Annotated in this window: 56 protein-coding genes (2 of these 56 cut by a window edge); 14 read left to right on the top strand and 42 right to left on the bottom strand. The window is 73.8% G+C overall.

Features of this window, described 5'->3' with window-relative positions; all coding sequences use genetic code 11:
* The 6 genes from ACFVSN_RS26040 to ACFVSN_RS26015 form a co-directional block, all read right to left on the bottom strand.
* Positions 1-386, bottom strand: the start of a protein-coding gene (locus ACFVSN_RS26040) for a PQQ-binding-like beta-propeller repeat protein (protein WP_387956687.1). 1,630 nt of this gene lie to the left of the window's left edge; the window shows 386 of its 2,016 coding nt (coding positions 1-386); the start codon lies at positions 384-386; its stop codon lies off the left edge, out of view.
* 79 nt (positions 387-465) lie between these two features.
* Positions 466-771: a 4a-hydroxytetrahydrobiopterin dehydratase gene (locus tag ACFVSN_RS26035; RefSeq protein ID WP_387956686.1), complete on the bottom strand. Its 306-nt coding sequence runs from the start codon at positions 769-771 to the stop codon at positions 466-468.
* Between the two features lie 103 nt (positions 772-874).
* A complete protein-coding gene (locus tag ACFVSN_RS26030; protein ID WP_387956684.1) occupies positions 875-1,633 on the bottom strand; it encodes a sulfite exporter TauE/SafE family protein in 759 nt (252 codons plus the stop codon).
* Positions 1,634-1,869: 236 nt separating this feature from the next.
* Positions 1,870-2,928 (bottom strand): SPFH domain-containing protein, encoded by a 1,059-nt coding sequence (locus tag ACFVSN_RS26025; protein WP_380499359.1) that lies wholly within the window; start codon positions 2,926-2,928, stop codon positions 1,870-1,872.
* Positions 2,929-2,938: 10 nt separating this feature from the next.
* Positions 2,939-3,349 (bottom strand): NfeD family protein, encoded by a 411-nt coding sequence (locus ACFVSN_RS26020; RefSeq protein WP_380446251.1) that lies wholly within the window; start codon positions 3,347-3,349, stop codon positions 2,939-2,941.
* Between the two features lie 131 nt (positions 3,350-3,480).
* On the bottom strand, positions 3,481-4,272 hold the full coding sequence (locus ACFVSN_RS26015; RefSeq protein ID WP_380499358.1) for an ABC transporter ATP-binding protein: 792 nt from the start codon (positions 4,270-4,272) through the stop codon (positions 3,481-3,483).
* 148 nt (positions 4,273-4,420) lie between these two features.
* On the opposite strand from ACFVSN_RS26015, the gene ACFVSN_RS26010 reads away from it, so the two are divergent.
* Positions 4,421-5,224, top strand: a complete 804-nt coding sequence (locus ACFVSN_RS26010; protein WP_387956683.1) for a hypothetical protein — start codon at positions 4,421-4,423, stop codon at positions 5,222-5,224.
* 458 nt (positions 5,225-5,682) lie between these two features.
* Here the strand turns inward: ACFVSN_RS26010 and ACFVSN_RS26005 are convergent, their stop codons facing one another.
* The 4 genes from ACFVSN_RS26005 to ACFVSN_RS25990 form a co-directional block, all read right to left on the bottom strand.
* On the bottom strand, positions 5,683-6,519 hold the full coding sequence (locus ACFVSN_RS26005; protein ID WP_387956682.1) for a hypothetical protein: 837 nt from the start codon (positions 6,517-6,519) through the stop codon (positions 5,683-5,685).
* A gap of 199 nt (positions 6,520-6,718) precedes the next feature.
* Positions 6,719-7,375 (bottom strand): response regulator, encoded by a 657-nt coding sequence (locus tag ACFVSN_RS26000; protein ID WP_380446237.1) that lies wholly within the window; start codon positions 7,373-7,375, stop codon positions 6,719-6,721.
* Complete coding sequence (locus tag ACFVSN_RS25995) at positions 7,368-8,465, bottom strand: GAF domain-containing sensor histidine kinase (RefSeq protein WP_380446252.1); 1,098 nt, start codon at positions 8,463-8,465, stop codon at positions 7,368-7,370. The genes ACFVSN_RS26000 and ACFVSN_RS25995 overlap by 8 nt, the downstream gene beginning before the upstream one ends.
* 429 nt (positions 8,466-8,894) lie before the next feature.
* Positions 8,895-11,489, bottom strand: a complete 2,595-nt coding sequence (locus ACFVSN_RS25990; protein ID WP_387602105.1) for an FHA domain-containing protein — start codon at positions 11,487-11,489, stop codon at positions 8,895-8,897.
* Between the two features lie 312 nt (positions 11,490-11,801).
* Here ACFVSN_RS25990 and serB point away from each other — a divergent pair, with 312 nt between their 5' ends.
* Positions 11,802-13,058, top strand: coding sequence for a phosphoserine phosphatase SerB (gene serB / locus ACFVSN_RS25985; RefSeq protein ID WP_380446239.1), 1,257 nt, complete (start codon positions 11,802-11,804; stop codon positions 13,056-13,058).
* A gap of 112 nt (positions 13,059-13,170) precedes the next feature.
* Here the strand turns inward: serB and ACFVSN_RS25980 are convergent, their stop codons facing one another.
* The 3 genes from ACFVSN_RS25980 to ACFVSN_RS25970 all read right to left on the bottom strand — a co-directional run bounded on the left by ACFVSN_RS25980 (position 13,171) and on the right by ACFVSN_RS25970 (position 15,384).
* A complete protein-coding gene (locus ACFVSN_RS25980; protein ID WP_380446240.1) occupies positions 13,171-13,698 on the bottom strand; it encodes a SixA phosphatase family protein in 528 nt (175 codons plus the stop codon).
* Positions 13,699-13,843: 145 nt separating this feature from the next.
* A complete protein-coding gene (locus tag ACFVSN_RS25975) occupies positions 13,844-13,966 on the bottom strand; it encodes an SGM_5486 family transporter-associated protein (RefSeq protein ID WP_380446241.1) in 123 nt (40 codons plus the stop codon).
* 134 nt (positions 13,967-14,100) lie between these two features.
* On the bottom strand, positions 14,101-15,384 hold the full coding sequence (locus ACFVSN_RS25970) for a CynX/NimT family MFS transporter (RefSeq protein WP_387956681.1): 1,284 nt from the start codon (positions 15,382-15,384) through the stop codon (positions 14,101-14,103).
* 131 nt (positions 15,385-15,515) lie between these two features.
* Between ACFVSN_RS25970 and ACFVSN_RS25965 the strand changes: the two genes are divergently transcribed.
* Positions 15,516-16,190: a FadR/GntR family transcriptional regulator gene (locus ACFVSN_RS25965; protein ID WP_380446243.1), complete on the top strand. Its 675-nt coding sequence runs from the start codon at positions 15,516-15,518 to the stop codon at positions 16,188-16,190.
* Between the two features lie 128 nt (positions 16,191-16,318).
* On the opposite strand, the gene fabI is transcribed toward ACFVSN_RS25965, so the two are convergent.
* Together fabI and fabG are read right to left on the bottom strand one after the other, a co-directional pair.
* On the bottom strand, positions 16,319-17,086 hold the full coding sequence (fabI, locus tag ACFVSN_RS25960; protein WP_329926381.1) for an enoyl-ACP reductase FabI: 768 nt from the start codon (positions 17,084-17,086) through the stop codon (positions 16,319-16,321).
* Between the two features lie 2 nt (positions 17,087-17,088).
* Entirely contained in the window at positions 17,089-17,808 is a 720-nt protein-coding gene (fabG, locus tag ACFVSN_RS25955) for a 3-oxoacyl-[acyl-carrier-protein] reductase (protein WP_380446244.1), read from the bottom strand.
* Positions 17,809-18,104: 296 nt separating this feature from the next.
* On the opposite strand from fabG, the gene ACFVSN_RS25950 reads away from it, so the two are divergent.
* The 6 genes from ACFVSN_RS25950 (at position 18,105) to ACFVSN_RS25925 (ending at position 23,953) form a co-directional block, all read left to right on the top strand.
* The gene (locus tag ACFVSN_RS25950) at positions 18,105-19,250 is read left to right on the top strand and encodes an MBL fold metallo-hydrolase (RefSeq protein ID WP_387956680.1); all 1,146 of its coding nucleotides are present in this window, start codon (positions 18,105-18,107) and stop codon (positions 19,248-19,250) included.
* 128 nt (positions 19,251-19,378) lie between these two features.
* Positions 19,379-20,983 (top strand): TldD/PmbA family protein, encoded by a 1,605-nt coding sequence (locus tag ACFVSN_RS25945; protein ID WP_380446246.1) that lies wholly within the window; start codon positions 19,379-19,381, stop codon positions 20,981-20,983.
* Complete coding sequence (locus ACFVSN_RS25940; RefSeq protein ID WP_380505481.1) at positions 20,980-22,377, top strand: metallopeptidase TldD-related protein; 1,398 nt, start codon at positions 20,980-20,982, stop codon at positions 22,375-22,377. The genes ACFVSN_RS25945 and ACFVSN_RS25940 overlap by 4 nt, the downstream gene beginning before the upstream one ends.
* A 32-nt stretch (positions 22,378-22,409) precedes the next feature.
* Positions 22,410-22,958 (top strand): RNA 2'-phosphotransferase, encoded by a 549-nt coding sequence (locus ACFVSN_RS25935; RefSeq protein WP_387956694.1) that lies wholly within the window; start codon positions 22,410-22,412, stop codon positions 22,956-22,958.
* Between the two features lie 113 nt (positions 22,959-23,071).
* Complete coding sequence (locus ACFVSN_RS25930) at positions 23,072-23,455, top strand: DUF3099 domain-containing protein (protein WP_387602116.1); 384 nt, start codon at positions 23,072-23,074, stop codon at positions 23,453-23,455.
* A gap of 288 nt (positions 23,456-23,743) precedes the next feature.
* Positions 23,744-23,953 (top strand): hypothetical protein, encoded by a 210-nt coding sequence (locus ACFVSN_RS25925; protein ID WP_380446249.1) that lies wholly within the window; start codon positions 23,744-23,746, stop codon positions 23,951-23,953.
* Between the two features lie 26 nt (positions 23,954-23,979).
* Here the strand turns inward: ACFVSN_RS25925 and moaA are convergent, their stop codons facing one another.
* The 4 genes from moaA to ACFVSN_RS25905 form a co-directional block, all read right to left on the bottom strand.
* A complete protein-coding gene (gene moaA, locus ACFVSN_RS25920) occupies positions 23,980-24,969 on the bottom strand; it encodes a GTP 3',8-cyclase MoaA (RefSeq protein ID WP_380445090.1) in 990 nt (329 codons plus the stop codon).
* An 80-nt stretch (positions 24,970-25,049) separates the two neighbouring features.
* The gene (locus ACFVSN_RS25915) at positions 25,050-26,660 is read right to left on the bottom strand and encodes a cation acetate symporter (RefSeq protein WP_380445091.1); all 1,611 of its coding nucleotides are present in this window, start codon (positions 26,658-26,660) and stop codon (positions 25,050-25,052) included.
* Positions 26,657-27,013: a DUF485 domain-containing protein gene (locus ACFVSN_RS25910; protein WP_380445092.1), complete on the bottom strand. Its 357-nt coding sequence runs from the start codon at positions 27,011-27,013 to the stop codon at positions 26,657-26,659. Before ACFVSN_RS25910 ends, ACFVSN_RS25915 begins: the two co-directional genes overlap by 4 nt.
* A gap of 279 nt (positions 27,014-27,292) precedes the next feature.
* Entirely contained in the window at positions 27,293-28,336 is a 1,044-nt protein-coding gene (locus tag ACFVSN_RS25905; protein WP_380499162.1) for a zinc-dependent alcohol dehydrogenase family protein, read from the bottom strand.
* 125 nt (positions 28,337-28,461) lie between these two features.
* Between ACFVSN_RS25905 and ACFVSN_RS25900 the strand changes: the two genes are divergently transcribed.
* From ACFVSN_RS25900 to ACFVSN_RS25890, 3 genes are all read left to right on the top strand, one after another.
* On the top strand, positions 28,462-29,445 hold the full coding sequence (locus ACFVSN_RS25900; RefSeq protein WP_380499163.1) for a DEDDh family exonuclease: 984 nt from the start codon (positions 28,462-28,464) through the stop codon (positions 29,443-29,445).
* Positions 29,446-29,476: 31 nt separating this feature from the next.
* A complete protein-coding gene (locus ACFVSN_RS25895; protein WP_387956679.1) occupies positions 29,477-30,280 on the top strand; it encodes an SURF1 family protein in 804 nt (267 codons plus the stop codon).
* 96 nt (positions 30,281-30,376) lie between these two features.
* On the top strand, positions 30,377-31,141 hold the full coding sequence (locus tag ACFVSN_RS25890) for an SDR family oxidoreductase (protein WP_387956678.1): 765 nt from the start codon (positions 30,377-30,379) through the stop codon (positions 31,139-31,141).
* A 12-nt stretch (positions 31,142-31,153) separates the two neighbouring features.
* Here ACFVSN_RS25890 and ACFVSN_RS25885 read toward each other — a convergent pair whose 3' ends face one another.
* The 9 genes from ACFVSN_RS25885 to ACFVSN_RS25845 form a co-directional block, all read right to left on the bottom strand.
* Positions 31,154-31,801, bottom strand: a complete 648-nt coding sequence (locus ACFVSN_RS25885) for an alkaline shock response membrane anchor protein AmaP (protein ID WP_387596803.1) — start codon at positions 31,799-31,801, stop codon at positions 31,154-31,156.
* Positions 31,798-32,418: a DUF6286 domain-containing protein gene (locus tag ACFVSN_RS25880; protein ID WP_387956677.1), complete on the bottom strand. Its 621-nt coding sequence runs from the start codon at positions 32,416-32,418 to the stop codon at positions 31,798-31,800. Before ACFVSN_RS25880 ends, ACFVSN_RS25885 begins: the two co-directional genes overlap by 4 nt.
* On the bottom strand, positions 32,415-32,750 hold the full coding sequence (locus ACFVSN_RS25875) for a hypothetical protein (RefSeq protein ID WP_380445099.1): 336 nt from the start codon (positions 32,748-32,750) through the stop codon (positions 32,415-32,417). Before ACFVSN_RS25875 ends, ACFVSN_RS25880 begins: the two co-directional genes overlap by 4 nt.
* Entirely contained in the window at positions 32,750-32,941 is a 192-nt protein-coding gene (locus ACFVSN_RS25870; RefSeq protein ID WP_380445100.1) for a hypothetical protein, read from the bottom strand. Before ACFVSN_RS25870 ends, ACFVSN_RS25875 begins: the two co-directional genes overlap by 1 nt.
* A gap of 46 nt (positions 32,942-32,987) precedes the next feature.
* Entirely contained in the window at positions 32,988-33,539 is a 552-nt protein-coding gene (locus ACFVSN_RS25865) for an Asp23/Gls24 family envelope stress response protein (RefSeq protein ID WP_380445126.1), read from the bottom strand.
* Positions 33,540-33,746: 207 nt separating this feature from the next.
* On the bottom strand, positions 33,747-34,553 hold the full coding sequence (locus tag ACFVSN_RS25860) for an enoyl-CoA hydratase/isomerase family protein (RefSeq protein ID WP_387956676.1): 807 nt from the start codon (positions 34,551-34,553) through the stop codon (positions 33,747-33,749).
* Positions 34,554-34,827: 274 nt separating this feature from the next.
* Entirely contained in the window at positions 34,828-35,061 is a 234-nt protein-coding gene (locus ACFVSN_RS25855; RefSeq protein ID WP_030059940.1) for a helix-turn-helix domain-containing protein, read from the bottom strand.
* Positions 35,062-35,388: 327 nt separating this feature from the next.
* Complete coding sequence (locus ACFVSN_RS25850) at positions 35,389-36,987, bottom strand: ABC-F family ATP-binding cassette domain-containing protein (protein WP_380445102.1); 1,599 nt, start codon at positions 36,985-36,987, stop codon at positions 35,389-35,391.
* Positions 36,988-37,214: 227 nt separating this feature from the next.
* Positions 37,215-38,258: a hypothetical protein gene (locus ACFVSN_RS25845; RefSeq protein ID WP_387596808.1), complete on the bottom strand. Its 1,044-nt coding sequence runs from the start codon at positions 38,256-38,258 to the stop codon at positions 37,215-37,217.
* 375 nt (positions 38,259-38,633) lie between these two features.
* Between ACFVSN_RS25845 and ACFVSN_RS25840 the strand changes: the two genes are divergently transcribed.
* Positions 38,634-39,872 (top strand): glycoside hydrolase family 26 protein, encoded by a 1,239-nt coding sequence (locus ACFVSN_RS25840; protein ID WP_387596811.1) that lies wholly within the window; start codon positions 38,634-38,636, stop codon positions 39,870-39,872.
* 22 nt (positions 39,873-39,894) lie between these two features.
* On the opposite strand, the gene ACFVSN_RS25835 is transcribed toward ACFVSN_RS25840, so the two are convergent.
* From ACFVSN_RS25835 to ACFVSN_RS25790, 10 genes are all read right to left on the bottom strand, one after another.
* Positions 39,895-41,082 carry a GNAT family N-acetyltransferase gene (locus tag ACFVSN_RS25835; protein WP_387596814.1) on the bottom strand — a complete coding sequence of 396 codons (1,188 nt, stop codon included), beginning with the start codon at positions 41,080-41,082 and terminating at the stop codon, positions 39,895-39,897.
* On the bottom strand, positions 41,079-41,888 hold the full coding sequence (locus tag ACFVSN_RS25830; protein ID WP_387596817.1) for a Wzz/FepE/Etk N-terminal domain-containing protein: 810 nt from the start codon (positions 41,886-41,888) through the stop codon (positions 41,079-41,081). Before ACFVSN_RS25830 ends, ACFVSN_RS25835 begins: the two co-directional genes overlap by 4 nt.
* Before the next feature lie 67 nt (positions 41,889-41,955).
* The gene (locus ACFVSN_RS25825) at positions 41,956-43,071 is read right to left on the bottom strand and encodes a glycosyltransferase (protein WP_387596819.1); all 1,116 of its coding nucleotides are present in this window, start codon (positions 43,069-43,071) and stop codon (positions 41,956-41,958) included.
* Positions 43,068-43,931 (bottom strand): polysaccharide deacetylase family protein, encoded by an 864-nt coding sequence (locus ACFVSN_RS25820; RefSeq protein WP_380445108.1) that lies wholly within the window; start codon positions 43,929-43,931, stop codon positions 43,068-43,070. Before ACFVSN_RS25820 ends, ACFVSN_RS25825 begins: the two co-directional genes overlap by 4 nt.
* A complete protein-coding gene (locus tag ACFVSN_RS25815; RefSeq protein ID WP_387596822.1) occupies positions 43,921-45,642 on the bottom strand; it encodes a lipid II flippase MurJ in 1,722 nt (573 codons plus the stop codon). Before ACFVSN_RS25815 ends, ACFVSN_RS25820 begins: the two co-directional genes overlap by 11 nt.
* Before the next feature lies 1 nt (position 45,643).
* Positions 45,644-46,951: an O-antigen ligase family protein gene (locus ACFVSN_RS25810; RefSeq protein ID WP_387596824.1), complete on the bottom strand. Its 1,308-nt coding sequence runs from the start codon at positions 46,949-46,951 to the stop codon at positions 45,644-45,646.
* Between the two features lie 6 nt (positions 46,952-46,957).
* Positions 46,958-48,481 carry an exopolysaccharide biosynthesis polyprenyl glycosylphosphotransferase gene (locus ACFVSN_RS25805; protein WP_387596827.1) on the bottom strand — a complete coding sequence of 508 codons (1,524 nt, stop codon included), beginning with the start codon at positions 48,479-48,481 and terminating at the stop codon, positions 46,958-46,960.
* 171 nt (positions 48,482-48,652) lie between these two features.
* Positions 48,653-48,796 carry a hypothetical protein gene (locus ACFVSN_RS25800; RefSeq protein ID WP_380445112.1) on the bottom strand — a complete coding sequence of 48 codons (144 nt, stop codon included), beginning with the start codon at positions 48,794-48,796 and terminating at the stop codon, positions 48,653-48,655.
* Positions 48,797-48,814: 18 nt separating this feature from the next.
* Positions 48,815-49,969, bottom strand: coding sequence for a glycosyltransferase (locus tag ACFVSN_RS25795; RefSeq protein WP_380445113.1), 1,155 nt, complete (start codon positions 49,967-49,969; stop codon positions 48,815-48,817).
* A 151-nt stretch (positions 49,970-50,120) separates the two neighbouring features.
* The gene (locus ACFVSN_RS25790; protein ID WP_359961043.1) at positions 50,121-50,561 is read right to left on the bottom strand and encodes an SRPBCC family protein; all 441 of its coding nucleotides are present in this window, start codon (positions 50,559-50,561) and stop codon (positions 50,121-50,123) included.
* 112 nt (positions 50,562-50,673) lie between these two features.
* On the opposite strand from ACFVSN_RS25790, the gene ACFVSN_RS25785 reads away from it, so the two are divergent.
* Positions 50,674-51,570 (top strand): HipA family kinase, encoded by an 897-nt coding sequence (locus ACFVSN_RS25785; protein WP_387956675.1) that lies wholly within the window; start codon positions 50,674-50,676, stop codon positions 51,568-51,570.
* Here the strand turns inward: ACFVSN_RS25785 and ACFVSN_RS25780 are convergent.
* The 4 genes from ACFVSN_RS25780 to ACFVSN_RS25765 all read right to left on the bottom strand — a co-directional run.
* Complete coding sequence (locus ACFVSN_RS25780; RefSeq protein WP_387596832.1) at positions 51,567-51,944, bottom strand: hypothetical protein; 378 nt, start codon at positions 51,942-51,944, stop codon at positions 51,567-51,569. The two genes, ACFVSN_RS25785 and ACFVSN_RS25780, sit on opposite strands and share 4 nt — an antisense overlap.
* Before the next feature lie 177 nt (positions 51,945-52,121).
* Positions 52,122-53,612 (bottom strand): S8 family serine peptidase, encoded by a 1,491-nt coding sequence (locus tag ACFVSN_RS25775; RefSeq protein WP_380445116.1) that lies wholly within the window; start codon positions 53,610-53,612, stop codon positions 52,122-52,124.
* 220 nt (positions 53,613-53,832) lie between these two features.
* The gene (locus tag ACFVSN_RS25770) at positions 53,833-54,948 is read right to left on the bottom strand and encodes an amidohydrolase family protein (protein ID WP_387956674.1); all 1,116 of its coding nucleotides are present in this window, start codon (positions 54,946-54,948) and stop codon (positions 53,833-53,835) included.
* A gap of 3 nt (positions 54,949-54,951) precedes the next feature.
* Positions 54,952-55,435 carry the end of a glutamine synthetase gene (locus ACFVSN_RS25765; protein WP_387596838.1) on the bottom strand. 929 nt of this gene lie beyond the right edge of the window, so the window shows 484 of its 1,413 coding nt (coding positions 930-1,413); the start codon falls outside the window, past its right edge; its stop codon occupies positions 54,952-54,954.

Here is a 55,435-nt window from a genome sequence, read left to right as displayed (position 1 = left end):
TACTCGGAGTACTGCTGCTGCTCGTAGCCGGGGTACTGGTGATACGGCTGGTGGGGCTGGTGAGGCTGGTACGGGTCCTGGGCGTAGCCGCCCTGCCCGTACGCGGTCTGCCCCTCCTGGCCGTACCCGGCGCCCTGCCCGTACGCCGACGGACCGTCCTGGGTGTGCCCGTACTCGCCGTACCCGGCGCCCTGGCCGTAGTCGCCCGGCCCGTACTCGGTCTGCCCGTACTCGGCCTGCCCGTAACCGGTGGTCGTCTGCCAGTGCCCCTGCTGGACGTGCTGAGCCCGCCGGCCGTGCTGCTGCTCGGGGTAACCGCCCTGCCAGTCCTGCTGCTGGGGGTACCACGCCTGCTGCTGGGCGTCTCCGAAGGGCTCCTGCGCCATCCGTTCCGTCCCTCCCGAGCCGCCTGCACTGCGGCAGTCAGCATCTCACGCCCACCGGAGCGCCCCGCTCCGGCCTCCGTCAGGCGGCGGACTCGACGCTCAGGGCCGCGTCGATCCGGGCTGCGAGGGTGAAGTCCAGGCCGGTGAGCCCGCCCGCGCTGTGGGTGGAGAGGACGAAGCGCAGGGTGCGCCAGCGGATGTCGATGTCGGGGTGGTGGTCCAGCGCCTCGGCCTGTTCGGCGACGGCGTCGACGACGCGGATCGCCGCCGGGAAGTCCGGGGCGTCGGCGGTGCGGACGATGGCCTCGCCCTCCCGGGACCACCGCGGCACGTCGGTCAGGGCCGCCGCGATCTCGTCCTCGGTCAGCCGTGCTCTGCTGCTCATCGAAGCGCTCCAAGCCTGGTCGGATCCGCTGCCGGCGGATCGGCGTGCACTGCGACGAACATACGCCCGGGCCGGGGCCCCGGCCCGGTGCCGCGAGGCCGGGTCAGCCCAGCAGCAGCTTGGTGACGGCCGCCAGGCCGACCACCACGATGACCGCGCGCAGCGCCGTGGGCGGCAGGCGGCGGCCGACCTTGGCGCCGAGCAGGCCGCCCAGCAGCGAACCGATGGCGATGAGCCCGGCGGCCGTCCAGTCGACCGTCGAGGTGAAGAGGAAGAACAGCGCGGCCACACCGTTGACGATCATGGCGAGCGCGTTCTTCACGGCGTTGATGCGCTGGATGCCCTCCTGGAGGAGCATGCCCATGAGTGCCATCAGCAGGACGCCCTGCGCGGCACCGAAGTAGCCGCCGTAGATGCCGGTGAGGAAGACGCCGCCGATCAGGACGAGGCTGCCGTCCGGGTCCCCGCCGGGGCGACGGCGGGCGGCGACGGCCTTGGCCACCCGGGGCTGGATCACCACGAGGACGAGCGCCAGCAGGATGAGCACCGGGACGATCGCGTCGAACGCGCCGCCCGGCAGGGTGATCAGCAGCACGGCGCCGACCAGGCCGCCGAGCAGGGAGGCGGTGCCGAGGCGCAGCAGGCGGCGGCCCTGGTCGGCCAGTTCACGGCGGTAGCCGATCACGCCGCTGAGCGAACCGGGCACCAGGCCGAAGGAGTTGGACACGTTGGCGGTGACCGGCGGGATGCCGACGGCGAGCAGGACGGGGAAGGTGATCAGGGTGCCGGAGCCGACGATCACGTTGATCATCCCGGCACCGACGCCCGCCACCAGGACGGCTATCGCCTCCCAGAGCGTCACGGGTCACCTCTTCCTTTCGTCCGGGTCCGAAGGGATCATGCCGGACGGTCCGCCGAACCGACCAGCCCCGACCATGATGCGGAACACCCGCCGGACACGCCGAGGGCCCGCCCCGCACCTCGTCGGTGCGACGGCGGGCCCTCCCGCGTCACCGCCTCGCGGCGGCCACTGCCTCGGTCCCGGTTTCACGACGGCCACTGCCTCGGCCTGCGCCGCACGGCGTCAGCGCGGCCGGCTCACTCCGGGTCGATCTTGCGGTACTCGCGCGCCGGGTCCACCCGCGGCCGGGCCGCGCCCTTGTCGATGTCCACCGGCCGCGGGCCGGCCGCCGGGTCGATCGGCACCTGGGTGGCGGCCGGGGCCGCCGGCGCCGCGGCCGGGACGCTGGGGGCCGCGACCGCGCCGCCGTTCGCGCCGCCGTTGCCGGTCAGACCGGTGAAGGCGCCGCCGAGGCCCTTGAGCGCGTCGCCGACCTCGCTGGGGATGATCCAGAGCTTGTTGGAGTCGCCCTTGGCCAGCTCGGGCAGCGTCTGCAGGTACTGGTAGGCGAGCAGCTTCTGGTCGGCGTCGCCGTCGTGGATCGCCTCGAAGACCGTCCGGATGGCGGCCGCCTCACCGTCGGCGCGCAGCACCGCGGCCTGCGCCTCACCCTCGGCCCGGAGGACGTCCGCCTGCTTCTCACCCTCGGCCTTGAGGATCTGCGCCTGGCGCTGGCCCTCGGCGGTGAGGATCGCGGCGCGCTTGTCACGGTCGGCGCGCATCTGCTTCTCCATCGAGTCCTGGATGGAGGTCGGCGGCTCGATCGCCTTCAGCTCGACGCGGTTGACCCGGATGCCCCACTTGCCGGTCGCCTCGTCCAGGACGCCGCGCAGGCCGGCGTTGATGACCTCGCGGGAGGTCAGGGTGGACTCCAGGTCCATGGAGCCGATGATGTTGCGCAGCGTGGTGACGGTGAGCTGCTCGATCGCCTGGATGTAGCTCGCGACCTCGTACGTCGCCGCCCGGGGGTCGGTGACCTGGTAGTAGATCACCGTGTCGATGTTGACGACCAGGTTGTCCTGGGTGATCACCGGCTGCGGCGGGAACGGCACGACCTGCTCGCGCAGGTCGATGCGGTTGCGGACCCGGTCGATGAACGGGACGACGATGTTCAGGCCTGCGTTGAGGGTCCGGGTGTAGCGGCCGAAGCGCTCCACGATCGCGGCGCTGGCCTGCGGGATGACCTGGATCGTCTTGATCAGCGCGATGAAGGCCACCACGACCAGGACGACCAAAACGATAAGGACGGGTTCCACGGACTCTCCCCTAGACGACCAGGGCGGTCGCGCCCTGGATTTCGACGACGTCGACCTGCTGCCCCGGCTGGTAGACCGAGTCCGGGTGGAGCGCGCGGGCCGACCAGATCTCGCCGTTCAGCTTGATCCGTCCGCCCTCCCCGTCGACGGTTTCCGCGACGACCGCGGTGGCGCCCTGGAGCGCCTCGATGCCCATCTTGATGTTCGGGCCCCTCCTGAGCTCCCGGTAGGCGATCGGGCGGACGACCACCAGCAGGGCGACCGAGGACACCACGAAGGTCAGGGTCTGCCAGACCACCCCCGCGCCCAGTCCGGCCACACCGGCCGCGGCCAGCGCGCCGACCGCGAACATGGCGAACTCCGGCATCGCGGTGAGCACCAGCGGTATGCCGAGCCCGACGGCGGCCAGGAGCCACCACATCCAGCTGTCCACGGATCCATCCTAGGGACGAAGGGCCTTCGTGGCGGACAGTTCCCGCAGGTCCAGGGGCGGAAACCGGTCGCGCGTGCGACCGGTTCCCGTGGCGGGCCGGACGGTCGTCGGACGGGGGCTCAGCCCAGCGGCAGGCCCTGGGCCGACCAGCGGTCGCCGTGGCGCTCCAGGGTCAGCGGCAGGCCGAAGCACTTCGACAGGTTGCGGGCGGTCAGCTCGGTGTCGATCGGACCGGCGGTGAGCACCTTGCCCTGACGGATCATCAGGACGTGGGTGAAGCCGGGGGCGATCTCCTCGACGTGGTGAGTCACCATCGCCATCGCCGGCGCGAACTCGTCCTGGGCCAGCGCGCCGAGGCGGCGGATGAGGTCCTCGCGCCCGCCGAGGTCCAGGCCGGCGGCCGGCTCGTCGAGCAGCAGCAGTTCGGGGTCGGTCATCAGCGCGCGGGCGATGAGGGTGCGCTTGCGCTCGCCCTCCGACAGCGTGCCGAACTTGCGGTCGGTGAGGCTGGACATGCCGAGGCGGTCCAGCAGCGCGAGCGCGCGGGACTCGTCCGACTGTTCGTAGCTCTCCTGCCAGCTGACCGTCATGCCGTAGGCGGCGGTGAGCACGGTCTGCAGCACCGTCTGCTCGGCGGGGAGCTTGTCGAACATCGCGGCACCGGCCAGGCCGATCCGGGAGCGCAGCTCGAAGACGTCGATCTCGCCGAGCTTCTCGCCGAGCACCGAGACCTTGCCCGCGGTCGGGAACAGGTACGAGGAGGCGATCTGCAGCAGCGTCGTCTTGCCGGCGCCGTTCGGGCCCAGGATGACCCAGCGCTCACCCTCGGAGATGGACCACGAGACCTGGTCGACCAGCGCGCGCCCCTCCCGGACCACGGATACGTCCACCAGCTCCAGCACGTCGCTCATGCCTACGCCTTCCCCAATACAAGATTTTCGGCCGTCGGTGCGGGCGGCGAGCCTACTCCGGCAGCCGGTGGGCACGGGGTCGGTGCGCCGCACGCGCATGGGCAAACCTACGCCACGCGGATGACCGCCGATTCCGTAGGCTGGCCGGATGCTCGCGACTCCTGCCGACAATCCGTACGAAGAGCCCCGTTCGGGGCGGCTGACCGCCTGGGGCAACGCCCTGCTCGCCGGGCTCGTCCCGCCGGACAACGCCGCCGCGGCCGTCCTCGGCGACGACGAGGTCCACCGGGTGACCGGCCTGCCCGGCGACGAGCCGGGCGAGCAGCACGGGCTCACGTGGGCGCTCGGCCGGCTGCGGGTGCTCGGCGTGCAGGGCCTGCGGCTGGCGCTCCCCTCGGCCGGGCACCCGCTCGGACTGACCGGCCCGGCGGCGTTCAACGAGCGGGCCATGGGCGCGGGCGAGGCCGTCCTGGCGGTCGGTGCACCGCTCGGGCTGGTGCCCGAGGTCGAGGTCTTCGGCCCGGCCGGGGACCGCTCGGCGACGGTGCTGTGGCGCTGCTCGACGGTCAACGACGGCCCGCCGGCCGATGTGCCGTCCCTGTACGAGGCCGAGCGCGAGCTCGCCGACGGGCTGCGCGAGGCGACCCGCCTGCTCACCCGCCTCGACGTGGCCGGCGCCGGACCGGAGGCCCTGCAGGCCCTGGACGCCTACCGCCGCCGCGGGCACGCCGAGCTGCTCGCGCCCGGCTACCCGGCCCGCGCCGTGCGCGTGCTGGAGTCCGCCCGCCAGGTGTCCGCGCTCCTGACGATCGCCGCCGGGAGCCACGGTGCGGCGGTCAGCGCCTCGGAGATGGCCGCCCGCCAGTCCGTCCTCGACCCGCTGCGCCGCACCGCCCGCCGCGCCCAGGTGGCCGCCTACAACGCCCTCGTGGACGAGCGCCAGGACAGCTGAGCCCCACTGAGCCCCTCTGGGCCTCACGGCACCGCACCCGCGCGGGAGGTCGGGCGGACCGACTTCCCGCGCGCGGGACGGGCCGGGGTAACGAAGACATGGCCGGAAAGCAGCCATGCGCGGGCCCCGCGCCCGCACCACCCGACCGCGAGCCCTGCGCCAACGCCGCCCGCCTGCCACCGTGCAGAGAGGCCGCTGGAGGCCCGGCCACCGCACAGCACCGAGCTCGCACCCACCGCCCGACCAGCCCGACCGCCGCCGGCACTCGCCGGAACACCCGCGGCCGAGCCCACTGCCCCAGCGCCCGGCCACCGCGCAGCGCCCAACACCGGACCCGCGCCCACCGCCCGGCTTACGCCGCCACCGCGCAGCACCCAGCACCCCGCGCCCGCGACCGAGCCGACCGCCCAACCCGCCGGACCGCCGCGCAGCACTCGCCGGAGCACCCGCCTGCCGCCCTACCGCCAGGGATCGGCCGCCACCAGTGCCATCACCTCCGCCCGGTCGTACCGCCCGTCCCGGGCCCGGGTCAGCCCGCCCTTCGCCACGGCGGCCTCCAACCGCGCGGCCGACCAGCCCAGCTGCTCGGCCGCCTCCGCCGCCGACAGGCTCTCCGCCATCCGCTGTCGCAGCAGCGCGGCGGCGGCCTCCGCCTCGGTCTCGGCGCGGCGCAGCCGCTCGGTGACCGCCTCCTCGACGGCGGCCTCCGGCACCGCCGCCAACGCCTCGCGGCTGTAGGTGGGGTGGCCGCGGAACTCGCCGGAGGCGCGGAGCGCCCCGGCCTCGGCGAGCCGGCGGATGTCGTCCGCCGTCACCGGGAGGCCGGTGGTGTGGCCCAGGGCGACGGCGGCCTTGCCGGCGCCCACCCGGGGGACGGCGCCCAGCGCGGCCGTGAGCTCGGCGGCGCCGGCCCGCAGCTCGGCCTCCGCCGCGGCCGACCAGGCCCGGCCGTCGACGTCCGGTTCGGGGATCAGCCCGCGCTCCCGCGCCTGGTCGAACTGCCAGCGCACCAGCCCGAGCCGTCGGCGCAGGACCTCGGGACCGTAGGCATCGCGCTCGCGGGCCGTCTCCTGCGCCAGCTTCGCGGCCCGCTCCGCGACGTCCGCCGCCAGCGCGGCGGCGATGTCGGCGCGGCGTTCGAGCAGGGGCTCCACGGCCGCCGGGGACCACCGCCGGTCCTCGACGTCCGGCGGCGGCACCAGGCCGAGGTGCTTGGCCCGCTCGAACAGGCGGTGCGTCAGCTCCAGTTCGTTGGCAAGCACGACGGGCCCGTACTCGCTGCGCGGCGCGTTCATCAGGTCCTCCCCCGGGTTCGATGTCGGCGCTCAGCCTGGCACACCGCCCTGACGCCCCATCACGTCATTTCCGCCCTCCCCCTGCCGAACGGCATACGCCAGAACCGTTCCTCGCGTCCCTCGCCCCGGATTACCTCCCACCCGGCACAGCGCGACGGCACCCCTCGCACGCCCCGGCCGCACGCCCCAGCGGGACGCCCTACGCCTCCCGGCCCTCCCCGTGCCGGACGGCCCAGAGCGCGGCCTGGGTGCGGTCGGCGAGGTCCAGCTTCATCAGGATGTTCGACACGTGCGTCTTCACGGTCTTCTCCGACAGGTGCAGGCTGCGCGCGATCTCCCGGTTGGAGCGCCCGTCCGCGATGTGCCCCAGCACCTCCCGCTCGCGCTCGGTGAGCGTCCCGCCCCGGCCCTGCGGGGCGCGCGGGCCGTCGTCGGAGAGGAGCGCCTCGGCGAGCTCGGGCTGGAGCAGGACGTGGCCGGCGTGGACCGAGCGGATGGCCCCGGCGAGCGCCTCCGGGTCGACGTCCTTGTACACGTACCCGGCGGCGCCGGCCCGCAGCGCGGGGACCATCGTGCGGTGCTCGGTGAAGCTGGTGACGATCAGGATCCGGGCCCGGCTGCCCTCGCCCTTGAGCGTGCGCAGCGCCTCGATCCCGTCGACGCCGGGCATCTTGAGGTCCATCAGGACGACGTCCGGGTCGAGCTCGCGGGCCCGCTCGACGCCCTCGGCGCCGTCGGCGGCCTCGCCGACCACCTCGATGTCGTCCTGCACCTCCAGGAAGGTGCGCAGGCCGCGCCGCACGACCTGGTGGTCGTCGACGAGCAGGACGCGGATCGGTGGCGTGCTGTCAGGCACCGGGGACCTCCATCTCGACGAGCGTGCCCCGACCGGGGGCGGATTCCAGGGTGAGCCGGCCGCCGACGGCGGCGGCGCGGTCGCGCATCGACGCCAGCCCGAGGTGCTTGCCGGCCCGGCGGACGGACTCCGGGTCGAACCCCTGACCGTCGTCCCGCACCTGGAGGACGGCCCCGCGCTCGGGCGTGCCGAGCAGGGTGACGGTGACGCGCCGCGCGCCGGAGTGGCGCAGCGCGTTGTGCAGCGCCTCCTGGGCGACCCGCAGCAGTGCGGCCTCCTGGGCCGGCGGCATGGCGCGGACGCCGTCGGCGACGAAGGCGACGTCGGCGGTGTGGGCGCGGTCGAGCACCTGGACCTGGGAGGCGAGGGTGGCGCTCAGCCCGTCCTCCTCCAGGGCGGCGGGGCGCAGTTCGACGACGACGGCGCGGAGTTCGTCGGCGGCCTCGGCGGCGAGCCGGGCGACCTCGGCGAGTTCGGCGCGGGCCCGGACCGGGTCGCGGTCGACGAGCTTGGCGGCCGCCTTGGCGGTGAGCCGCAGCGAGAAGAGCTTCTGCGAGACGGCGTCGTGCAGGTCGTGGGCGATGCGGGCGCGCTCGCCGGCCAGGGTGAGTTCCCGGCTGCGCTCGTAGAGGCGGGCGTTGGAGAGGGCGAGGGCGGCGTGGGCGGCGAGTATCCGCAGCAGTTCCTCGTCGTGGTCGGTGAAGAGGCCGCCGCCGCGCTTGTTGGCGAGGAAGATGACGCCCGTGACCTGCGGTTCGTCCTCGGCGGCGTCGGTGTCGAGGACGGGCATGCCGAGGAAGGCGTCCATCTCGGGGTGCGCGGCGGGCCAGCCGCCGAACGCGGGGGCCTGACGGACGTCGGCGAGCCGGGTGGGCCCGGTCTCGTGGAGCATCTTGGCGAGCACGCCGTGCTGCCGGGGCAGCGGGCCGATGGCGCGCCACTGCTCGTCGGTGATGCCGTCGACGACGAACTGGGCGAAGCCGCCGTGGTCGTCGGGGACGCCGAGGGCCGCGTACTCGGCACCGAGGAGTTCCCGGGCGGAGGCGGTGATGCGGCGCAGCACCTCGCGGACCTCCAGGTGCCGGCTCATCGCGAGCAGCGCCCGGCTCACCGCCTCGATGCCGGCCAGGCAGGGGTCGCAGGCCGGCAGCCGGTCGTCGTGGGAGTGACCGACCGGTATCCGGCCGTCGAGCGGCGGACCGTCGGTGAGCGGACCGTCGGTGAGCGGACCGGCCGCCGGGCGGTGGTCACTGGGCGCGCTGGACATACCGCCAACCTACCGCCGCGCCCCCGGCCCCCGCGTCCGTCCGCAGCCGCCTAGGTCGCAGGTCCGGGGACCTAGGCCGATGGGCCCGGAGCGCGAAGACCGGAGCGCGAAGACCGGAGCGCAAAGACCGCAACGCGAGGACCCGCCACTCGAAGACCGGAGCGCAAAAAACCGCAACGCGAGGACCGGAACGCGAGGAGGGGCGGCCCTCCCGGTCGGGAGAGCCGCCCCTCGGGCGGACAGGCGCGGGCCTCAGCCCTTCTGCATGACCTCGGGCTCGTGCCGGCGCTGGAGGCGCGTCACGATGATGCCGATGACGACCGAGATGGCGACCAGCACGCCGGCGTCGATCGACCACTGCGCGACGGAGTGCGTCCACAGCGGGTCGTAGTTCGGGTTCTGGAAGTCCTTGTTCCAGGGGCCCATGAGGTGCGACAGGTCGAGCGTGGTGGCCACGATGCCGGTGCCCCAGCGGGCCGGCATCAGCCAGGCGACCTGCTCCAGGCCGGGCTTGCCGAAGATCTGGAAGAGGCAGCCGGTGAAGACGACCTGGATGATGGCGAACATGACCAGCAGCGGCATGGTCTTCTCGGCGGTCTTGACCAGCGCGGAGATCATCAGGCCGAACATCATCGCGGCGAAGCTCAGCAGGATCATGCCGATCGTCATCTCGACGAGCGGGGTGTTCGCGACGATCAGACCGTGCGCGGGCAGCTTGCGCGGCAGGAAGCCGACGGCGGAGATGATCGCGCCCTGGATCACGCTGAAGATGCCCAGCACGATGATCTTGGACATCATGTACGCCGAGCGGGACAGGCCGGTGGCCCGTTCCCGTTCGTAGATCGCCCGTTCCTTGATCAGTTCGCGGACCGAGTTGGCCGCGCCGGAGAAGCAGGCGCCGATCGCGAGGATCAGCAGGATCGTCGCGGCCCCGTTGTTAAGGTGGAGCTGCGACTTGGGGTTCGGAGCGAGCCCCGGTTCGTTGGGGATCAGCACGCTGACCGCGCCGATGACCGCGGGCAGCAGCACCGACAGCGCGAGGAAGCCGCGGTCCGAGGCCAGCACCGACATGTAGCGGCGCATCAGGGTCCACAGCTGCGAGCCCCAGCTCTGCGGCTTGGGCGGCTTGATGGCCTCCTGGGCGACCTGGACGTGCTGGACCTCGCCCGCCTCGACGGTCGGGGCGGAGTACTGCTGGTAGTGCACCGAACCGCGGTAACGGCCGGCCCAGTCGTGGTCCGGGTAGTTCTCGAAGGCCTGGAAGACGTCCGCCCAGGTCTCGTAGCCGAAGAAGTGCAGCGCCTCGTCCGGCGGGCCGAAGTAGGCCACCGAACCGCCCGGCGCCATCACCAGCAGGCGGTCGCAGAGCGCCAGTTCGGCCACCGAGTGGGTGACGACGAGGATCGTGCGGCCGTCGTCGGCCAGGCCGCGCAGCATCTGCATGACCTCGCGGTCCATGCCCGGGTCGAGGCCCGAGGTGGGCTCGTCCAGGAAGATCAGCGACGGCTTGGTGAGCAGCTCCAGGGCGACCGAGACGCGCTTCTGCTGGCCGCCGGAGAGCGCGGTGATCTTGTTGTCGGCGCGCTTGTCCAGGCGCAGCTCGTAGAGCACCTCGTCGATCCGGGCGTCGCGCTCGCGGGCCTCGGTGTCGCCGGGGAAGCGCAGCTGGGCCGCGTACTTGAGGCCCTTGCGGACGGTCAGCTCGCGGTGCAGGATCTCCGACTGCGGCACCAGGCCGATGCGGGAGCGGAGTTCGGCGAACTGCTTGTAGAGGTTGCGGCCGTCGTACAGCACCTCGCCACGGTCGGCCGGGCGGTAGCCGGTGAGGGCGCGCAGCAGGGTCGACTTGCCGGAGCCGGACGGGCCGATGACGGCGACCAGGGACTTCTCCGGGACGCCGAAGCTGACGTCGTTGAGCAGGATCTTCTTCGCGCCCTTGTGCTCGACCTCGACGGTCAGGTGGCGGGCGGAGAAGGAGACCGCGCCGTCGTCGACGAACTCCTGCAGCTGGTCGCCGACCAGCACGAAGCTGGAGTGGCCGACGGTCAGCCGGTCCTGCGGGCCCATCAGCTGGCGCTGCACCTGCTGGCCGTTGAGGAAGATGCCGTTGTGGCTGCCGAGGTCGACGATCTCGTAGCGGCCGTCGGGCAGTTGGCGCAGCTCGGCGTGGTGGCGGGAGACCTGGAGGTCGGAGACCACGATGTCGTTGTCGAGCGCGCGGCCGATCCGGACGGTGCGCATCGCGGACGTCAGGTTGCGGATCATCGTCGGCTGCGGGCCGCCGCCACCACCGCCGTGCGGCGGCTGGGGCTGGGGCGTGAAGCCCTGCTGCTGGGCGGGGAAGCCCTGCTGCTGCGGGAACGGCGGCTGCGCGGCCTGCTGCTGCGGCAAGCCGCCCTGCTGCTGCGCGGCCCACGGCTCGGGCTGCTGCTGGTACGGGTCCTGGGCCTGCTGCCCCCACGCCTGCTGCTGCGCGGCCTGCTGCGGCGCCGGCGCGTTGCTGCGGCTGGTGGCGGCCTCGTGCCAGGCGGGCGCCTGCGGGGCGGCGGACTGGACGGGTGCCGAGAAGGAGAGGCGCGGGCCGTTCTCCGGGTTGCCGAGGTTGACGACGGCGCCCGGGAACAGCTGGGCCTGCTGGGTCCGGGCACCGGCGACGTACGTGCCGTTGGTGCTGCCGTGGTCGTCCAGCTGCCAGCCGGTCCCGTTGAAGGACATGGTCCCGTGGTGCCAGGAGACCCGCGCGTCGTCGAACGGGAAGTCCGACTGCGGGTTGCGCCCGATGGTGTAGGACCGCCCCGGCTCCAGAGTCCGCTGCTGTCCGTTGATCTCAATGACGAGTTGCGGCACTGCTCGCCTGCCCCGCTCTCTCGGTCCCCCGATTGTGTCCCCCGGCCGGGGGTGCGTACTTCCTGTAACTGACGGGGGAATCATTCCAGCCGACGGACCGTTGACGAAAGTCGCCCCTGGGGACTGTGACCAGGCGGCAACGATTCGCGGACGGCGCGGTGTCCCGGGCTTCGCCGCACCCCCACGCCACCTCCCCGTCACCTGCACGTCGGCCGGTTCCCGCACACGCGCTCCGGGCACCCCCGACCCGTGCGTCCGGGGGGTGGACGGGTGCCCTGCGGGCCCTTCCCGCCCGGTAGCGTGGGACCCACCATGAACGCATCGCCCTTGGCCGCTGAGCCTTCCCCCGCCTCGCAGCCCCGGACCGAGGACGAGCGCACCCTGCTCGTCAAGGTGTTCGGCAAGGACCGCCCCGGCATCACGGCCGGCCTCTTCGCCACCCTGGCCGGCTTCGGCGTCGACGTGATCGACATCGAACAGGTCGTCACGCGTGGCCGGATCACGCTGTGCGCCCTGGTCACCCCGCCCACCGCGCCCGGCGCCGAGGGCGGCCTGCGGGCCACCGTGCACCGCTGGTCGGAGGAGCAGAAGCTCCAGGCCGAGATCATCTCCGGCATCGGCGACAACCGGCCGCGCCGCGAGGGCCGCTCGCACGTGACGGTGCTGGGCCACCCGCTGACCGCCGCCGCGGTCTCGGCGCTCACCTCCCGGATCACCGCGGCGGGCGGCAACATCGACCGCGTCTTCCGCCTCGCCAAGTACCCGGTGACGGCGGTCGAGCTGGCCGTGTCCGGTGTCGCCACCGACGAGCTGCGCGGCGAGCTGGCCCAGGAGGCGGCGGCCCAGCGGGTCGACGTCGCCGTGGTCGCGGCCGGCCTGGAGCGCCGCGCCAAGCGCCTGGTGGTGATGGACGTCGACTCGACGCTCATCCAGGACGAGGTGATCGAGCTCTTCGCGGCGCACGCGGGCTGCGAGGAGGAGGTCGCCGAGGTGACGGCGGCGGCGATGCGCGGCGAGCTGGACTTCGCCGAGTCGCTGCGCGCCCGGGTGGCGCTGCTGGCCGGGCTGGACGCCTCGGTGACGGAGAAGGTGCGCGCGGAGGTCCGGTTCACGCCGGGGGCGCGCACCCTGATCCGCACGCTGCAGCGCCTGGGCTTCCAGGTGGCGATCGTGTCCGGCGGGTTCACGCAGGTCACCGACCACCTGGTGGAGCAGCTGGGGCTGGACTTCGCGGCGGCCAACACCCTGGAGGTGGCGGACGGGAAGTTCACCGGCCGGGTGGTCGGCGAGATCGTGGACCGCGCGGGCAAGGCCCGCTGGCTGGCCCGGTTCGCCGAGCAGGCCAAGGTGCCGCTGGAGCAGACGGTCGCGATCGGCGACGGCGCCAACGACCTCGACATGCTGAACGCGGCCGGCCTCGGGGTGGCGTTCAACGCCAAGCCGGTGGTGCGCGAGGCCGCCGACACCGCGGTGAACGTGCCGTTCCTGGACACCGTGCTGTACCTGCTCGGCATCACCCGCGAGGAGGTCGAGGCGGCCGACACCGTCGACGGCGGCCCGGCCGAGTAGTCCGCCGAAGGCCCGCACGGGCGGCCGGAGACGAAGGTGAGGGGCGCGCGGACCGAGTCCGCGCGCCCCTCACGTCGCTCCCGTCGCTCCCGTCGAAGGAGACGTCCGGGCGTCAGTCCTGCGGCGTGTGGTAGGAGACCAGCTCGGCCACGCCCGGCTCGACGTCCTTCCAGGAGCCGCCGAAGCTGAGCACCGCGATCGCCGCCGTGGGGAAGCCGCCGAGCCGCAGCCGGTCCAGCGCGTCCGGGTCGCCCGCGTCGCCGGCCAGCACCTGGGTCAGACCCAGCACGCCCGGGTTGTGCCCGACCAGCACCACGTCCGCGTACTCCTCCGGGGTCTCGTGGAGGACGGCGATGATCTCGCCCGGGCTGGCCTCGTAGATCCGCTCCTCGTACACGGTCCTGCGGGTCCGCTTGGGCAGCTCGTGCGCCGCCAGCTTCCACGTCTCGCGGGTGCGCAGGGCGGTGGAGCAGAGCACGAAGTCGGGGTTGATCCCGGAGTCGGCCAGCCAGCGGCCGGCGTCCGGGGCCTGGTTGCGGCCCCGGTCGGCCAGCGGCCGCTCGTGGTCGTCGACGCCGTTGGGCCAGTCGGCCTTGGCGTGGCGGAGAACGATGATCCTGCGGGGCGTGTCGGCGCTCATACCCAGCAAGCTTGGCAGAAAAGCCGTCCGGGGGCGCGACGCTCCCGGTTGCCGCCACTCCCAGGGGTGGCGGGTGCCATCATGCGCCGTTCACCGGGAGTTCTCCCGCCGGACGGCCGGGGCCCGGGCCGGGTCGCGGAGCCGGTCAGCCCATGCCGGCGGCGATCGTGGCGATGATCGCCACGAGCACCACGATGCCGGCAAACGCCAGGGCGATGCGGCCGAGCTGCTTGCGGCCGTCGGTCGGGTTCGGTTCGAGAACGGGCATGTCCGGAATTCTCCCACCCCGGACGCGCCCGCCGACCCCCGCCCCCTCGCCCTTGGCCGGCCCTTGACCTTCCCCGGCCCGGCCCCGCCGCACAGAGCCGACCGGGCGACGAACCGGGGAAGGTGGACGAACCTCTAGACCTTGGCCGGCACCTTCGGCGCCAGGGCCTCGTCCTCGATGTGCCGGGCCATCGCGGCCCGCAGGCCGAACAGCATCTGCGGCACCAGCAGCAGCGCGAGGAAGCCGAGCGGCCAGTACCACTGGCCCGTCACCTGGTAGATCCGGCCGATCAGGATCGGGCCCGGGATGGAGATCAGGTAGCCGACGCCCTGGGCGAAGGCGGACAGCTGGGCGACGCCGCCCGCGGTCCGGGCGCGCAGCCCGATCATCGTCAGCACCAGCGGGAACGCGCAGTTGGACAGGCCCACCAGGACGGCCCACACCCACGGCAACGCGGCCGGGGCGAGCGCGAGCCCGGCGTACCCGGCGATGCCGCAGGAGGCCAGCACGACGACGAACAGCCGCTGGTCGCCGCGCCGGGCGGCCAGGTTGGGCAGGACGAAGGAGACCGGCACGCCGATCACCATCGTCACCGCGAGCAGTACGCCCGAGGTGCCCTTGTCGACGCCGGCGTCCTGGAAGATCTTCGGCAGCCAGCCCATGACCACGTAGGCGCCGGTGGCCTGGAGGCCGAAGAAGCAGGCCATCGCCCAGGCCGTCCGGCTGCGGGTGATCGGCAGCTTGTCGGCGGCGGGCCCGCCCGCCTTCCCGCCGCGCTCGCGCTTGGCCACGGCGACGACGGTCCAGAGCACCAGCGCCACGGCGCCGAGGACGGCCCAGACGCCGAGGCCGTAGCGCCAGTCGCCGCCCAGGGCGCTGGTCAGCGGCACGGTGACGGCGGCGGCCAGGGAGGTGCCGGCCGACAGCGACATGGAGTACAGGCCGATCATCGGACCGACCTTGGCCGGGAAGTAGCGCTTGATCACCACCGGGATCAGCACGTTGGAGACCGCGACACCGGCCAGCGCGAGCGCGGTGAGCAGCAGGAAGACCGCGGTGCCGCCGGCGAAGGAGCGGGCCAGCACGCCCGCGGTGATCGCGCCCATGCCGGCGGTGATCACCGCGATCGGGCCGATCCGGCGGGCCATCGTGGGCGCGGCGAAGCCGAACAGGCCGAAGCACAGCGACGGCACGGCGGTGAGCAGTCCGGCGACCGTGGCGTTCATCCCGAGGCCGGAGCGGACCTGGTCGAGCAGTGGCCCGAGGCTGGTGACGACGGGACGGAGGTTGAAGGCGGCGGCGGCGATCGCGACGGCGAACAGTCCGACGACGAGGGGGCTGGGGGTGGCGGTGGGCCGCTCGGTCTGCGGCCGCACCTCGGTTCGGGGGGTGGTGGTGGTGTCTGCTGCGGGAGGCATGGGCACCATCATAGAATGATGGGATGAATTGACGCACCACGGAATTGGCATGATGTGCCGACCGTTCATCCACCGGCCCGCCGGAGTCCACCGGGCCCCGTCCACCGCCCCGAAGCCGCTAGGAGTCCCCCGTGGCGCTGTCCTCGCCGAGGCGCACCCCGCTGTCCGACCAGGTGATCGCGCAGCTGCGCGCCCAGATCACCTCCGGCGAGTGGCCCGTCGGCTCGCGCATCCCGACCGAGGCCGCCCTGGTCGAACAGCTCGGCGTCGCGCGCAACACCGTCCGCGAGGCCGTCCGCGCCCTCGCCCACAACGGGCTGCTCGACATCCGCCAGGGCTCGGGCACCTACGTCCTCGCCACCAGCGAGCTCGCCGGCGTCATGCACCGCCGCTTCGCCGACGCCGACCAGGCGCAGGTCGCCGAGCTGCGCGCGGCCCTGGAGACCTCCGCCGCGGGCCTGGCGGCCGTCCGCCGCACCCCGCGCGACCTCGGCCTCCTGGACGCCGCGCTGGCCCGCCGCGAGGCCGCCTGGCACTCCGGCGACGCCGAGGACTTCGTCCAGGCCGACGCCGCCTTCCACCAGGCCGTGGTCGCCGCCGCCCACAACGACGTGCTGGCCGCCGTCTACGCCGACCTCGGCGAGGTGACCCGCGCCCACCTGCGGCACGACGTCGGCCCCGAGCTGATCGCCGAGCGCTACATCGGCCACGACACGATCCTCGACGCGATCCGGGCCGGCGACGCCCAGCGCGCCTCCGTCGAGGCCGGCCGGGCGATCGGGGCCTGCGGCACCGCCGACGCCTGATCCGCCCGCCACGGGGAAGCCCGGAGAACGCCGGGAAGCCCGGAGAACGCCGGGAAGGCCGGAGAACGCCGCTGCCCGGCACCCCCACGGAGGGGGTGCCGGGCAGCGGCGTCGGTGGAGCGGGCGCCTCAGGCGCCGATGGCGTGCAGACCGCCGTCGACGTGGACGATCTCGCCGGTGGTCTTCGGGAACCAGTCCGACAGCAGCGCGACGACGCCGCGGCCGGCCGGCTCCGGGTCGCTCAGGTCCCACTTCAGCGGGGAGCGCTGGTTCCAGGTGTCGGCCAGCTCGCCGAAGCCCGGGATGGACTTGGCGGCCATCGAGCCGATCGGGCCCGCCGAGATCAGGTTGCAGCGGATGTCCCGCGCGCCCAGGTAACGGGCCAGGTAGCGGTTGGTCGACTCCAGGGCGGCCTTGGCCGGGCCCATCCAGTCGTACTGCGGCCACGCGTACTGCGCGTCGAAGGTCAGGCCGACGACCGAGCCGCCGTCCTGCATCAGCGGCAGCAGCGCCATGGTGAGCGACTTCAGCGAGTACGCGGAGACGTGCATCGCGGTGGCCACGGACTCCCACGGGGTGTCCAGGAAGTTGCCGCCCAGGGCGTCCTGCGGGGCGAAGCCGATCGAGTGGACGATGCCGTCCAGGGTCGGCAGGGTCTCGCGGACCTGGTCGGCGATGCCGGCCAGCTGCTCCGGGCTGGAGACGTCCAGCTCCAGGACCTTGACCGGCTTCGGCAGCTTCTTGGCGATGCGCTCGGTCAGGCTCGGGCGGGGGAAGGCGGTGAGGATGATCTCCGCGCCCTGCTCCTGGGCGAGCTTCGCGGTGTGGAAGGCGATGGAGGACTCCATCAGCACCCCGGTGATGAGGATCCGCTTGCCCTCGAGGATTCCACTCATGATCAGTGACCCATGCCCAATCCGCCGTCGACGGGAATGACGGCTCCGGTGATGTACGCGGCCTCGTCCGAACCGAGGAACCGCACGGTGGACGCGACCTCGGCGGGCGCCGCGTAGCGGCCCAGCGGCACGCCCGAGACGATCTCCTTGCGGCGCTCGTCGCTGAGCACGGCGGTCATGTCGGTGTCGACGAAGCCGGGGGCGACCACGTTGACGGTGATGTTGCGGGCGCCGAGCTCGCGCGCCAGCGACCGGGCGAAGCCGACCAGGCCGGCCTTGGAGGCGGCGTAGTTGGCCTGGCCCGGCGAGCCGGAGAGGCCGACCACGGACGAGATCAGGATCACGCGGCCCTTGCGCGCCCGCATCATCAGCTTGGAGGCGCGCTTGACCACCCGGAACGCCCCGGTGAGGTTGGTGTCGAGGACGGACGTGAAGTCCTCCTCGGACATGCGCAGCAGCAGGGTGTCGTTGGTGATGCCCGCGTTGGCGACCAGCACCTCGACGCCGCCGTGCTTCTGCTCGATCTCGGTGAAGGCGGCGTCCACCTGGGCGGCGTCGGTGATGTCGCAACGCACCGCGAGGACGTCGTACTTCTCCAGGGCCTCGGGCACCTCGCCCGAGCGGCTGGTGATGGCGACCTTGTCGCCCGCCTCGGCGAAGGCCAGGGCGATCGCGAGGCCGATGCCCCGGTTTCCTCCGGTGACGAGAACCGAGCGGCTCAACGATCCACCTCTCTCCGTAAGGGGGTGCGCGTGCGGCTGGATGCGCACGCAGTGTGACCGTATCCGGCGCCCGGCGCCGTCGGCGAATCGGTCTCCCACAGCGCCTCACCGAAGGAACTGTGGCAATCCGACAATCCGCGCCCGGCCTGCCCGGGAGCACCCCGCGGGCCGGCCGGGCGCGCGGACGGGAACACCCGGGCCGGTGCGCCCGTTGCCACCCGTTGTACGGGACGACCCGGGGCCGGCCGTACCCTCTCCCCGAAAGAGTCCCGGCGAGGAACGAAGAGGCAGGGCGCATGACCAAGGCACAGCCCGGGAGCACCCACCGACGCGGACGGCTGCTGGCCCTGACCGCCCTGGCCGCGGTCGCGGGCGCCGCCGCCTGGTCGCTGCGCGATCTCCCGGCCGCGTTCGGACGCCGGCCGGACGGCGAGCGCGAGGAGCGGGTGCGCGACTCCCCGCAGTACCGCGACGGCGTCTTCCACAACGCGCCCTCCACCCTCGCCCGCGCGGCGTCCGCCCCCAGCATCGACGGCGACACCGTCCGCCGCATGGTCTTCCAGCGCGAGGGCCGCGTCCCGGCGCAGCCGGTGCCGCTCATGCGCCCCGCCGACGGCCCGCGTCCGGCCGCCGAGGGCGTGGAGATCACCTGGTACGGGCACGCCTCCGCGCTCGTGGAGATCGAGGGCTCGCGCGTCCTGCTCGACCCGGTCTGGAGCGACCGCTGCTCGCCCTCCGCGCACGTCGGCCCCAAGCGGCTGCACCCCGTACCGGTCGGGCTGGAGGAGCTCCCCCAGGTCGACGCCGTGCTCATCTCGCACGACCACTACGACCACCTCGACATGGCGACGGTCAAGCGCCTGGTGCACACCCAGTCCGCGCCGTTCGCGGTGCCGCTCGGCATCGGCGGCCACCTGCGCCGGTGGGGCGTGCCCGAACACCGGATCATCGAGCTGGACTGGGACGAGACCTGCACGCTCGGCGAGCTCGTGCTCACCCTCACCTCCGCGCACCACTTCTCCGGCCGCGGCCTGACCCGCAACACCACCCTGTGGGGCTCGTGGGTGATCGCCGGCCCCACCCGCAAGGTCTTCTACACCGGCGACTCCGGCTACTTCGAGGGCTACGCCCGGATCGGCGAGCAGCACGGCCCGTTCGACGCCGCCCTCGTCCAGATCGGCGCCTACGACACGGCCTGGGCGGACATCCACATGACGCCCGAGGACGCCGTCCTCGCCCACCGGGACCTGGGCGCCGGCCTGCTCGTGCCCGTCCACTGGTGCACCTTCAACCTCGGGCTGCACCCGTGGGCCGAACCGGTCGAGCGGCTCCTGAAGGAGGCCAAGGCCCAGGCCGTCCCGCTCGCCGTGCCGCGCCCCGGCGAGCGCGTCGACGTCGACAACCCGCCCGAGCTGGACGGTTGGTGGGAGACCGTCGCCTGACGCCCCGCCGGACCGCCGGGGCGGCGCCGGGCAAATGCGCTGGCCGAAAGTGCGTGGACGGGAAATGATGCGGTGCGGGCGCCCCTGTGCGGCGCCGCACCGCCACCCCCCGCGACCAGGGAGCTCGCTTGCCTCCGATCCCTCCGGCCGACAGCGCCGGCGTCCCCCACGGGCGCGCCGTCGATCCGCTGTTCCTCGCCTACCCGCTGCGCGCCCTCGCCGACGCCGCGCTCACCCGGGCCCGTGAACTCGGTGCCGAACACGCCGACTTCCGCCTGGAGCGGGTCCGCAGCGCCTCCTGGCGGCTGCGCGACGCCCGCCCGGCCGGCACCTCCGACAGCGTGCAGCTCGGCTTCGCCGTCCGCGTGCTGCTGGACGGCGCCTGGGGCTTCGCCGCCGGAGTGGACCTCACCACCGACGCGGCGGCGCGGGTCGCCGGGCAGGCCGTGGCGGTGGCCCGGCTGTCCGGCGGGATCAGCCGCGCGGCCGGCTCCGCCGAGCGGGTCGAGCTCGCACCGGAGCCGGTCCACCGGGACGTCACCTGGGTGTCCTCCTACGAGGTCAACCCCTTCGACGTGCCGGACGCCGAGAAGACCGCCCTGCTCGCCGGGTGGAGCTCGCGGCTGCTGGCCGCCGAGGGCGTCTCGCACGTCCAGGCGAGCCTGCTGACCGTCCAGGAGAACAAGTTCTACGCGGACACCGCCGGCACCGTCACCACCCAGCAGCGCATCCGCGTGCACCCGACGCTGGAGGCCACCTCGGTGGACGAGCGCACGGGCGCCTTCGACTCGATGCGCACCCTGGCCCCGCCGGTCGGCCGCGGCTTCGAATACCTCACGGGGGTCCGGGGGTCGTCCCCCGATGGACGGAGCCCGAGGGGCACCGGCTGGGACTGGGACGCCGAACTCGCCGAACTGCCCGTCCTGCTGGCCGAGAAGATGAAGGCCCCGAGCGTCGAGGCGGGCCGCTACGACCTCGTCATCGACCCGTCCAACCTCTGGCTGACCATCCACGAGTCGATCGGCCACGCCACCGAGCTGGACCGCGCCCTCGGCTACGAGGCCGCCTACGCCGGCACCTCCTTCGCCACCTTCGACAAGCTCGGCTCGCTCAAGTACGGCTCCGAGCTGATGCACGTCACCGGCGACCGCACCGCCGAACACGGCCTGTCGACCATCGGCTACGACGACGAGGGCGTCGCCACGCAGTCCTGGGACCTCGTCAAGGACGGCGTCCTGGTCGGCTACCAGCTCGACCGCGGCATGGCGAAGCTCAAGGGCTTCGAGCGCTCCAACGGCTGCGCCTTCGCGGACTCCCCGGCGCACGTCCCGGTGCAGCGGATGGCCAACGTCTCGCTGCGGCCCGCCGCCGACGGCCCGGACACCGAGGGCCTGTTCGCGGGCGTCGAGAACGGCCTCTACATCGTCGGGGACCGCTCCTGGTCCATCGACATGCAGCGCTACAACTTCCAGTTCACCGGGCAACGCGCCTACGCCATCAGGAACGGCGAACTCGCGGGCCAGGTCAAGGACTTCGCCTACCAGGCGACCACCACCGACTTCTGGGGCTCGATGACGGCCGTCGGCGGCCCGCAGACCTACGTCCTCGGCGGCGCCTTCAACTGCGGCAAGGCCCAGCCCGGTCAGGTCGCGGCGGTCAGCCACGGCTGCCCGTCCGCGCTGTTCCGCAACGTCAACGTGCTCAACACCCAGCAGGAGGCGGGTCACCGATGACCGCGACGCAGCCCCACGAACTCGTCGAGCTCGCACTCGGCCTCTCCCGCGCCGACGGCTGCGTGGTGATCGCCGACGAGGAGTCCACCGCCAACCTCCGCTGGGCCGGCAACGCGCTGACCACCAACGGCGTCACCCGCGGCCGCCGCCTCACCGTGATCGCCACCGTGGCCGGCGCCGAGGGCACCGCCTCCGGCGTGGTCTCGCGCGAGGCCGTCACCGCGGACGAGGTCGAGAGCCTCGTCCGGGCCGCCGAGGAGGCCGCCCGCGCCGCCGGACCGGCCGAGGACGCCCAGCAGCTGGCCGCCGGCCTGCCGGCCTCGCCGCACTTCGACCAGCCGCCCGCCGAGACCTCGATCGACGTCTTCGCGGACTTCGGCCCGGCCCTCGGCGAGGCCTTCGCCCGCGCCGCCGCCCGGGGCGAACTGCTCTACGGCTTCGCCCGGCACGAGGTGACCACCAGCTACCTGGGCACCTCCACCGGCCTGCGGCTGCGCCACGACCAGCCGACCGGCATGGTCGAGATCAACGCCAAGACCGCCGACCTGTCCGGCTCGGCCTGGGTCGGCGCCGCCACCCGGGACTTCACCGACGTCGACGTCACCGCCCTGCACGCCGAACTGACCAAGCGCCTGGGCTGGGGCGCCCGCACGGTGGACCTCCCGGCCGGCCGCTACGAGACGCTGCTGCCGCCCTCGGCCGTCGCCGACCTCATGGTCTACCTGCACTGGTCCGCCGGCGGCCGGGACGCCCACGAGGGCCGCACGGTCTTCTCCAAGCCGGGCGGCGGCACCCGCGTCGGCGACGAGCTCGCCGCGCTGCCGCTGACGCTGCGCGCCGACCCGCGCGAACCCGGCCTGGAGGCCACGCCGTTCGTCCTCGCGCACGCCACCGGCGGCGACGTCTCGGTGTTCGACAACGGCCTGCCGATCAGCGCCACCGAGTGGATCCGCGAGGGCGTGCTGACCGACCTGGTCACCTCCCGCCACGCGGCCGGCCTCACCGGCCTGCCGCTGCGCCCGGCCGTCGACAACCTGGTGCTGGAGACGGCCGACCAGGACGCCGCGCCGACGCTGGACGAGATGATCGCCCGCACCGAGCGCGGCCTGCTGCTCACCTGCCTCTGGTACATCCGCGAGGTGGACCCGGCGACGCTGCTGCTCACCGGCCTCACCCGGGACGGCGTCTACCTGGTCGAGAACGGCGAGGTGGTCGGCGCGGTCAACAACTTCCGGTTCAACGAGTCGCCGGTCGACCTGCTCGGCCGGATCACCGAGGCGGGCCGCACCGAGCGGTGCCTGCCGCGCGAGTGGAGCGACTGGTTCACCCGCACCGCGATGCCACCCGTGCGTGTCGCGGACTTCAACATGAGTTCGGTCAGCCAGGCCTCATAGCCACTGGCCGACGGGGGGATACGAGAGACATGATGGACGAGAAGCGGCTGGTCAAGACGAGCAAGATGCTGTCGCGCATCCTGCGGCACGAGCCCGGGTGGGTCGGGATCACCCTCGACGAGGCCGGCTGGGTGCGGATCGACCTGCTCCTCGCCGCCCTCGCGGCGAAGGGCAACCGGCTGAGCAGGGCCGACCTGGACCACATCGTCGCGACGAACAACAAGCGCCGGTTCGGCTACTCCGCCGACGGTCTCTCGATCCGCGCCAACCAGGGCCACACGGTGGCGGTCGACCTCGGTCTGGCCGCCGCCGTGCCGCCCCCGGTGCTCTACCACGGCACCGCCGACCGGCACCTGGCGGCGATCTTCCACGAGGGCCTGCGCCCGATGGCCCGCCAGGACGTCCACCTCTCGGCGGACACCGAGACGGCCACCCGGGTCGGCTCCCGGCACGGCCGCCCGGTCGTGCTCACCGTGAACGCCGCCGCGATGGTGGCGGACGGCCACGAGTTCCGGATCAGCGAGAACGGCGTCTGGCTCACCGGCGCCGTCCCCCCGCAGCACCTCTCCCGGCGGCCCTGACGGACCCGTCGCGCGTGTCCGCCCGCCCCGGTCTCGTCCTCGGCCGGGGTGCGGCGTACGGTGAATTGGCCGCGCGGCCGGACGCGCGGGTGCTCCGACGAGGACGGTAGGACATGGGCAAGAGCGCGGACGGCGGGCAGGTCCACCGGATCACGGGGGCGCGCAGCAGCCTCACCGAGGACGTCCGCGGGCGGCAGCGCCGCTACGTGGCCTCGATGCTGCTGCGGACGGCCTGCGTGCTGCTGGCCGTGGTGCTGTGGGACGTGCAGCGCTGGCTGGCGGTCGGCGCGCTCGCGGGCGGCGTGCTGCTGCCGTACTTCGCGGTGCTGATCGCCAACGCCGGACGGGAGCGGGCGCCGGGTCTGCCGAGCACCTTCGACATCCCGCTCGACACCCCGCTGATGCTCGGCCCCGGTGGTACGGGTGGGGCGGGTGCGGCGGCCGGTACAGGAGAGGCAAAGAAGTCTCCCACCGATCCTTCACAGAGCGGGAGCTGACTGTCCGGGTCCTCCACGTTCACGGTGGTTTGACTCGGCGAAAGCTCAAAAGAACCTCAGATTAATCATGCAAGACCTCCCCAAACCGGGGTCTCGGCGTGACATACTGCGTACGCGCTCCGCATCCCCCGTCGGAGCGACGGACCGACGCCGGGCGGCTCCCCCCGTGGCTGCCCGGCGTCGCCATGCCCGCCCCGGGCCGCGCCGGGATCCCCGGCCGCCGGTGTGCGGAAGGGCCCGTGAAAGACTGGCGGTGCACAACCCCCGCCAAGCCCCGAGGACGGCCCGATGGACACCCCGCAGACGCCGATCTGCTCCGCCAAGGGCTGCCGGGCGGACGCCGGCTGGGTGTTGGTGTGGAACAACCCCAAGCTGCACACCCCGGACCGTCGCAAGACCTGGCTCGCGTGCGACGAGCACCGCGAGCACCTGTCCCAGTTCCTGGGCGTGCGCGGCTTCCTCAAGGAGGTCGTCGCCTTCGCCGACTGGACCTCTTAGGCGGACTAGTGCCACAGCACTAGCCGCTAGCCCCCGATCGCCGACATCGGCCGGTCGGGCTGGTGGAACTCCGGGTCGTCGATCCCCGCGCCCGCCTTCTTGCCCCACATCGCCGCCCGCCACAGGGCACCGATCTCGGCGTCGTCGGCGCCCGTGCGCAGGGCGGTGCGCAGGTCCGTCTCCCCGGTCGCGAAGAGGCAGTTGCGCACCTGGCCGTCGGCGGTGAGCCGGGTGCGGTCGCAGGCGCGGCAGAAGGGGCGCGTGACGGAGGCGATCACGCCGACCCGGGCCGGGCCGCCGTCCACCAGCCAGCGTTCGGCCGGCGCGGCGCCCCGGCGCGCGGAGGGCTCCGGGGCGAGCGCGAAGCGCGCGGCGAGCCGGTCGAGGATCTCCTCGGCGGTGATCATCGACGTGCGGTCCCAGCCGTGCTGGGCGTCCAGCGGCATCTGCTCGATGAACCGCAGCTCGTAGCCGCGCTCCAGGCACCAGGCGAGCAGGTCGGGCGCCTCGTGGTCGTTGACCCCGCGCATCAGCACCGCGTTCAGCTTCACCGGGGTCAGCCCGGCGGCCTCGGCGGCGGCCAGCCCGTCCAGGACGTCCTGGTGGCGCTTGCGGCGGGTGAGCGTGAAGAACACCTCGGGGTCGAGGGTGTCCAGGGAGACGTTGACGCGGTCGAGCCCGGCCTCGCGCAGCGCCGTCGCGGTGCGGGCCAGGCCTATCCCGTTGGTCGTGAGCGAGATCTCCGGGCGCGGCTCCAGTTCGCCGCACGCGGCGACGATCGCGACGAGCCCGGGGCGCAGCAGCGGCTCGCCGCCGGTGAAGCGCACCTCCCGCACGCCGAGGTCGCGCACCGCGATCGTGACCAGCCGGACGATCTCCTCGTCGGTGAGCAGGTCGGGCTTGCCGAGCCACTGCAGCCCCTCCTCGGGCATGCAGTACGTGCAGCGCAGGTTGCACCGGTCGGTGAGGGAGACGCGCAGGTCGACGGCCTGTCGTCCGAACGTGTCGAGTAGCACGGCGGTCCCTTCACCAGTAATGCGGCCGGCCCGGCCCACCGTCGCGGCGGGGCCGGGCCAGCATAGTCATCGCGCGGTGATCAGTGGGCGCCCAGTCCGGTCAGCGAGCGGACCTCCAGTTCAGCGTACTTCGCCGGGTCGGGGCTTTCCTTGGACAGCAGGGTGCCGATCCAGCCGGCCAGGAAGCCGATCGGGATGGAGACCAGGCCGGGGTTCTCCAGCGGGAACCAGTGGAAGTCCGAGTCCGGGAAGAGCGAGGTCTTCGCGCCGGAGACCACCGGCGAGAAGATCACCAGCAGCACCGAGCTGATCAGGCCCGCGTAGACGGAGGCGACGGCGCCGGCCGTGGTGAAGCGCTTCCAGAACAGCGAGTAGAGCAGCGTCGGAAGGTTCGCCGAGGCGGCCACCGCGAAGGCCAGGGCGACCAGGGCCGCGGTGTTGAGCTTGCCGGCGAAGAGGCTGAGCACGATGGCCACCGCGCCGATCGCGACGGCGGCCCACTTCGCCGAGAGCACCTCCTCCTTCTCGGTGGCCCGGCCGCGCCGGATCACGTTGGCGTAGAGGTCGTGCGCGAAGGAGGCCGAGGAGGCCAGGGTGAGGCCGGCGACGACGGCGAGGATGGTGGCGAAGGCGACCGCGGAGATCACCGCGAGCAGGATCGCGCCCCCGGTGGAGCCCGCGCCGCCGCCGAGCGACTCGGCCAGCTGCGGCGCCGCGGTGTTGCCCGCCGCGTTGGCCGCCTTGATCGCCTTGGGCCCGACGAGCGCCGCCGCGCCGAAGCCGAGCGCCAGCGTCATCAGGTAGAAGACGCCGATGATGCCGATCGCCCAGAGCACCGACTTCCGCGCCGCCTTGGCGGTGGGCACGGTGTAGAAGCGGACGAGGATGTGCGGCAGGCCGGCGGTGCCGAGCACCAGCGCGATCCCGAGGCTGATGAAGTCGAGCTTGGTGGTGCCGCTGACGCCGTACTTCAGCCCGGGTTCGAGGAAGGCCGCGCCCTTGCCGCTCGCGCTGGCGGCGGCGCCGAGCAGCTCGGACGGGTTGAAGTGGTACTTGGCGAGCACCAGGACGGTCATCAGCGCGGTACCGGCGATCAGCAGCACGGCCTTGACGATCTGCACCCAGGTGGTGCCCTTCATGCCCCCTATCACGACGTAGACGACCATCAGCGCGCCGACCGCGACGATGGTCCAGCGCTTGGCGCCCTCCCCGCTGACGCCGAGCAGCAGGGCGACCAGCGTCCCGGCGCCGACCATCTGGGCGAGCAGGTAGAAGATCGACACGATGATCGTGGAGACGCCCGCGGCGGTGCGCACCGGGCGCTGCTTCATCCGGAACGCGAGCACGTCCGCCATGGTGTAGCGGCCGGCGTTGCGCAGCGGCTCGGCGATCAGGAGCAGGGCGACCAGCCAGGCCACCAGGAACCCGATCGAGTACAGGAAGCCGTCGTACCCGGAGAGGGCGATGGCGCCGGCGATGCCGAGGAAGGACGCGGCGGACATGTAGTCGCCGGAGATGGCCAGGCCGTTCTGGAAGCCGGTGAAGCCCCGGCCGCCGGCGTAGAAGTCGGCGGCGTCCTTGGTCTGCCGGCCGGCCCAGACGGTGATGCCGAGCGTGAGCAGCACGAAGAACCCGAACAGGGTCATCGTGAGTCCGCGGTGCTCGGTGGCGGAGCTGGCGAGCAGGATCATTCGGCGGACTCCCGGGGAGCATGGACGACGGCGCCGTGGGCCTCGCGGATCGCGGCGGCGGGCGGGTCGATCCGCCGGTCCGCGTACCGGGCGTACCACGCCGCGATGGCGAAGGTGGTGACGAACTGCAGCAGCCCCAGCACCAGTGCGACGTTGATGTGCCCGACGACCTTGGTGCCCATCAGACCGGGCGCGTAGCTGGAGAGCAGGATGTAGAGCAGGTACCACAGCACGAAGCCGATGGTGACCGGGAAGGCGAAGTTCCGGAAGGAACTCCGCAGGGCCCGGAACTCCTGGCTCTCGTCGATGAGTTGGACATCCGTAGGGGCAGTGGTGATCGGCGGCGATTCCACGCTGTACTCCTCACTCCTTCGGCGTAGCGGTCGCACAAGGCGGACGGTCGGACGTGAGGGGCGTCACAATCCGTATGCGCGCCGCGCAATGCTAGGAGCGTCGTGCCCGCCCCGGAAGGGGTTGACTGCGATCGGCCGCCTGTTCACCCCCTCGCACTATCCAATTGGCCGAAAACCACCACTGGCGTCACTTCGGGACCGCCTCGCCCCACGACTGAGGGGCGCCACCGTCCAACGGTGGCGCCCCTCGTGACGATCTCTCGGGTTCGAGCGGGACCGTCAGAAGGCGATCCGGACCTTCAGGGCCGAGCGGTCGTCCATCGCCCGGTAACCGTCCGGGACCTCCGCCAGTCCGACCGTCCGGTCGAACACCAGGCCCGGCTCGATGGCGCCCGAGAGGACGTCGGGCAGCAGCTCGGGGATGTAGGCGCGGGCCGGCGCCACCCCGCCGTTCAGCGAAACGTTGCGACCGAACATCTGGCCGATATCGACGCCGGCGCTCCCGCCGTGCGGCACCCCGACGTAGCCCACCGCGCCGCCGTCGCGGGTGATCGAGACGGCCGTGCGCATCGACTCCTCGGTGCCGACGGCCTCCAGCACCGCGTGCGCGCCCAGTCCGCCGGTCAGCTCCTTCACGGCTTCCACGGCCGCGTCGCCGCGCTCGGCCACCACGTCCGTCGCCCCGAAGCGCCGGGCGAGGTCCGTGCGGGCGGGGTGCCGGCCGAGCGCGATGATCCGGCCCGCGCCGAGCCGGTGCGCCGCCAGCACTCCGCACAGGCCCACCGCGCCGTCGCCGACCACGGCGACCGTCGCACCCGGACGCACCCGCGCCGAGACGGCCGCGTGGTGACCGGTGGACATCACGTCCGACAGCGCGAGCAGGCCGGGCAGCAGCTTCTCGTCGCCGGCCGCCTCCTTCGGCAGCCCGACCAGCGTCCCGTCCGCGAACGGCACCCGGACCGCCTCACCCTGGCCGCCGTCCGAGCCCACCTGGCCCCAGAAGCCGCCGTGCGGGCAGGAGGTCTGGAGGCCTTCGAGACAGAACTCACAGGTGCCGTCCGACCAGACGAACGGCGCCACGACGAGGTCGCCCTTCGCGAAGCCGCGCACCTCGGCGCCGGCCTCCTCGACGACGCCCAGGAACTCGTGGCCGATCCGCTGCCCGGCCACGCGCTGCGCGACCCCGCGGTAGGCCCAGAGGTCGCTGCCGCAGATGCAGGCGTTCAGGACCCGGACCACGGCGTCCGTCGGCTGGCGGAGCACCGGGTCGGGGACCTCTTCGATCCGGATGTCGTTGGGGCCGTGAATGACGGTGGCGCGCATGGATTTTCGTCCTTGTCTACGGGGTCGGCCGCATGTACGACGCCTATGCGGAACACTCTATTCCGACCGCCCCACCTGAACATTTCGGCCGGACGCCACCCGATCGGCGCTTATCCTGTTGGACCATGCAACCGATCCAGCCCGAGACGCACGGCGTGCACCTCCCGGCCCAGCGCACCGCCACCCTCGACGGGGGCTTCGCCGTGGTGGACGTCGAGACCACCGGCCTCGGCCGCTCGGACCGCGTCATCTCCGCGGGCGTCTACCAGCTGGACCCGGACGGCGAGATCACCGACCACTGGTACACCCTGGTCAACCCCGAGCGGGACCCGGGCCCGGTCTGGATCCACGGCCTCACCGCCCAGCTGCTCTCCGGCGCCCCGACCTTCCCGGAGATCGCCGACGAGTTCGCCACCCGCCTCGCGGACCGCGTCCTGGTCGCCCACAACGCGCTCTTCGACTGGAACATGATCTCCCGCGAGTTCTCCCGGGCCGGCCGCCGCGCCCCGGTCGACCAGCGGATCTGCACCATGGTCCTCTCCCGCGACCTGCGCCTGCCGCTGCCCAACGGCAAGCTCTCCTCGCTCGCCGCGCACTTCGGCGTCCAGCAGCGCCAGGCCCACAACGCCCTGGACGACGCCCGCGTGCTCGCCGAGGCGTTCCGCCCCAGCCTGCACCTGGCGCGCCTGGGCGGCGTCCCGCTGCCCCTGCAGACCTGCGTCGCGGTCACCGACCTCGGCGAGGACGAGCCCGCCGCCCCCGGCCGCAGCGGCTGGACCGGCGCCGCCTACCGCCAGGCCAAGAAGCGCCCGCCGTGCCCGTACCCGAACCCGGGGCGCTGGGAGGACGGCAAGCCGCTGGTCCAGGGCATGCGGGTGGCGTTCACCGGCGACACCGCCACCGACCGCGAGCTGCTGGAGGACCGCGCCGCCGAGGCCGGCCTGCACATCGCCGGCTCGGTGAGCCGGCTCACCAGCCTCCTCGTCACCAACGAGCCGAACAGCTGGAGCGGCAAGGCGCGCAAGGCCCGCGAGGTGGGCACCCCGGTCGTCGGCGAGGACGCCTTCCTCCAGCTGCTGCGCGAGGTCGCCCCGCACCCCGGTGCGTGAGGCGCCTGTGAGGTCGGCGTACGGTTCCCATGTGTACCGTTTTCTGCTGACCCGGCAATGGCTGATCACCCTGCTGATCGCGCTGCTGCTGATCCCCACGACGATCAAGCTGGGTTTCTGGCAGCTGCACCGTCACGAGGCTCGGGTGGCCCGCAACGAGCTGATCGCCAAGGCGCTCACCGCCCAGCCGGAGCCGTTCGACAGCCTGTCGCCGACCGCGGGCTTCGCGGTCCCCTCGGACCTCACCTGGCGCGCGGTGACGGCCGTCGGCCAGTACGACCCGGCGCACGAGTTCGTGGTCCGCAAGCGGACCGACTCCAACGGGACCATCGGCTACTTCGTCGTGACCCCGCTGAAGCTGTCGGACGGCAAGGGCACCGTCCTGGTCAACCGCGGCTGGGTCGCCTCCGGTGACACCGCCACCGAGTACCCGCCCGTCCCGGCGGCCCCGAGCGGCGAGGTCACCGTCACCGGCCGGATGCGCGCCGACGAGACGGTCAAGGGCAGCGGCGGTTTCGTCAAGGACCGGGCCGGCCTGCCCGACCGCCAGTTCAACCTGATCAACACCGAGCAGCAGGCCAAGGAGACCGGCGTCCCCCTGCTCGGCGGCTACCTGGAGCTCACCGGCACCACCCCGGCCCCGGCCGCCCAGCCCGCGCTGATCCCCGACCCCGACCACTCCGACATCGGCCCGCACATGGCCTACGCGATCCAGTGGTGGCTGTTCACCTCGATGATCCCGGTCGGCGTGTGGATCCTGATCCGCCGCGAGGCCAAGGACCGCGCCAGGCAGCAGGCCGAACCCGCAGCCGCCGCGGAGACCGTCCCCGCCTGAGACCGTCCCCGCCCGAGGTCGGGCGCGCTTGAGGTCGGGCGCGCTTGAGGTCGGCCGCGCCACGCCGGACGCCCCCGACCCGGCAAGATGTCCCCCATGGATCTCGGACTGAAGGACAAGGCGTACGTCGTCACCGGTGCCACCCGCGGCCTCGGCTTCGCCACCGCCCGTGAACTCGCCGCCGACGGCGCCCACGTGCTGGTGACCGGCCGGACCGAGGAGGCCGTGGACGCGGCCGTCGCCGAACTCGCCGGTCTCCCCGGCACCGTCCACGGCGTGACCGCCGACAACGCCGACCCGCGGACCGCCGAACGGCTCGTCGCCGAGGCGAGCGCCGCCTTCGGCCGCCTGGACGGCGTCCTGATCAGCGTCGGCGGCCCCCAGGCCGGCCCGGTCGGGACGACCCCGGAAGAGGCCTGGCGCGACGCCTTCGAGTCGGTCTTCCTCGGCGCCCTGCGCATCGCCCGCACCGCCGCCGTGACCCTCGGCGAGGGCGGCGTGATCGGCTTCGTGCTCTCGGCGTCCGTCCGCCAGCCGATCGCGGGCCTCGGCATCTCCAACGGCCTGCGCCCCGGCCTCGCGATGGCCGCCAAGTCGCTCGCCGACGAGCTCGGCCCGCGCGGCATCCGGGTGGTCGGCCTGCTCCCGGCCCGGATCGACACCGACCGGGTCCGCGAGCTCGACGCCCTCGGCGGCGACCCGGACGGCGCCCGCGCCCACCACAGCGCCGCCATCCCGCTCGGCCGCTACGGCACCCCGGAGGAGTTCGGCCGGGTCGCCGCGTTCCTGCTCTCCCCCGCCGCGTCCTACCTGACTGGCGTGATGGTCCCGGTGGACGGCGGAGCCCTGCGCACCCTCTGAGCCCCCGGCCGGTCACTCCACCCGCGGAGGCCTCCGCCGCTGCCGCCGCCGACGGCGCCGCGGACCGGCGGGGGCCTCCTGGAGCACCCGGATCCGCAGGTCGGCGGGCAGCTCCGGCACCCCGAGGCTCCCGAGGGCGTCGGCCCGCGGTCCCGTCTCGAAATGCTCCACCAGCGCGGCCGGATCCCCGCCGGGGGTGAGCCGGACGGCCCCCCGCAGCCGCGGGTGCCCGGGCGCGCGCACCAGGCGCACGTCCACGCGCTCGACCTCGGGCAGCACGACGGCCCCCGACTCCAGCGCCTCCTCCAGCGCCCGCGCGCTCACCCGCATCCTGAGCCCGGCCACCCCGGGCGTCGGCACCGCGATGCTGGAGAGCCCGGTGCGCCGCAGCTGCGCCACGAGCCACCACACCATGGCCAGGACCAGCGCCGACAGCCCGCCGATGACGGTCGGCCACCACCAGGAGCCCGCCACCCACCGGGTGCGCGACCTCGCGCTCACCACGGGCTGGTGGGGCGAGGTCAGCGGCCACCAGTCGGGCGGGTGCACCCCGAGCCGCCCGTACAGGTCGAGCCCGCCGGCCAGCACCAGCACCCCGGCCACCACGAGCGCCGCCCCGACCAGTCCGATCAGCACCCGGTTGACGGTCCCCCGGCTCATCCCGCCGCCCCGCCCACGCCGCCCGCGCTCCCCGCCGCCTCCGTCTCCGCCTCCCCGGCCCCCTCCCGCGGCACCGTCCGGACGTCCAGCCGCAACGGCCGCGCCAGCGTCACCCGCGCGAGCTCGTCCCGCAGCTGCCGCTGCAGCGACGCCGGGTCGGACGGCCCGTACAGGTGCACCCGGACCCTCCGCCGCCCGATCTGGATCCGGACCCGCTCGACGTCCGGGAGCCCGGCCGCCCGGTCGGTCAGCAGGTGCCCGATCCCGGACCGGTTGATCACCGCGCTGGTGCCCCCGTGCGGACGCAGCGCCAGCCACCGGCGCAGCCCCGGCGCGAACGCCAGCCAGAGCAGCAGCGCCCCCAGCCCGGTGGCCGCCCCCGCCCCGACCAGGACCCACAGGTCGTCGAGGTGACGGGTCGCGAGCTCGTCCGCGATCTCCGCCCGCCACCGCCGGACGGAGTGTCCGGTCCGCACCGACACCACGTCATAGAGCAGCGCGCCCGCGATCACCAGCACGCCCGCCGCCACCAGCACCGCCTCGGGCGTCCGCGCCGCCCGCGGCCGCCGTACCTTCCCCTCGCCCGCCCCCGTCTCCCCCTCCTCCGGAGCCGTCACGACCGCCCTCCCGTCACCAGCCGCTCCACGACCACGACCACCTCCGACACCCGCGTCCCCGTCAGCCCCTTGACCCGTGTCCCGACGCGGTCCCGCACGGCCCGGGCGAGCCCGGCCAGGTCGGCGGGGAACGGCAGCTCGACCTCCACCCGGACCCGGACGGTGCTGCCGGGGACGGACACCGACACCACGGGCAGCGCACCCCTGACCGACCGTCCGGCCCACGCCTCCGCCAGGGCCTCCGTGGCCGCGCGGGCCGCGATGCGCGCGTACGCGCGGTCGGAGATCCGGATCCGGCCGCGCGTCGCCGCCGGGGCGGCCGGGCCCGCCATCAGCGGCGCCGGTCGCGGCCGCGGAGCAGGTCGCCCAGGTCCCCGAGTTCGATGTCGCCCTCCAGCAGCCGCCCGGCCACGAAGCCGACCAGCCCCAGCGCCGCCACCAGCAGGAAGGCCGCGAACCCGCCGAAGTACCCGGCGAAGCCGAGCGCCATGCCCACCACAAGGCCGACCACGGCCAGGTTCATCCGCTACTCCCTCGTCCTGCGCCCGGGATCCCGCGCGCCCGGGCCGTCACTTGAGCTTGGGCCGCTGCCCGGACGGCACCATCTGCTCCTCTTCCTCCTCGAACTCCGGCTCGTCCGGGAGGTGCACGTCGTTGACCGCGATGTTGACCTCGACGACCTCAAGGCCGGTCATCCGCTCGACCGCGTTGATGATGTTCTCCCGCACCTGGCGGGCGAGTTCGGGGATGACGACGCCGTACTCGACGACCAGCGCGATGTCGATCGCGGTCTGCTTCTCGCCGACCTCGGCCTTGATGCCGCGTCCGACGCTGGACCTGCCGCCGGGCACCCGGTCCCGCATGGCGCCGAACGTCCGGGCGAGCCCGGAGCCGAGGGCGTGGATGCCGGAGACCTCGCGGGCCGCCATGCCGGCGATCTTCTCGACCACTCCGACGGCCAGCGCCGTCCGGCCGCGCTCGCCGACCGGCTTGGGCGCGGCGGCGGCGGACCCGCCGGTCGAACCGGGCGCGCCGGAGGAACCGGACGGGCCCGAGGCGTGGGAAGGAGCAGAGGCGTGGGAAGGAGCGGAGGCCGGGGCGTTGGCGGGGTTCTTGTGCATGCTCGCGGGCGTCGGAGTGTCAGGCATGGGGCGGGTCTCCCGTCGTACGGCTCCAGCTATATCGCAGATCCCCACAACTCTGGCATTTCGCCACGTTTCGCGCCCGCCGAGCGACGCTCCGGCAACCCCGCGGGAATCCCCGGGAACGACGGAGGCCCGGCTCCGGGGAGCACCCCCCGGACCGGGCCCACCGAGCGGGAACGGACGTCAGTCGCCGATGCCCGCCAGGTCCCGCAGACGACGGGCCTGCGCGACCCGTTCGGCGGAACGCTGCTCGTCGAACGACCGGCCCGAGGCCCCCTGCAGCAGGGCCTTCGTCTCGATCGCGGCGTTGCGCGGCGCGGCCAGCAGCGCGGCGGCCAGGTCGCGCGCGGCGCCGTCGAGCTCCGCGCCCGGGACGGCGATGTTGGCCAGGCCGATCGCGACGGACTCCTGCGCACCCACCCAGCGGCCGGTCACGCAGATCTCCAGCGCCCGCGCGTAGCCCACGAGTTCGGTGAGCGGCTTGGTGCCGGCGAGGTCGGGGACGAGCCCGAGCGACGTCTCCTTCATGGAGAACTGGACGTCCTCCGCGACGACCCGCAGGTCGCAGCCGAGCGCGAGCTGGAACCCGGCGCCGACGGCGTGCCCCTGGACGGCCGCGATCGAGATCAGGTCGGGCCGGCGCCACCAGGTGAAGGCCTCCTGGTAGGTGGCGATGGTGTCGTCGAGCTCCTTCTCCTCGGCGGCCGCGAGCTGGAGGAAGCTGGGCTCGCCGGGGATGCCCTCGGGGGTGAACATGGCCCGGTCGAGGCCGGCGGAGAAGGAGACGCCCTCCGCGCGGAGCAGCACGACGCGGACGGTGCCGGGCAGATCACGGCCGGCGGCGGCGAGGGCACGCCACAGGGCGGGCGACTGGGCGTTGCGCCGCTTGGGCTGACACAGGGTGACGACGGCGAGGTCGCCGTCGATCTCCAGGCGGACGCCGTCCTGCTCCCCGCTCGGGGTCTGCGGGTCGGTGGCGGGGGCGGTCATGCGGAGACCTCCGGTGGCGAGGGACTTGGCTACCGGAGAGTAACAAACCCGGGCGCGCAGCGGCAGACCCAGCCGCCCGGGAGTGCGGGGGAATTCGTCGAAAAGGAAATGCGGGCATGACGATCGGCGGCCGGTCCACTCGATCCGAGGGTGGACGAATCAGCTGGTCGACTCACGATCAGCCCACGATCGTCGGACAATTAGCGACGATCGCCACTCGTCTCCCCGGTCGGCGCCCTGCCGCCGCGTCATCCAGCCATGAGCCGACGGGCCGTCAGGAACCGGCCCCGGCAGTCGCCTTGTTCTTGCCCCGCGTGGCACCGCCGCGGCCCCGGAGGATCACTCCGGATTCGCTCAGCATCCGGTGCACGAAGCCGTACGAGCGACCGGTCTCCTCCGCGAGAGCGCGAATGCTCGCCCCGGAGTCGTACTTCTTCTTGAGATCGGCCGCGAGCTTCTCACGCGCGGCACCGGTCACCCGGCTGCCCTTTTTCAGAGTCTCGGCCACCCGTGCCTCCTCGTAGCGTTGCTCGGTCAGATTCCCATGATCACCCATCCACCGCGTCCTGGCCACCCATTCGACAAGGTCGATGTCGGGAATGCGCCGTCCTTCGGTGGTGATCCGAGCGCACCAGGGCGCTCACGCAGAGTGCACGCCCCCGGGCGAATTGCGCCGGGTGCCGGAAAATAGCTGATCAGCAGCGTCGGCCCGACCACGATCGAGTGGCGGGCCGACGGAAGCTCCTTAAACGGAATCCGGGACTGCTTCATTCCCGGACACGCCGTAAGGACTAGGTTTTCTGGTCCGAAAAGGGGAGGGGGCGTCTACTTCCGGTCAGGCGAGCGAGACCAGATCGGCGTAGGACGGGTTCCACAGGTCCTCCACGCCGTCCGGCAGCAGGATGATCCGCTCCGGGTCGAGCGCCTCGACCGCGCCCTCGTCGTGGGTGACCAGCACGACCGCGCCGGAGAACTCGCGCAGCGCGCCCAGGATCTCCTCGCGGCTGGCCGGGTCGAGGTTGTTGGTGGGCTCGTCCAGCAGCAGCACGTTGGCGGAGGAGACCACCAGGGTGGCCAGCGCCAGACGGGTCTTCTCGCCGCCGGAGAGCACCCCGGCCGGCTTGTCCACGTCGTCGCCGGAAAACAGGAAGGAGCCGAGGATCTTGCGGATCTGCACCAGGTCGGTGTCCGGCGCGGCCGAGCGCATGTTCTCCAGGACGCTGCGGTCCGGGTCGAGCGTCTCGTGCTCCTGGGCGTAGTAGCCGATCTTCAGGCCGTGGCCCGGGATGACCTCGCCGGTGTCCGGCGCCTCCACCCCGGCGAGCATCCGCAGCAGGGTGGTCTTGCCGGCGCCGTTGAAGCCCAGCACGACGACCCGGGAACCCCGGTCGATCGCCAGGTCGACGTCGGTGAAGATCTCCAGCGAGCCGTAGGACTTGGACAGGCCGCTGGCGGTCAGCGGGGTCTTGCCGCAGGGGGCCGGGTCGGGGAAGCGCAGCTTGGCGACCTTGTCGTTCATCCGGACCTGCTCCAGGCCGGAGAGCAGCTTGTCGGCGCGGCGGGCCATGTTCTGCGCGGCCACCGTCTTGGTCGCCTTGGCGCGCATCTTGTCGGCCTGCGCGTTCAGCGTCGCGGCCTTCTTCTCGGCGTTGGCCCGCTCGCGCTTGCGGCGCTTCTCGTCGTCCTCGCGCTGCTGCTGGTACTGCTTCCAGCCCATGTTGTAGACGTCGACGCAGGAGCGGTTGGCGTCCAGGTAGAAGACCTTGTTGACGACCGTCTCGACCAGGTCGACGTCGTGCGAGATGACGATGAAGCCGCCCTTGTACGTCTTCAGGAAGTCCCGCAGCCAGACGATGGAGTCCGCGTCCAGGTGGTTGGTGGGCTCGTCGAGGAGCAGCACGTCGGAGTCGGAGAAGAGGATCCGGGCGAGCTCGACACGGCGGCGCTGACCACCGGACAGGGTGTGCAGCGGCTGGCCGAGGATGCGGTCCGGCAGGCCCAGCGCGGCGGCGATCGTGGCGGCCTCGGCCTCGGCGGCGTACCCGCCCTTGGTGAGGAACTCGGTCTCCAGCCGGGCGTACTTCTTCATCGCGTTGTCCTGGGTGGCGCCCTTGCCGTTGGCCATCCGGTCCTCGTTCTCGCGCATCTTCTTGAGCACGGTGTCGAGGCCGCGCGCGGAGAGGATGCGGTCCTTGGCGAGGACGTCGAGGTCGCCGGTGCGCGGGTCCTGCGGGAGGTAGCCGACCTCGCCGGAGCGGGTCACCGTGCCGGCGGCGGGCAGGCCCTCGCCGGCCAGCACCTTGGTGAGCGTGGTCTTGCCGGCGCCGTTGCGCCCGACCAGACCGATCCGGTCGCCGGCGGCGACCTTGAAGCTCGCGGACTCGATCAGAATGCGGGCGCCTGCGCGCAGCTCAAGGGCGTTCGCGGAAATCATGGCCGGGTACTACTCCTGGGACGTGGGCGGGCAGCCTGGGCGGTGCACAGGGCCGGGCGGCGGGAGGGGGCTCGTCGGCGGTCGGCACGGCGCACGGGGCGCCGACACTCGCCCGCTAGTGCCCGGAGAGAACAGCCATGACGGCAAGTCTACCGGGCCGCGCGGGAACCCCCCGGGGGGATTACCGCCCCGGGGTACCGGCGGCCCGTGGCGGGACGGCCCGGACGCTACGACTGCGGCGTCGCCGAGGCCTGGTCGGTGGCGGCGGCGGTCGGCTGGTCGGTGGCCGCCGGAGTCGGCTGACCGGCCGCGGGGTCCGGCGCCTGGGCGGGCGGCACGTCCGCCGTCGGCGTGGCCGACGGGTCGGTGCAGGCGTTCTGCGGGCGCACGGCGGCGAACGGCGCGGCCGGGCTCTCGCACGGGACGACGGGCGCCGCGGCCACGGTGTCGAACACCTTGGCCGGGACGATCGGACCGTCCGTGATCTGCACCCGGGTGCGGTCCAGCAGCTTGACCTGCGCGGCCGGCCCGGCGCTGAGCTCCCACCCGGTGCTGTCCAGCCGGTAGCCGGTGATGCCGCCGGAGACCGGCTGCCCGCTGCTCCCGAGGCAGCTGCGCGGGACGAGCACCGCGTAGTCGGTGCCGACCGTGCGCAGCGGGTCGTAGAGGCAGCTGCCCGGGGGCTTGCCGTTGTAGCGCAAGTCGCCGTCGGCGTCGCGCAGGCCCATGGTCAGGTTCGGGGTGACGATCGCCACCCACGGGGACGCCTTCTGGACGGTGTGCAGCGCCGCCGCGGCCCGGTCCTGGGCGAGCTGCCTGCGCTGCTCGTCGGTCCGCTTGTCGGCGCCCGGCTCGCCGTCGCCGCGCAGCCAGTCGGCCAGGCCGGGCACGGCGCGGTGCCAGCGCACCTCGTGGTCGCCCGGGCGCACCGAGGTGATCAGGCCGTCGTCCCAGACCACGATGGCGTTGTCACCGGCCATCGCCAGGTACAGCGCGTTGGCGCCCTCGCGGCGGTAGGACCAGGCCTGCTCGCCGGTCCCGCGGTGGACCGCCTCCAGGCCCGGCCCGACGACCTTCAGCTCCAGGTCGGCCGCGCTCAGGGACTGCGAGTTCACCGGCGTGGCCTCCGCGTCGCCCGGCCCCGCCACCCGGTCGCCGAACGGCACCGGCTTGTTGGCGTGCGCCGCCGCTCCGGCCGCAAGGACCAGCATCACCGCGACGGCGGGCAGGATCGAGCGGGGGGTCAGTACACGCAGCGGCTTCCAGGACACGTTGCGGAGGGTACCTTTCGGCGGGCACGCGAGTCAGCCGGGAATCGTCCGGGTCCCGCAGTGCGGACCGCGCACCGGAGCGCGCACGGCCGCCGCGCGCACCCCGCCGCCGACCTGCGCCGTCGGTGCCGACCGGGTCCGGCGCCGCTCCGCGCGGTCCGCCGGGGGCGGGCTCCGGGGCCGGTCCGGACTGTTACAGAGGTGATACACGGCGGGCACCCGGGGTGCCGCTGCGGCAGACGGCGTTCGAATATCGCCCACTTTAGGGTGACATTCGGCTTTTCCGACGCCCGACGGGCCTACTGTCGGCGAGCGGAGCGCCACGGTCCGTCCGCGCTCCCCCACCCGCCCCACCCGTGACGCCCGGGAGAGACCATGCGCATCGGCCGCCTGACGCTGGCCGCCGCCGCCCTGCTGCTGACGGCCACCGTCGGTGTCCCGGCCGGGACACCGCTCAGCCAGGGCGAACGGCACGCCCTCTCGTCCGACGCCTTCGAACCGCGCGGCGCCGCGCCCCGCCCGGCCGTCCAGCGGCCCCGGCACGAACCGCCCTTCGGCGCGTTCGTCGGCTCGTGGGACAACTACATCCCGCAGATCGGCCGGTACGCGCAGTGGCTCGGCAACGCCAACCTCCAGGTCGGCCACACCTACCTGGCGGGCAACAGCTGGGCGGACGTCGAGGGCGAGCCGGTGGTGCTCGGCATGTGGTCGCAGTGGCGGCTCGCCGACCCGTCCCGGGTGCTCGTGCTCGGCGTGCCGATGCTGGCGCCCAACGAGGCGAACGTGCCGGACGGCCAGGTGGCCAAGCTGCTCGGCCAGGGCGCGCACGGCGACTTCGACCGGCACTTCCTCAAGCTCGCCCACCGGCTGGTCGCCCTCGGCGGCGCGGACACCGTGCTGACCCCCGGCTGGGAGATGAACGGCGTCACCTACACCCACCGCTGCAAGCCCGACCCGACCGCCTGGAAGGCGTACTGGCGGCGGATCGTCAAGGTCATGCGCTCGGTGCCCGGACAGCGCTTCCGCTTCGACTTCGCACCCAACCGCGGGCTGGACGCGATCCCGTGGACCAAGTGCTACCCCGGCGACGACGTCGTCGACATCATCGGCATGGACAGCTACGACCAGCCGGCCGGGGCCACCTTCGACGACCACGTGCGCGAGCCGTACGGGCTCCAGGACCAGGTGGAGTTCGCCGCCAAGCGCGGCAAGCAGGTCTCGTACCCGGAGTGGGGCCTGTTCCGCAACGGCGACAACCCGGACTACGTGCAGCGCATGGTCGAGTGGATGCGCACCCACGACACCGCCTACCAGACCGTCACGGACTACTGCCCCCACGGCTTCTTCGGGTGCGACCGCAACCCGCGCTCCAGCGCGCGGTTCAAGCAGCTGATGGCGGGCTCGAAGGGGGCGCCGGCGGTCGTCCCGACGGCGCCCCCGGTCCCGACCGCACCGGCCGTGCCCTTCCTGCCCTCCGGGCCCGCCGTGCCGACCCCGCCGGGCACCCCGGCCGGCCAGAGCCCGTCGGCCGGAGCCTCGCCCACCGGTTCCCTGGCGCCGTCCCCGTCGCCCGCCGCCTCCCCCTCGCCGAGCGGGACCCCGGCCCGGCGGTAGGAAGCGCCCGGCACCCGGGAGCTCAGGCGCGGCGGCGGGCCAGCAGCGCCTCCTTGAGACGCGGGAAGCGGGTCCGCAGGACGTGCGCCACCGCCTGCCGGGCCCGGATGACACCGGCCCTGGCGGTCGCCACCGGGGCCGGGCCCCGCGGGCCGAACAGCAGCCGCTGGTTGGGCAGCTGGTCCGGCCGCCAGCGCTGCTTGTACGGCTCCTGGCCGCGCAGCAGGCTCAGCACCGGGATCCCGGCGCCGACCGTCTCGTCCAGCGCCGCGGCGAACAGGAGCCCGGCGATGTCGATCTTCTCGCGCAACTGCGGGTGCGCCCCGTACATGTACAGGCCGCCGAAGGACGGGCAGAGCAGCAGCAGGTTCACGGCCATCAGCTCGCCGTTCAGCCGGAACTGGTGCACGGCGGCCCGGCCGGAGGCAACCATCCCGGTCGTGGACTCGACCAGGTGCCGGGCGAAGCGCTCGGTGCGGTGCTCCGGGGTCACCCCGCGCTCCTGCCACTGGAGGAAGTGCAGCCGCAGCAGGGCCTCCAGCGCCGCCGGCACCTCCGCCACCGGGGTCGAGCCGACCTCCACGCCCGCCTCGGCGATCTTGCGCAGCTTCACCCGGCTGCGCTGGGCGGTCTTGCCGGGCACCCGCTTGAGCAGCTGCTCCATCGACACGGCCGGCAGGTACTGGCAGAGCGAGTCGGCGAACCGGCGGCGCCGGCCGCGCCAGTGCTCGAACACCTTCTGCACGGCCGCCTCGGGGTGGACCTCGCGCAGCTCCAGCGTGTGCCACGGCCGGGTGAGCGGGAGGGCGGCGGCGAACACGGCGGCGGCCCGGTCGGCGCAGTCGTCGTCGAGCAGGACGTCGGTGAAGTCGACCAGTCCGTCGCCGAGGGCGGTCAGCCCGCCGAGCGGGCCGCCGCGCCGCCGGAAGGCGCCCGCGCCGACCAGCAGGCCGTCCCGGCGGACGGTCACCACCAGCAGGCCGCCCGGGGTGCCGTAGTGGCGCCACCACGAGCGCTGCCAGTCGGCGGCCTGGAAGAAGGTGGTGGTCCGGCAGCGGGCGGCCAGGGCGTCCCACTCCTCGGCGAGGGTGTCGAGGGCGTCGTCCTCGCGGCGCAGCTCGGCGGTCCAGACCGGGCCCGGCGCCCGGTCGGGACCGGCCGGCGGAGCGGCCTGGGCGGGCAGGCCGGCGGCCCGGGACTCGGTCCTCATCGCGCGCTCCCGGTCGCGGCCTTCTCCTTGGCCGGGGGCTCCGCCTCGGCCCCGGCGGCGCCGGCGGGCTTGTCGGCCGTCTTCTCGGCCCGGCCCGGCTTCTCGGCCGGCTTCCCGGCGGCCTTGCCCGCGGGCCCGGCGGCCGTCCGGGCGGGGGCCTCCTCGGTCCGCGGGCGCGGAGCGCTCGGACCGGTCGCCTCCGGGGCCTCCGGGGCTTCCGGGACCCCGGGGGCGACGGGCGCCTCGGCGTCGCCGCGGCGGCGGGTCATCATCACCAGCGCGCCCAGCAGCAGCCCGGCCGCGCCGCCGACCGCGACGTCCAGGCTGCCGGACGGCGTGGTCGGCTTGTCCGGCGCGGCGGCCGGCGCCAGCGTGACCAGCCGGACGCCGGTGTCCCTGCTACTCGTGTTGGCGAAGGAGACCAGCGAGCGGGCCACCGCGTCGGCGGTCTGGGCGGCCTCCTGGGCCCGGGTGCCGGTCCCGGTGATCTCGATCATCGGGGCGTCCGGCGAGGTCGTCCCGTGCACCAGGTTCCCCAGGTCGGTGAGGGTGTGCCCGGTCTCGGCGGCGGCCGCGGCGAGCACCTGCGGCTGGCCGGCCAGCCGCCCGTACGCCTGGGCGAAGTTGGTCGCGGTGGCGGCCTCCCCCGCGTTCTGCGGCACCACGAGCACGTAGGCGCTGGCGGAGTACGAGGGGTGCGCGACGACGGCGTACCCGGCGCCGGCCGCGGCGCCCAGCGGCACCGCGAGCGCCACCGGCCACCAGCGGCGGACCAGGCGGCGGGCGCTTCGGCGCGGTGTGGTCATGGGTGTGACTCCTTGGAGATCAGGGCCGCACGCACGGCGGCCCTTCGGTGAGCGGGCCGGTGGGCCGTCAAGCGCGCGCCAGGCGGTCGTAGAGGGCGCCCAGGTCGGCGGCGACGCGGACGATGTCGTAGTGGCCGACCGCCGGGGGGCGCGGCAGCGGGCCGGCGGTGTGGTCGTTCAGGTGCCGCAGCTCGCGCAGCGCGGTCGCGAACGCGGCGGGCTCGGACGGGATGCGGCGGGCCTGCGGGGCGGCGCTGGGCGGCAGTTCGTCGAGCGCGGGGCAGGCGCTGTGCCGCACCGGCAGGCCGGCCGCGAGCCCCTCCAGGACGCCGAGGCCGAAGGTCTCCTCGGTCGAGGGGGCGGCGAGCACGTCCAGTGCGGTCAGCAGCTCCGGCACGTCGTCGCGTTCGCCGGTGAGCACCAGCCTTTCCCGGACGCCCAGTTCGGCGGCCAGCCGCTCCAGGGCGGCGCGCTCCGGGCCCTCGCCGATCAGCACCAGCCGGGCGTCCGGGTCGAGTTCGGCGAGCGCCTCCAGCAGGACGCCGAAGCGCTTGCCCGGTACCAGGCGGCCGATCCCGCCGACCACCCAGCTCCCCTCCGGCAGGCCGAGTTCGGCGCGCAGCCGGCGCCGGGCGGTGGCCCGCTCGCCGTCCGGCCGGCGGAAGCGCGCGGCGTCGATGCCGTTCGGGATCAGCTCGACCCGGGCCGGCGGGACGCCCCACGCGTGCAGCGTCTGGGCGACCTGGCGGGAGACCGCGACGGTGGTGGTCCCGAGCCGCTCGGCCACCAGGTAGAGGCCCTTGACGCCGCGCGTGACCGGGCGGCCCTCGATCACCCCGGCGTGCAGCGAGTGCTCGGTGGACACCACCGCACGGACCCCGGCCAGTCGCGCCGCGAGCCGGCCGTACAGCTGCGCCCGGTAGAGGTGGGTGTGCACGAGGTCGTAGCGGCCGCTGCGCACCAGCCGGACCAGCCGGGGCAGCGCGCCGAGGTCCCGGTTGCCGCGCATGTCGAGGTGGTGGACGGTGAAGCCGTCGGCGCGCAGGGCGGCGGCGACCGTGCCGGGGTTGGTGAGGGCGAGCACCTCGCACTGCTGGTGCGGCGGCAAGTGTCGTAGCAGCAGCTGGAGTTGGCGCTCGGCACCGCCGGAGGCGAGGCCGGTGACGATGTGCAGGACCCTCACCGTGCCGCCCTCCGGAGGGCGAGCCGGGCGCGGCGCAGCTCGGTGACGGTGTCGCGCAGCCGGTGCCGGCCGCGCTTGGCGCGCAGCCGCCAGGCGCCGTCGCGGTCGCCGACGTAGCAGCGGGGCAGCGCGAAGCGGCCGGTGAGCGGGGAGTGGGCGATCGCCACGGCGTAGTCGTAGCCGGCGTCGCGGACGGCCAGGGCGGCGGGCAGGTCGACGTCGCCGTACGGGTAGCAGAAGCCGGTGACCGGGCCGCCGACGACCTCCTCCAGGAGCCTGCGGCTCTCCCGGGTCTGGGTCGCGAGGACGTCGGCGGGCAGGCCGGGCAGCGACTGGTGACCGAGGCCGTGCGAGCCGATCTCCCAGCCGGCGGCGGCGAGTTCGGTGACCTCCTGGACGGTGAGGAGCTGCTTGCGCGGGCCCTCGGCGTCCCAGTCGTTGGCCCGGCCGAGCAGGTCGGCGACGACGTAGGCGGTGGCGGTGAAGCCGTACGCCTGCAGAATCGGTACCGCGTGCCGGGCGAAGTCGGCGTAGCCGTCGTCGAAGGTGAGTCCGACGAGCTTGTCGTCCCGTCCGGCGGCGCGGGCCCGCATCAGCTCGCGGACCGAGACGCCGCGTCGGCCGCGCCGGTGCAGCCAGGCGATCTGTTCGGCGAACCGCTCGGGGTTGACGGTGAGTCGGTAGGGGTCCTCCTCCTCGACCGCCACCGAGTGGTACATCAGGATCCACGGCGAGGTGGAGCCGGGGCCGGGCGGTTCGCCGATCGGGTTGCGGCTGCGGGGCAGTCGCGCCCGGTGCGGTGGGGCGTCGGTGGCGCCCGCCTGGGCGGCCGAACGGACGGTTCCCCGTTCAGTGTCCATGGGGAAGCTTCCCTTCATCGGCGACGGTTGGCGGGTTCAGGACCCGGACGGCGGCGAGGACCGGACCGCGGACCTCCCTGGCACCGAGGCCGGTGCCGAGGGCGGCGAAGGCCAGCGCCACGGCCAGCCCCCCGAACACGGTCGAGAGCAGGGGGTCGGCGGTGAGGCCGGCCGCGCAGGTGCCGAGCGCGGTGGCGCCGGCGGCGGCTGCCAGCAGCCGGCCGTGGCCGCCGAGCACCCGGCGCAGCCGCAGCGGGATGCCGCGCAGCACGAGGCCGCGCAGCAGCAGGGCCGCGGTGGTGGTGATTCCGGCCGCGTTCCCGGCGGCGAGGCCGAGCGCGCCGAAGCGGGGTGTGGCGAGCAGGCCGACGGCCACGGTGACGGCGAGGCCGAGCAGCATCGCCGCGACCGGGTACCAGTCGAGCAGGCGCCGCCCCCCGTCGTCGGTGCCCGGCTCGTCGGCCCGGCGCACGACGGGGCGCAGCGAGAAGTACGGGCGGATCATCACGCCGATCAGCGCCTGGGCGGGCAGCCCGAAGCTGTAGACCCGGATGACGGCGGCGGTGGCGGCGGTGTCCTGCGGGCCGAAGGCTCCGCGCTGGAAGAGCAGTGAGACGACCGAGGGCGCGCAGGCCATCAGGAACGCGGTGCCGAGCAGGACGACGGCTGCGGCCTGCCCGAGGTCCTTCTCCACCCGGTCGCGGGCGGTGGTGAGGTCGCCGGCCGCGAGCGCGCGGGCGACCAGCGGGAAGGTGACGGTACAGATCAGGATGCCCGCCGTCATGGCGAGTTGGGAGACCTTGGCGGCATAGTTGAGGTGCGAGATGGTGCCGGGCGGAAGTGCGGAGCCGAGGTAGCGCTCGACGAACACCTGGGACTGGCGGGTCAGGGTGAAGGCCGCGACCGGCAGCAGGGCGAACGGCATCAGGACCAGGGCGTGGCGCGAGCGGCCGGAGCGCGCGGCCCGGCCCGTCCGCAGCCGGCGGGCGAACGGGGCGACGAGCAGGACGGCCATCAGGGCGCTGCCGACCGCGACGCCGACGGCGGCCGAGCGGACGCCGAGGAAGGCCTGGCAGCTCAGCATCACGGCCAGGATGCCGACGTTGTAGGCGACGTAGATGCCGGCCGGCGCGGTGAAGCAGTGGTGGGCGCGCAGCGCGGCGGCGAGGTAGCCGGCCACGCCGAACGGCAGCACGGTGATCGCGGTGATCCGGGTGCAGGAGACGGCGAGGGCGGGGTCGCCGAGGCCGGGGGCGAGCAGTTCGACGAGCTGGGGCGCGCCGATCGCGGTGCCGAGGGCGAGGGCGCCGAGGGCGAGCAGCAGCCACGGCAGGGTGGCCCGGACGAGCTGGCGGACCGGGTCCGGGCCGTCCGGGCGCTCCTCGCGCAGCACCAGGGCGAGGGCGAACGCGGGCACCATGAGGAAGGACATGGCGTCCTCGATCAGCAGCGGCGCGGCCGTCTCGGGCACCGTCCAGGAGACCAGGAAGGCGTCGGTGCCCTGGTTGGCGCCGAAGTAGCGGGCCAGCAGGAGGTCGCGCAGGAGCCCGAGGGCGGAGCCGGCGGCGCTGAGCACGGCGGTGATGCCGAAGGCCTTGGCGAGGAAGCCGCGCCGGGGGGCCGGGCCGGGGCCGCCGGGCACGACCTCGGCGGGCGGGGCCTGGCGGGGCGCGGGCAGCGTCGGGACGAGCGCGGGCCGGTCCGTCGTCATGTCAGGCCTCCGGGGTCGCGGCGCGGGCGGCGAGGCCGAGGACGACGGAGGTCAGCACCGTGGTGGTGCCGCCGATGTCGGCGTAGAGGAAGTCGACGAGCACCCAGGTCAGCAGCGCCAGGGCGGCGAGGCCGGGGCCGCGGGAGCGGCGCAGGCAGCCGAGCAGCAGGCCGAGGAAGAGCGCGGCGTAGGCGACGATGCCGATCAGTCCCTGTTCGCTGAGCACCAGGAAGTACATGTTGTGCGGGGAGAGCAGCGGCTCGCGCTGGAAGCCGATGGTGGGGTCGGCGGCGTCACTGCCGGAGGACAGCCGCAGCGGGGCGTGGCTGTCGCGCAGCTGCTGGAAGGCCTTGGGGCCGGCGCCGTGGACGGGGTGGTCCTGCCAGATCCGGGTGGCGGTCGACCACAGGTCGTAGCGGTCGGAGACGGACTGGTCGGGGGCGGCCTCGACGGAGCCGATCGAGCTGAGCCGCTCGGTGACCCCGGAGGCGCCGAGGCCGAGTCCGCCGACGAGGACGACGGCGGCGGCCGCGCCGAGCACGACACCGCGCACGAGCAGCCGGGCGTCGGCGCGCAGCAGCAGGACGGTGACGGCGACACCGGTGGCGATCCAGCTGCCGCGGCTGAAGGAGACGGCGAGCGGGAAGGCGAGGAAGGCGGCGGAGGCGTACATCGCGCGCCGCAGCCGGACGCTGCCGCCGGGTCCGCGTTCGGCGAGGGCGAGGGCCAGGGCCGCGAGCAGGCCGTAGCTGACGACGGTGGACATCGCCATGATGTCGAGCGCGCCGAACGTGCCGACGGCGCGGATCGGCTGGCCGGTGTACGAGGCGCCGGTGCGGGTCAGGTACTGGTCGGCGCCGACGGCGCCCTCGATGAGCGCGGCTGCCACGAAGGAGCCGAGGACGAGCCGCTGGTCGATGCGGTCGCGCAGCGAGCAGAGCACCGCGGCCGGGACCAGGACGAAGACCTGGACGAGCCGGACGAAGCCGGTGACGCTGCTGGCCGGGTCGATCGAGCCGACGGTGGCCACGGCGGCGGCGAGCACGACCGCGGCGAACTGCGCACAGGTGGCGCGGGCGACGACGGGCAGCCGCCCGCGCAGCAGGTTGTAGGCGGTGAGGGCGACCAGCGCCAGCGAGGCGAGGTCGGCGGCGGTGATGTGGACGGCGGCGGTGACGTCCTTCTCGCCGGTGGGCACGCACACCAGGAGCACGGTCGCCGCGGCGAGCAGGCTCGGCCGGTCGGCGAGCGCGGGCAGGGCCTTGCGTAAGGCCGGCGGCCGGGCCGCGGCGGGGAGGGTGAGGGCCACGAAAGGTCAGCTCCCGTCCGGGTGGAGCATCAGGGCCGCGGTCCGGCAGAGGATCTTGACGTCCTGCCAGAGGCTCCAGCTCTCGATGTAGCGGTTGTCGAAGCGGGCCCGGTCCTCGATCGAGGTGTCCCCGCGCAGGCCGTTGACCTGGGCCAGGCCGGTGAGGCCGACCGGGACGCGGTGGCGGTCCGCGTACTCGGGGTAGGCCTGGCTGAACCGCATGACGAAGTAGGGGCGTTCCGGGCGCGGGCCGACGAGGCTCATGTCGCCGCGCAGGACGTTCCACAGCTGCGGCAGCTCGTCCAGCGAGCTCTTGCGCAGCAGCTTGCCGACGGCGCCCATCCGGTGGTCCTGGGAGATGTTCCAGCGGGTGGCCGACTCGTGCTCGTTGCTGGGGCGCAGGGTGCGGAACTTGAGGACGGTGAAGACCCGGCCGTCCAGCCCGGTGCGCTGCTGGCGGAAGAGCACGCCCGGGCCGGTGTCGAAGCGGACGGCGAGCGCGCACAGCACGAGGACCGGGGCGAGCAGCAGCAGGCCGAGGCCGGCGGCGGCGACGTCCAGGGCGCGCTTGGCGGCCCAGCCGGGGCGGCGCATCGCGGGGCGCCCGACCTGGAGGCAGGGGAAGCCCCAGAGGTGGTCGCCGGCGGCCGGCGGCGCGGTGGGCAGCGAGCCGTACTCGCGCAGGGCGGGCACCAGCCAGACCTGGCAGCCGAGCCGGACGGCGTCGCGCAGGGTGGCGGCGGTCTCGGCCTCGTCGGCGGCGCCGGCGGTGGCGACGACGTGCTGGACGCGGTGGCGGCGGACCTCGCGCTCCAGGACCTCGCGGCCGCCGAGGACGGGCAGGTCGGTGTCGCCGGCCAGCAGCGGCGGGTCCGCGTCGAGGAAGCCGACGGGGCGCATCCCGTACTCGCCGCGCGCGTTGAGGGCGGCGGCGACCCGGTGGCCGAGCCGGCCGGCGCCGAGCACCAGGACGGGGCTGGGGCGGCTGCGGCGGATCCGGCGGACGAGGTGGTAGAGGACGGCGCGGCCGACGACGGCGATCAGCAGCTGGGCGCCGAGCAGCGCGGTGAGCCGGGCCGGGGTGGCCGGGCCGCAGTCGGGCCAGCGGCCGTCCAGGCAGCCGGTGAGGGTGACGGCGAAGGCGGTGGCGACCGCGGCGCGCACGGCCAGCGCGGGCAGTTCGTCCAGGACGGACAGGGTGAGCCGGGTGCGGTAGAGGCCGCCGGCCAGGTTGAGGACGAGCAGGAGGGGCAGGACGGCGGCGACGCCGAGCAGCGGGGCGACCCGCACCGCGGAGTCGAGGAAGCGGTTGGCGATGCCGGCGGCGGCGCACAGCGCGATCGCGTCGACCTGGACCAGCGCGAGCGGCAGTGCGAGCCGGGAGCGGACCGCCCTGCGGTGCCGGTGCCCCGGCGCCACCGCGCGGGCCCGCGCGGCCCCGGCCGGCCGGTCGAGCAGCCCGGTGCCGGGTCGCCGCGGGCCGGACAGGGGCCGGCCGGATCGCGGCACACTGTCGTGGTCAATGGTCATCAGCGCACGAACTCCCCTGCTGTGTGCCCGGGGTGGCGGAGCCCTGGCGCCGGTTGGCGCGGGGCGGCCGCCCGGGCCCGGTGGGCGCGGTCCTGACAGCACCTGCTGCCGCCGGCGGCTCTCGATTCTCTCGCGAATTCCCGGGGAAAAATCGAAACGAAGCAGGCAAAATCAGACAATACCGAACCCGGACTTGCGGGCCGGAGGATGACTTGCCATTTCATTCCAGCCGCCCATTAATAGGTATTTCTGATTTGACGCCTCGTCCTTATCCGGTTGAGGGTGCGAATACGCCAGCGCCTCGTCAGCGGGCATTCACGGCATGTGAAACGATCAGATCCGCTCTGGGACACGGGTGCGGCGGCGTCCGGCGGCCGGACCGGCACCCAGCAGGTGGCGGTACAGGACGTCCACCTGTTCGACCACCGTGCGGACGTCATGACGGGCGACCACGTGGTCGCGCAGCCCGGCGCCGCGGCGCTCGCACTCGATCGGATCGGACAGCGCTTCGGCCATTCGGGTGGCCAGCGCCGCCGCGTCCTCCGCCGGGACGACGGCCTGCCCGTGCGCGGCGGACGGCAGGCACTCGCGGGCCCCGGACACGTCGGTCAGCAGCACCGGACGGCCCGCGGCCATCGCCTCCAGCGGGGCGAGCGCCATCCCCTCCCAGCGCGAGGGCAGCACCACGAGGTCGGCCGCCGCGAGCCACGGCCGCGGATCCGGCACGTCCCCCACCATCCGCACCCGGGACGGCTCGGCCGACGCCCGCACCGTCTCCGCGAGGGCCTGCTCGTCCGGCCCGCCGCCGACCAGTGCCAGCCGCGCCTGCGGCACCCGGCGGACCACCTCGGGCCAGGCCGCCAGCAGCACGTCCTGCCCCTTCTGCCGGCACAGCCGCCCCACGCAGACGGCCAGCGGGGCGTCCAGGTCCAGGCCGAGCGCGATCCGGGCGGCCCGGCGGTCGGCGGGCGCGTAGTGGCGGACGTCCACGCCGTTGGGCACCACCGCCCAGTCGGCGTGCACCCCCGCGGCGACGCCGTCGGCCCGCTCCTGGACGCTGACGCACAGCAGCCGGTGCGCCCAGCGGGTCGCGAAGCGCTCCCAGCGCAGGGTGGCGGCCGCCAGCGGGCCGTCCACGGCGGCGAAGGACCAGGCGTGCGGCTGGAAGACGGTCGGCACCGCGCCGCGCACGGCCAGCCGGCCGGCCAGCCCGGCCTTGGCACTGTGCAGGTGGACCACGTCGGGCGCGGCGGCCCGGACGATCCGGCGCAGCCGCCAGGCCTCCTTGGCCGTCCCCGGCCCGGGCGAGCGCTCGGCGGGCCAGTCCTGGACCAGCGCGCCCACGGCGGCGGCCTCCTCGGCCAGCCGGCCGCCGCGCGGACAGGCCACCAGCACCCGGTGACCGGCCTCCCGCTGGCCCCGGACCAGATCGACGACGACGCGGGCCACCCCGCCGTCCACCGGCTGCGAAATGTGAAGGATCGTCATATGCACGGCGGCGAGCCTAGGGTGGCATCGCCGTGCCGGGCGGCCCCCGTCACCCGCAGGTGGCGGGCCGTCCACCCGTACGGCTCGCGGCTCGTACGGATGGTCGGACCCCTCGAAATCCCGGGCGATTTCCCGGGCCCCCCGGGGTGGTTCAGCGCACCTCGGCGGCCAGGTTCGCGAGCACCTCGTCGTGGATGCGGTTCAGGCCCTTCGGGGCGAAGGTGCGCTCGAAGAAGCCGCCGATGCCGCCGGCGCCCTGCCAGGTCGCCGAGACCGTCACCTTCGACCGGCCCTCGCCCGCCGCCGAGACGGTCCAGGTGATCACCATGCTGGAGTTGGCATCCTTCTCCACCAGCTGGTCCGGCTTCGGGGCCGAGACCGTGAACAGGCAGTCCCGCACGCGCTTCTCGGTGGCCTGGAGCTTCCAGTGCACCTGGGTGCCGGCCCCGGTGCCGCCGGCCCGGACCTCGTACTCGCTGTACTGCGCGGGCAGCAGCTTCGGGCGGGTCACCTGGTAGTCGGCCAGCGCCTCGTACACCCGCTCCGGGGCGGCGTCGTAGACCCGCTCGGTGGTGGCCAGCACCTGTCCCATGACCTGTACTCCTCGTGTGGTGGTTCCGATCTCAGCGGCAAGCCAACCACAGGGCCGCGGACCGGGCCTTCCGGGGCTCGCGCCCGGACGCGGAGGCCGTAGGGTGGCGGATGTGCTCGAACTGGTGACAGCAGTGCGCTACGTGGACCCGCTGCGGGCCGGCGGCTCCGTGCCCGGCGTCGTGGAGACCGACGACCTCGGCACCTACGTCGTGAAGTTCACCGGCGCCGCGCAGGGGCGCAAGGCGCTGGTCGCCGAGGTGATCGTCGGCGAGCTCGCGCGGCGGCTCGGCCTGCGCGTGCCGGAGCTGCGGCTGGTGGACTTCGACCCGGCGGTCGCCGCGGACGAACCGGACACCGAGATCCAGGACATGCTCAGGGCCAGCGCCGGACTCAACCTCGGGATGGACCTGCTGCCCGGCGCGCGCGACTACCGGCCCGGACTGGTCCCCGTCGGCTCCGCCGAGGCCGGCCGGGTGGTCTGGCTGGACGCCCTCACCGGCAACGTCGACCGCACCGTGCACAACCCCAACCTCGTGGTCTGGCACGGGCGGCTCTGGCTCATCGACAACGGCGCCGCGCTGATCTTCCACCACCGCTGGTCCAGCGCGGAGGCGGCCGTCGGCAAGCGCTACGACCTCAGCGCGCACGCGCTCGGCGGCTGCGCCCCGGACGTCCGGCTGGCCGACGAGGACCTGGGGCCGCTGGTGACCGTCGGACTGCTGGAGGAGGTGCTGGCGCTCGTCCCGGACGACTGGCTGGCCGACGAGCCCGGGTTCGACTCGGTGGACGCGGTGCGGCACGCGTACGTCACGCACCTGGCCGCCCGCGCGGTGCTGTCCGCCGAGTGGCTGCCGGAGGGCTTCGCCACGCCCGAGCAGCTGCGCGAGGCCGAGCGGCGGCGGGCCGCCCGGACGAGGGCCGGCCGCCCGGCCTGGCTCCAGGAGGTGCCGGACCTGCACGGCAAGCCGGCGGTCGAGACGGTGTGGGAGCACCACTTCGAGAGTTAACGCACCGCGGGGTGGATCCAGTCGAGGTACTCGATCGTGGTGCCGGCCAGCAGGCCGCCCATGAGCAGGGCGAAGACCGCGGCGCCGTTCCTCCGGCGGACCTTCGCGGGGATCAGGGCCGCGCCGAGGCCCGCCACGAGCAGGCCGGTGAGCGGGCCGGCGGCGAGCATCGCGATCAGCCCCGCCACCGCGCCGACGGAGGCACCGGCCGCGAGCCCCATCACGCCGCACATCAGGCCGACGACCACGAACTGCGCCAGCATCGGGCCCGCGGCGAGGAGTTCGGCCCCGCCCAGGACGAACCAGGGCCAGCTGCGCCCGCCGCCGACCGGCCGGGCCGGGACCGCGTTCCAACCGGTGTCGGTGTGTGCCATGCCGCTCAACTCCCCTGATGCTTCCGTTCGGTACGGATCCATCCTGGCGAGCGGGCCACCGGCGGACCTGAGTACGGGTACTCAAAAACGACCGGGGAGCGGGACCCAGTGGGCCCGCTCCCCGGTGCTCAAGTGCTCAGGTGCTCAGGTGCTCGGCTGTTCCACGCGGTCGGCGCGTCAGCGCCACCACTGGACCGCCTTCTCGGCGTTGATGATGCCCGCGCCGTAGAAGCCGTTGTCGTTCTCGTCGCCCTCGCAGGTCGCCTTCCACTGGCCGGCGCCGCCCGGGTTGAAGTCCCCGGTCGGGCAGGCGTGCGACTCGGCCTGGTTGGTCAGCAGCTCGGTCAGCTCCTCGGGGCTGGCCCACGGGAAGGTGCTGGCGAGCAGCGCGACGACACCGGTGACGTGCGGGGTGGCCATCGACGTGCCCTGCATGTAGCCGTACTTGTTGCCCGGGATGGTGGACAGGATCCGGCCGTCCTTGTCCGGGGTGTCCGGGATCTGGTAGCGGCGGTCGCCACCCGGCGCGGCGACGGTCACGACGCCCTTGCCGTAGCTGGAGTAGTACGACTTCTCGCCCTTGACGCCGACGGCGGAGACGGCGACGACGCCCGGCAGCTCGGTCGGCAGCGACAGGCAGTCGTTGGTGACCGGGCGGGTGCCCGGGGTGGTGTCGTCCGGGCTGGAGACGTCGGTGGTCTTGTGGGCCAGGTCGATGTTCTCGTTACCGGCCGCGGCCACGTTGAGGACGCCCTTGCGCTGCGAGAACGCGACCGCCTTGCGGACGGCGGCGGTGATCGCCTCCTGGTCCTTGTCGTTCGGGCAGTTGAACATCCACGGGTCGACGTAGTAGCTGTTGTTGGTCACCTTGAAGCCGTGCTCGCCGGCCCACACGAAGCCGCAGACCGCGTTCTCCGGGTAGATGAAGCCGCCGTCGTCGACGACCTTGACCGCCGCCAGCTTCACGTTCGGCGCGATGCCGACGATGCCCTTGCCGTTCTTGGCGGCGGCGATGGTGCCGGCCACGTGGGTGCCGTGGTCGCTGGTGGTCGGCTGCCAGGCCTTCCAGTCGGTGTTCGGCTTGCCGTCGACGCAGGAGACCGACTGCGAGGCGTCCACGTTGGGGGCCAGGTCCTCGTGGGTGGCGTCGATGCCCGAGTCCAGCACGCCGACGGTCACGTTGCGGCTGCCGAGCGAGATCTTGTGCGCCTTGTCGACGCCGATCTGGCGCATGTCCCACTGGTTGGCCTCGTACGGCTCCTGACCGGCGGCGGGGGCCGCGGCGGGCTCGGCGGCGACGTCGGCCTTGCCCTGGTCGGCGGCGAGGATGCCCTTGGTGCGGCTCGCGCCGACCGAGTCGACGCCCTTGACCTGGCGCAGCTTCTCGGCGAACGCGGTGTCGTTCGAGCGGGCGACCACGACGCCGATCTGCTCGTAGGAGTACACCACCGTGCCGCCCAGGGTGGTGATCGCCTTCTCCACCTTCTGCACCTGGCCGTGGTTGGCCTTGGTGTTGACCACGTAGCTCAGCAGCGGGCCGGTGGTCGAGCCGGCCGCGGGCGCGGGCGCCGCGACGGCGGTACCGGCCGGGAGCGCGAGGGCGCCCGCCGTGGCGAGCACGAGGCCCACCGCCGCGTACCGGGTCCGGCTGATCCGAGAAACACGCATAGGGGTAGACCCTCCCGAGTCGTCATGCAACAGCTGCGGCAGCAGGTGCGATGGAGTGATCGGGACGCTAATGAATATTTACTAAGAAAAGCAAGAGGTAGTCATCTAATCGTCACAACTAGACCAACAGCGGAGCCCAGGAGTCCGCAGGTCAACCGGCAAACAGTCGGTCATAGTGTTAAAAAGTGATGGTCCACGGGCCGGTTGGGACGCCTACCACCTAAAGGGTGTACAACCGGCGGGCATTGTCCGCGGCGACCATCCGGGCCAGCCGCTCCGCGTCGGCCGCCGAGCAAGCGCCGGCGGCCCGCCACTCCCCGAGCAACTCGCCCAGCCCGTAACGGAACTGGGCGGCGCCGACCAGGTACAGCTCGGGCAGGCCGTACGCGTCGGTGGAGAACAGCAGCTTGCCGAACGGCGCCAGCTCCAGCATCTCGCCGAGCACCGCCGCCACCCGGGGGCCGGTGTACGAGGCCGTCAGACCGAGGTCGACGTACACCGTGGGGAAGGCCTGCGCGAGGAACGCGGCCTGCCGGTGGTACGGGTAGCAGTGCAGCAGCACGAGCGGGACGCCGCTCGGCTCGGCGGCGCGGACGAAGGGGGTGAGCAGGGCCGGGTCGGCCAGGTGCAGGGTGAGGTCGGGATCGCCGAAGCCGGTGTGGAGCTGGATCGGCAGGCCGAGCTCGGCGCACACGTCGACGGCCGTCCACAGCAGGTGGTGCAGGAGCACCGGGTCCGTCAGCCGGCCGCGCCCGGCGCGCTGCCAGGCTCCCGCCGCGGCCACCACGGCGGCCCGGGCGGGCCGTTCGGGCGGGACGGCGAGGCCGTGCCGGTAGGCGATGACGGACTTGACGGCGACGGCCCCGGCGGCGGCCCCGGCCAGGACATCGCGGACGGCCTCCGGCCAGCCCCCGGCCGTCGCGGGCACCGCCTCGGCGACCGTCTCCAGCCGGATCACCTCGCGCGCCCGGACCCGGGCGGCCTCGGCGAACTCGCCGAGCGGGAGCAGCGGGCGGCCCGCGGCGGCGGTGAGCCCGGTGTCGATCAGGCAGGTGTCGAGCGCGGCGGCGGCCAGCAGTCGGCCGGTGGCCTCGGCGGCACCCAACTCCCTTCTGCGGGCGAGGTATTCGTCGGCCGGCGCATGGGCGGGCAGGCCGAGCGCGGGCGGGCACCAGCGCCGGACGACGAGGCCGAGGGCGCTGTCGAAGGGCGTGGTGCCGGGCGCGGGCGGGCGGTCCGACTCGGTGAGCAGCCCGGCCAGGGCGTCGTCCGGGAGGTCGGCCGCCACCACGCTGTGGCAGTGGTGGTCGACCAGCGCGGGGACGTCGAGGAGCACCGGTCAGTACCGCCAGCGGGTGGCGGCCACCATGCGTTCGGGGGTGGTGTCGGCGTACTGCTCGGCCTCGGCCCGGCGGACCGCGAGCACCGCCTGGTAGAGCGGTTCGCCGAGGGCCTCGCGGAGCACCGCCGAGCGCTCGTAGGCGGCGATCGACTCGGCCGGGCGGGCCGGCAGCCGGGGCACCGTGCCGGGCGCGGCGGCGGCCGGATCGCCGGTGAACTCCGGCGGCAGGGCGAGGCGCTGCTCCATGCCGGCGAGTCCGGCGGCGAGCACGGCGCCGACCGCGAGGTAGGGGTTGGCGCTGGCGTCGAAGCACTTGACCTCGGCGTTGGCCGCGGCGGAGCGCTCCCCCGCCGAGCCGGTGACCAGGCGCAGCGCGGCCTCGCGGTTCTCCAGGCCCCAGCACTGGTAGGCGCCGGCCCAGTGCGAGGGCACGAGCCGCAGGTACCCGGCGGGGCTGGAGCAGCCGAGCACGAGCAGCTCG

It is taken from the genome of Kitasatospora sp. NPDC057904, assembly GCF_042887925.1.
Taxonomy (GTDB): Bacteria; Actinomycetota; Actinomycetes; order Streptomycetales; family Streptomycetaceae; genus Kitasatospora.
This window is presented reverse-complemented; position numbering and strand designations above follow the sequence as displayed.

Bases quoted from the DNA above. Each gene is read 5' to 3' on its own strand.
- ACFVSN_RS26035 (WP_387956686.1), bottom strand. From the start codon at position 771: ATGAGCAGCAGAGCACGGCTGACCGAGGACGAGATCGCGGCGGCCCTG.
- ACFVSN_RS26020 (WP_380446251.1), bottom strand. From the start codon at position 3,349: ATGTGGTGGCTCCTGGCCGCCGTCGGGCTCGGCATACCGCTGGTGCTC.
- ACFVSN_RS26015 (WP_380499358.1), bottom strand. From the start codon at position 4,272: ATGAGCGACGTGCTGGAGCTGGTGGACGTATCCGTGGTCCGGGAGGGG.
- ACFVSN_RS26010 (WP_387956683.1), top strand. From the start codon at position 4,421: ATGCTCGCGACTCCTGCCGACAATCCGTACGAAGAGCCCCGTTCGGGG.
- ACFVSN_RS26005 (WP_387956682.1), bottom strand. From the start codon at position 6,519: ATGAACGCGCCGCGCAGCGAGTACGGGCCCGTCGTGCTTGCCAACGAA.
- ACFVSN_RS25995 (WP_380446252.1), bottom strand. From the start codon at position 8,465: ATGAGCCGGCACCTGGAGGTCCGCGAGGTGCTGCGCCGCATCACCGCC.
- serB (WP_380446239.1), top strand. From the start codon at position 11,802: ATGAACGCATCGCCCTTGGCCGCTGAGCCTTCCCCCGCCTCGCAGCCC.
- ACFVSN_RS25980 (WP_380446240.1), bottom strand. From the start codon at position 13,698: ATGAGCGCCGACACGCCCCGCAGGATCATCGTTCTCCGCCACGCCAAG.
- ACFVSN_RS25975 (WP_380446241.1), bottom strand. From the start codon at position 13,966: ATGCCCGTTCTCGAACCGAACCCGACCGACGGCCGCAAGCAGCTCGGC.
- ACFVSN_RS25970 (WP_387956681.1), bottom strand. From the start codon at position 15,384: ATGCCTCCCGCAGCAGACACCACCACCACCCCCCGAACCGAGGTGCGG.
- fabI (WP_329926381.1), bottom strand. From the start codon at position 17,086: ATGAGTGGAATCCTCGAGGGCAAGCGGATCCTCATCACCGGGGTGCTG.
- ACFVSN_RS25950 (WP_387956680.1), top strand. From the start codon at position 18,105: ATGACCAAGGCACAGCCCGGGAGCACCCACCGACGCGGACGGCTGCTG.
- ACFVSN_RS25940 (WP_380505481.1), top strand. From the start codon at position 20,980: ATGACCGCGACGCAGCCCCACGAACTCGTCGAGCTCGCACTCGGCCTC.
- ACFVSN_RS25935 (WP_387956694.1), top strand. From the start codon at position 22,410: ATGGACGAGAAGCGGCTGGTCAAGACGAGCAAGATGCTGTCGCGCATC.
- ACFVSN_RS25930 (WP_387602116.1), top strand. From the start codon at position 23,072: ATGGGCAAGAGCGCGGACGGCGGGCAGGTCCACCGGATCACGGGGGCG.
- ACFVSN_RS25925 (WP_380446249.1), top strand. From the start codon at position 23,744: ATGGACACCCCGCAGACGCCGATCTGCTCCGCCAAGGGCTGCCGGGCG.
- ACFVSN_RS25915 (WP_380445091.1), bottom strand. From the start codon at position 26,660: ATGATCCTGCTCGCCAGCTCCGCCACCGAGCACCGCGGACTCACGATG.
- ACFVSN_RS25905 (WP_380499162.1), bottom strand. From the start codon at position 28,336: ATGCGCGCCACCGTCATTCACGGCCCCAACGACATCCGGATCGAAGAG.
- ACFVSN_RS25900 (WP_380499163.1), top strand. From the start codon at position 28,462: ATGCAACCGATCCAGCCCGAGACGCACGGCGTGCACCTCCCGGCCCAG.
- ACFVSN_RS25890 (WP_387956678.1), top strand. From the start codon at position 30,377: ATGGATCTCGGACTGAAGGACAAGGCGTACGTCGTCACCGGTGCCACC.
- ACFVSN_RS25885 (WP_387596803.1), bottom strand. From the start codon at position 31,801: ATGAGCCGGGGGACCGTCAACCGGGTGCTGATCGGACTGGTCGGGGCG.
- ACFVSN_RS25875 (WP_380445099.1), bottom strand. From the start codon at position 32,750: ATGGCGGGCCCGGCCGCCCCGGCGGCGACGCGCGGCCGGATCCGGATC.
- ACFVSN_RS25870 (WP_380445100.1), bottom strand. From the start codon at position 32,941: ATGAACCTGGCCGTGGTCGGCCTTGTGGTGGGCATGGCGCTCGGCTTC.
- ACFVSN_RS25865 (WP_380445126.1), bottom strand. From the start codon at position 33,539: ATGCACAAGAACCCCGCCAACGCCCCGGCCTCCGCTCCTTCCCACGCC.
- ACFVSN_RS25860 (WP_387956676.1), bottom strand. From the start codon at position 34,553: ATGACCGCCCCCGCCACCGACCCGCAGACCCCGAGCGGGGAGCAGGAC.
- ACFVSN_RS25850 (WP_380445102.1), bottom strand. From the start codon at position 36,987: ATGATTTCCGCGAACGCCCTTGAGCTGCGCGCAGGCGCCCGCATTCTG.
- ACFVSN_RS25840 (WP_387596811.1), top strand. From the start codon at position 38,634: ATGCGCATCGGCCGCCTGACGCTGGCCGCCGCCGCCCTGCTGCTGACG.
- ACFVSN_RS25835 (WP_387596814.1), bottom strand. From the start codon at position 41,082: ATGAGGACCGAGTCCCGGGCCGCCGGCCTGCCCGCCCAGGCCGCTCCG.
- ACFVSN_RS25830 (WP_387596817.1), bottom strand. From the start codon at position 41,888: ATGACCACACCGCGCCGAAGCGCCCGCCGCCTGGTCCGCCGCTGGTGG.
- ACFVSN_RS25820 (WP_380445108.1), bottom strand. From the start codon at position 43,931: ATGGACACTGAACGGGGAACCGTCCGTTCGGCCGCCCAGGCGGGCGCC.
- ACFVSN_RS25815 (WP_387596822.1), bottom strand. From the start codon at position 45,642: ATGACGACGGACCGGCCCGCGCTCGTCCCGACGCTGCCCGCGCCCCGC.
- ACFVSN_RS25805 (WP_387596827.1), bottom strand. From the start codon at position 48,481: ATGACCATTGACCACGACAGTGTGCCGCGATCCGGCCGGCCCCTGTCC.
- ACFVSN_RS25800 (WP_380445112.1), bottom strand. From the start codon at position 48,796: ATGCCCGCTGACGAGGCGCTGGCGTATTCGCACCCTCAACCGGATAAG.
- ACFVSN_RS25795 (WP_380445113.1), bottom strand. From the start codon at position 49,969: ATGACGATCCTTCACATTTCGCAGCCGGTGGACGGCGGGGTGGCCCGC.
- ACFVSN_RS25790 (WP_359961043.1), bottom strand. From the start codon at position 50,561: ATGGGACAGGTGCTGGCCACCACCGAGCGGGTCTACGACGCCGCCCCG.
- ACFVSN_RS25780 (WP_387596832.1), bottom strand. From the start codon at position 51,944: ATGGCACACACCGACACCGGTTGGAACGCGGTCCCGGCCCGGCCGGTC.
- ACFVSN_RS25775 (WP_380445116.1), bottom strand. From the start codon at position 53,612: ATGCGTGTTTCTCGGATCAGCCGGACCCGGTACGCGGCGGTGGGCCTC.